The organism is Pseudomonas sp. Root569 (genome assembly GCF_001427465.1).
GTDB classification, from domain to species: Bacteria; Pseudomonadota; Gammaproteobacteria; order Pseudomonadales; family Pseudomonadaceae; genus Aquipseudomonas; species Aquipseudomonas synxantha.
This window is the reverse complement of the sequence record NZ_LMGQ01000007.1, coordinates 1-55,913: the sequence shown is the minus strand read 5'-3', so window position 1 is coordinate 55,913 and position 55,913 is coordinate 1. Positions and strand designations below refer to the sequence as shown.

General features: G+C 61.4%; 53 protein-coding genes (1 of these 53 running past the window's edge). 27 read left to right on the top strand and 26 right to left on the bottom strand.

Going from position 1 to position 55,913, the window contains the following annotated elements; translation table 11 throughout:
* Positions 1-35 carry the 5' portion of a universal stress protein gene (locus ASD70_RS08335; RefSeq protein ID WP_056846175.1) on the bottom strand. Its footprint begins 829 nt before the window's first position, so 35 of the gene's 864 nt are visible here — the first part of the coding sequence; it begins with the start codon at positions 33-35; its stop codon lies beyond the left edge, outside the window.
* 147 nt (positions 36-182) lie between these two features.
* Between ASD70_RS08335 and ASD70_RS08330 the strand changes: the two genes are divergently transcribed.
* Positions 183-785, top strand: a complete 603-nt coding sequence (locus ASD70_RS08330; RefSeq protein WP_056846174.1) for a tRNA-(ms[2]io[6]A)-hydroxylase — start codon at positions 183-185, stop codon at positions 783-785.
* On the opposite strand, the gene ASD70_RS08325 is transcribed toward ASD70_RS08330, so the two are convergent.
* The gene (locus ASD70_RS08325; protein WP_046068380.1) at positions 741-1,940 is read right to left on the bottom strand and encodes an MFS transporter; all 1,200 of its coding nucleotides are present in this window, start codon (positions 1,938-1,940) and stop codon (positions 741-743) included. The genes ASD70_RS08330 and ASD70_RS08325 overlap by 45 nt on opposite strands.
* Before the next feature lie 157 nt (positions 1,941-2,097).
* On the opposite strand from ASD70_RS08325, the gene ASD70_RS08320 reads away from it, so the two are divergent.
* Both ASD70_RS08320 and ASD70_RS08315 read left to right on the top strand, forming a co-directional pair.
* The gene (locus tag ASD70_RS08320) at positions 2,098-2,805 is read left to right on the top strand and encodes a response regulator (RefSeq protein WP_043050936.1); all 708 of its coding nucleotides are present in this window, start codon (positions 2,098-2,100) and stop codon (positions 2,803-2,805) included.
* Positions 2,806-4,083, top strand: coding sequence for an ATP-binding protein (locus ASD70_RS08315; protein WP_056846173.1), 1,278 nt, complete (start codon positions 2,806-2,808; stop codon positions 4,081-4,083). It abuts the gene before it with no gap.
* A gap of 139 nt (positions 4,084-4,222) precedes the next feature.
* Here ASD70_RS08315 and ASD70_RS08310 read toward each other — a convergent pair whose 3' ends face one another.
* The 4 genes from ASD70_RS08310 to ASD70_RS08295 form a co-directional block, all read right to left on the bottom strand.
* Positions 4,223-5,014, bottom strand: a complete 792-nt coding sequence (locus ASD70_RS08310) for a MipA/OmpV family protein (protein WP_056846172.1) — start codon at positions 5,012-5,014, stop codon at positions 4,223-4,225.
* Between the two features lie 16 nt (positions 5,015-5,030).
* A complete protein-coding gene (locus ASD70_RS08305) occupies positions 5,031-6,854 on the bottom strand; it encodes a serine hydrolase domain-containing protein (protein ID WP_056846171.1) in 1,824 nt (607 codons plus the stop codon).
* Between the two features lie 177 nt (positions 6,855-7,031).
* Positions 7,032-7,520 carry a GFA family protein gene (locus ASD70_RS08300; RefSeq protein WP_046068376.1) on the bottom strand — a complete coding sequence of 163 codons (489 nt, stop codon included), beginning with the start codon at positions 7,518-7,520 and terminating at the stop codon, positions 7,032-7,034.
* A gap of 33 nt (positions 7,521-7,553) precedes the next feature.
* A complete protein-coding gene (locus ASD70_RS08295; RefSeq protein ID WP_046068375.1) occupies positions 7,554-8,444 on the bottom strand; it encodes a LysR family transcriptional regulator in 891 nt (296 codons plus the stop codon).
* Positions 8,445-8,658: 214 nt separating this feature from the next.
* On the opposite strand from ASD70_RS08295, the gene ASD70_RS08290 reads away from it, so the two are divergent.
* From ASD70_RS08290 to dctM, 8 genes are all read left to right on the top strand, one after another.
* Positions 8,659-9,477, top strand: a complete 819-nt coding sequence (locus ASD70_RS08290; RefSeq protein WP_056846170.1) for an FAS1-like dehydratase domain-containing protein — start codon at positions 8,659-8,661, stop codon at positions 9,475-9,477.
* A 28-nt stretch (positions 9,478-9,505) separates the two neighbouring features.
* Complete coding sequence (locus ASD70_RS08285) at positions 9,506-10,669, top strand: acyl-CoA dehydrogenase family protein (protein WP_056846169.1); 1,164 nt, start codon at positions 9,506-9,508, stop codon at positions 10,667-10,669.
* Positions 10,670-10,679: 10 nt separating this feature from the next.
* Positions 10,680-12,029, top strand: a complete 1,350-nt coding sequence (locus ASD70_RS08280; protein WP_056846168.1) for an MmgE/PrpD family protein — start codon at positions 10,680-10,682, stop codon at positions 12,027-12,029.
* Between the two features lie 10 nt (positions 12,030-12,039).
* Positions 12,040-13,233: a CaiB/BaiF CoA transferase family protein gene (locus tag ASD70_RS08275; protein WP_056846167.1), complete on the top strand. Its 1,194-nt coding sequence runs from the start codon at positions 12,040-12,042 to the stop codon at positions 13,231-13,233.
* Positions 13,234-13,248: 15 nt separating this feature from the next.
* Positions 13,249-14,064 (top strand): HpcH/HpaI aldolase/citrate lyase family protein, encoded by an 816-nt coding sequence (locus ASD70_RS08270; RefSeq protein WP_046068371.1) that lies wholly within the window; start codon positions 13,249-13,251, stop codon positions 14,062-14,064.
* A 147-nt stretch (positions 14,065-14,211) separates the two neighbouring features.
* Positions 14,212-15,195 carry a TRAP transporter substrate-binding protein gene (locus ASD70_RS08265; protein WP_056846166.1) on the top strand — a complete coding sequence of 328 codons (984 nt, stop codon included), beginning with the start codon at positions 14,212-14,214 and terminating at the stop codon, positions 15,193-15,195.
* A gap of 162 nt (positions 15,196-15,357) precedes the next feature.
* Complete coding sequence (locus ASD70_RS08260) at positions 15,358-15,990, top strand: TRAP transporter small permease (protein ID WP_046068369.1); 633 nt, start codon at positions 15,358-15,360, stop codon at positions 15,988-15,990.
* Positions 15,990-17,270: a C4-dicarboxylate TRAP transporter large permease protein DctM gene (dctM, locus tag ASD70_RS08255; RefSeq protein ID WP_046068368.1), complete on the top strand. Its 1,281-nt coding sequence runs from the start codon at positions 15,990-15,992 to the stop codon at positions 17,268-17,270. The genes ASD70_RS08260 and dctM overlap by 1 nt, the downstream gene beginning before the upstream one ends.
* Before the next feature lie 119 nt (positions 17,271-17,389).
* On the opposite strand, the gene ampC is transcribed toward dctM, so the two are convergent.
* Complete coding sequence (ampC, locus tag ASD70_RS08250; protein ID WP_056846165.1) at positions 17,390-18,532, bottom strand: class C beta-lactamase; 1,143 nt, start codon at positions 18,530-18,532, stop codon at positions 17,390-17,392.
* 130 nt (positions 18,533-18,662) lie between these two features.
* Between ampC and ASD70_RS08245 the strand changes: the two genes are divergently transcribed.
* Complete coding sequence (locus ASD70_RS08245; protein WP_056846164.1) at positions 18,663-19,535, top strand: LysR family transcriptional regulator; 873 nt, start codon at positions 18,663-18,665, stop codon at positions 19,533-19,535.
* A gap of 14 nt (positions 19,536-19,549) precedes the next feature.
* On the opposite strand, the gene yghX is transcribed toward ASD70_RS08245, so the two are convergent.
* Genes yghX through ASD70_RS08230 form a run of 3 tightly spaced genes read right to left on the bottom strand, consistent with a single transcriptional unit; the run spans position 19,550 to position 21,917 of the window.
* Entirely contained in the window at positions 19,550-20,437 is an 888-nt protein-coding gene (gene yghX, locus ASD70_RS08240; protein WP_056846163.1) for a YghX family hydrolase, read from the bottom strand.
* A 43-nt stretch (positions 20,438-20,480) separates the two neighbouring features.
* Complete coding sequence (locus tag ASD70_RS08235) at positions 20,481-20,975, bottom strand: PaaI family thioesterase (RefSeq protein ID WP_056846162.1); 495 nt, start codon at positions 20,973-20,975, stop codon at positions 20,481-20,483.
* Positions 20,976-21,026: 51 nt separating this feature from the next.
* A complete protein-coding gene (locus ASD70_RS08230; protein WP_056846161.1) occupies positions 21,027-21,917 on the bottom strand; it encodes a DMT family transporter in 891 nt (296 codons plus the stop codon).
* An 89-nt stretch (positions 21,918-22,006) separates the two neighbouring features.
* Between ASD70_RS08230 and ASD70_RS08225 the strand changes: the two genes are divergently transcribed.
* Positions 22,007-23,332, top strand: a complete 1,326-nt coding sequence (locus tag ASD70_RS08225) for an aminotransferase-like domain-containing protein (RefSeq protein WP_056846160.1) — start codon at positions 22,007-22,009, stop codon at positions 23,330-23,332.
* A gap of 7 nt (positions 23,333-23,339) precedes the next feature.
* On the opposite strand, the gene ASD70_RS08220 is transcribed toward ASD70_RS08225, so the two are convergent.
* On the bottom strand, positions 23,340-23,771 hold the full coding sequence (locus ASD70_RS08220) for a nuclear transport factor 2 family protein (RefSeq protein WP_046068361.1): 432 nt from the start codon (positions 23,769-23,771) through the stop codon (positions 23,340-23,342).
* Between the two features lie 158 nt (positions 23,772-23,929).
* Here ASD70_RS08220 and ASD70_RS08215 point away from each other — a divergent pair, with 158 nt between their 5' ends.
* Entirely contained in the window at positions 23,930-24,145 is a 216-nt protein-coding gene (locus ASD70_RS08215; protein WP_046068360.1) for a DUF6434 domain-containing protein, read from the top strand.
* Positions 24,146-24,279: 134 nt separating this feature from the next.
* Here the strand turns inward: ASD70_RS08215 and ASD70_RS08210 are convergent, their stop codons facing one another.
* Positions 24,280-25,989, bottom strand: a complete 1,710-nt coding sequence (locus tag ASD70_RS08210; RefSeq protein WP_056846159.1) for an amidase — start codon at positions 25,987-25,989, stop codon at positions 24,280-24,282.
* Positions 25,990-26,181: 192 nt separating this feature from the next.
* Between ASD70_RS08210 and ASD70_RS08205 the strand changes: the two genes are divergently transcribed.
* The gene (locus ASD70_RS08205; protein WP_046068358.1) at positions 26,182-26,496 is read left to right on the top strand and encodes a DUF2834 domain-containing protein; all 315 of its coding nucleotides are present in this window, start codon (positions 26,182-26,184) and stop codon (positions 26,494-26,496) included.
* 48 nt (positions 26,497-26,544) lie between these two features.
* On the opposite strand, the gene ASD70_RS08200 is transcribed toward ASD70_RS08205, so the two are convergent.
* The 3 genes from ASD70_RS08200 to ASD70_RS08190 are packed head-to-tail and all read right to left on the bottom strand — an operon-like array spanning position 26,545 to position 29,479.
* Positions 26,545-27,468 carry a sugar ABC transporter substrate-binding protein gene (locus tag ASD70_RS08200; protein WP_046068357.1) on the bottom strand — a complete coding sequence of 308 codons (924 nt, stop codon included), beginning with the start codon at positions 27,466-27,468 and terminating at the stop codon, positions 26,545-26,547.
* Between the two features lie 41 nt (positions 27,469-27,509).
* Positions 27,510-28,634 (bottom strand): phytanoyl-CoA dioxygenase family protein, encoded by a 1,125-nt coding sequence (locus tag ASD70_RS08195; RefSeq protein WP_056846158.1) that lies wholly within the window; start codon positions 28,632-28,634, stop codon positions 27,510-27,512.
* Positions 28,634-29,479, bottom strand: a complete 846-nt coding sequence (locus ASD70_RS08190; protein ID WP_046068355.1) for an SDR family oxidoreductase — start codon at positions 29,477-29,479, stop codon at positions 28,634-28,636. Before ASD70_RS08190 ends, ASD70_RS08195 begins: the two co-directional genes overlap by 1 nt.
* Positions 29,480-29,602: 123 nt before the next feature.
* Here ASD70_RS08190 and ASD70_RS08185 point away from each other — a divergent pair, with 123 nt between their 5' ends.
* Positions 29,603-30,628 carry a LacI family DNA-binding transcriptional regulator gene (locus tag ASD70_RS08185; protein WP_056846157.1) on the top strand — a complete coding sequence of 342 codons (1,026 nt, stop codon included), beginning with the start codon at positions 29,603-29,605 and terminating at the stop codon, positions 30,626-30,628.
* Positions 30,629-30,671: 43 nt separating this feature from the next.
* On the top strand, positions 30,672-31,676 hold the full coding sequence (iolG, locus tag ASD70_RS08180) for an inositol 2-dehydrogenase (protein WP_056846156.1): 1,005 nt from the start codon (positions 30,672-30,674) through the stop codon (positions 31,674-31,676).
* Between the two features lie 227 nt (positions 31,677-31,903).
* Here the strand turns inward: iolG and ASD70_RS08175 are convergent, their stop codons facing one another.
* Positions 31,904-33,115 carry an MFS transporter gene (locus ASD70_RS08175; protein ID WP_046068352.1) on the bottom strand — a complete coding sequence of 404 codons (1,212 nt, stop codon included), beginning with the start codon at positions 33,113-33,115 and terminating at the stop codon, positions 31,904-31,906.
* A gap of 144 nt (positions 33,116-33,259) precedes the next feature.
* Here ASD70_RS08175 and ASD70_RS08170 point away from each other — a divergent pair, with 144 nt between their 5' ends.
* The gene (locus ASD70_RS08170) at positions 33,260-34,033 is read left to right on the top strand and encodes an AraC family transcriptional regulator (protein ID WP_046068351.1); all 774 of its coding nucleotides are present in this window, start codon (positions 33,260-33,262) and stop codon (positions 34,031-34,033) included.
* Here ASD70_RS08170 and ASD70_RS08165 read toward each other — a convergent pair.
* A complete protein-coding gene (locus ASD70_RS08165) occupies positions 34,026-35,213 on the bottom strand; it encodes an MFS transporter (RefSeq protein ID WP_124402500.1) in 1,188 nt (395 codons plus the stop codon). The genes ASD70_RS08170 and ASD70_RS08165 overlap by 8 nt on opposite strands.
* A gap of 193 nt (positions 35,214-35,406) precedes the next feature.
* Here ASD70_RS08165 and ASD70_RS08160 point away from each other — a divergent pair, with 193 nt between their 5' ends.
* Positions 35,407-36,330 carry an AraC family transcriptional regulator gene (locus tag ASD70_RS08160; RefSeq protein ID WP_056846154.1) on the top strand — a complete coding sequence of 308 codons (924 nt, stop codon included), beginning with the start codon at positions 35,407-35,409 and terminating at the stop codon, positions 36,328-36,330.
* Here ASD70_RS08160 and ASD70_RS08155 read toward each other — a convergent pair.
* Positions 36,305-36,808, bottom strand: a complete 504-nt coding sequence (locus tag ASD70_RS08155; protein ID WP_043051798.1) for a GAF domain-containing protein — start codon at positions 36,806-36,808, stop codon at positions 36,305-36,307. The genes ASD70_RS08160 and ASD70_RS08155 overlap by 26 nt on opposite strands.
* Positions 36,809-36,860: 52 nt before the next feature.
* A complete protein-coding gene (gene proP / locus ASD70_RS08150) occupies positions 36,861-38,363 on the bottom strand; it encodes a glycine betaine/L-proline transporter ProP (RefSeq protein WP_043051797.1) in 1,503 nt (500 codons plus the stop codon).
* Between the two features lie 384 nt (positions 38,364-38,747).
* On the opposite strand from proP, the gene ASD70_RS08145 reads away from it, so the two are divergent.
* Both ASD70_RS08145 and ASD70_RS08140 read left to right on the top strand, forming a co-directional pair.
* Positions 38,748-39,278 (top strand): GNAT family N-acetyltransferase, encoded by a 531-nt coding sequence (locus ASD70_RS08145; RefSeq protein ID WP_056846153.1) that lies wholly within the window; start codon positions 38,748-38,750, stop codon positions 39,276-39,278.
* A 143-nt stretch (positions 39,279-39,421) separates the two neighbouring features.
* A complete protein-coding gene (locus ASD70_RS08140; RefSeq protein ID WP_046068348.1) occupies positions 39,422-40,825 on the top strand; it encodes an MFS transporter in 1,404 nt (467 codons plus the stop codon).
* Here ASD70_RS08140 and ASD70_RS08135 read toward each other — a convergent pair.
* A complete protein-coding gene (locus tag ASD70_RS08135) occupies positions 40,812-41,672 on the bottom strand; it encodes an alpha/beta fold hydrolase (protein WP_046068347.1) in 861 nt (286 codons plus the stop codon). The genes ASD70_RS08140 and ASD70_RS08135 overlap by 14 nt on opposite strands.
* Complete coding sequence (locus ASD70_RS08130; RefSeq protein WP_056846152.1) at positions 41,665-42,651, bottom strand: DMT family transporter; 987 nt, start codon at positions 42,649-42,651, stop codon at positions 41,665-41,667. The genes ASD70_RS08135 and ASD70_RS08130 overlap by 8 nt, the downstream gene beginning before the upstream one ends.
* Before the next feature lie 92 nt (positions 42,652-42,743).
* Between ASD70_RS08130 and ASD70_RS08125 the strand changes: the two genes are divergently transcribed.
* Positions 42,744-43,652 carry a LysR substrate-binding domain-containing protein gene (locus tag ASD70_RS08125; protein WP_056846151.1) on the top strand — a complete coding sequence of 303 codons (909 nt, stop codon included), beginning with the start codon at positions 42,744-42,746 and terminating at the stop codon, positions 43,650-43,652.
* Positions 43,653-43,682: 30 nt separating this feature from the next.
* Here ASD70_RS08125 and ASD70_RS08120 read toward each other — a convergent pair whose 3' ends face one another.
* The 3 genes from ASD70_RS08120 to ASD70_RS08110 all read right to left on the bottom strand — a co-directional run bounded on the left by ASD70_RS08120 (position 43,683) and on the right by ASD70_RS08110 (position 45,809).
* Positions 43,683-44,975 carry a PQQ-dependent sugar dehydrogenase gene (locus ASD70_RS08120; RefSeq protein WP_046068344.1) on the bottom strand — a complete coding sequence of 431 codons (1,293 nt, stop codon included), beginning with the start codon at positions 44,973-44,975 and terminating at the stop codon, positions 43,683-43,685.
* A complete protein-coding gene (locus ASD70_RS08115) occupies positions 44,972-45,397 on the bottom strand; it encodes a DUF2231 domain-containing protein (RefSeq protein WP_056846150.1) in 426 nt (141 codons plus the stop codon). The genes ASD70_RS08120 and ASD70_RS08115 overlap by 4 nt, the downstream gene beginning before the upstream one ends.
* A gap of 88 nt (positions 45,398-45,485) precedes the next feature.
* Entirely contained in the window at positions 45,486-45,809 is a 324-nt protein-coding gene (locus tag ASD70_RS08110) for a hypothetical protein (RefSeq protein ID WP_046068342.1), read from the bottom strand.
* Positions 45,810-46,033: 224 nt separating this feature from the next.
* Between ASD70_RS08110 and ASD70_RS08105 the strand changes: the two genes are divergently transcribed.
* Genes ASD70_RS08105 through ASD70_RS08095 form a run of 3 tightly spaced genes read left to right on the top strand, consistent with a single transcriptional unit; the run spans position 46,034 to position 47,749 of the window.
* Positions 46,034-46,513 (top strand): AAA family ATPase, encoded by a 480-nt coding sequence (locus ASD70_RS08105; RefSeq protein WP_046068341.1) that lies wholly within the window; start codon positions 46,034-46,036, stop codon positions 46,511-46,513.
* The gene (locus tag ASD70_RS08100; RefSeq protein WP_056846149.1) at positions 46,510-47,307 is read left to right on the top strand and encodes a nucleotidyltransferase domain-containing protein; all 798 of its coding nucleotides are present in this window, start codon (positions 46,510-46,512) and stop codon (positions 47,305-47,307) included. The genes ASD70_RS08105 and ASD70_RS08100 overlap by 4 nt, the downstream gene beginning before the upstream one ends.
* A complete protein-coding gene (locus tag ASD70_RS08095) occupies positions 47,300-47,749 on the top strand; it encodes an NUDIX hydrolase (protein ID WP_056846148.1) in 450 nt (149 codons plus the stop codon). Before ASD70_RS08100 ends, ASD70_RS08095 begins: the two co-directional genes overlap by 8 nt.
* On the opposite strand, the gene ASD70_RS08090 is transcribed toward ASD70_RS08095, so the two are convergent.
* Both ASD70_RS08090 and ASD70_RS08085 read right to left on the bottom strand, forming a co-directional pair.
* Positions 47,746-48,798: an NAD(P)/FAD-dependent oxidoreductase gene (locus ASD70_RS08090; protein ID WP_056846147.1), complete on the bottom strand. Its 1,053-nt coding sequence runs from the start codon at positions 48,796-48,798 to the stop codon at positions 47,746-47,748. The two genes, ASD70_RS08095 and ASD70_RS08090, sit on opposite strands and share 4 nt — an antisense overlap.
* Positions 48,799-48,811: 13 nt before the next feature.
* The gene (locus ASD70_RS08085) at positions 48,812-49,372 is read right to left on the bottom strand and encodes a cysteine hydrolase family protein (protein WP_056846146.1); all 561 of its coding nucleotides are present in this window, start codon (positions 49,370-49,372) and stop codon (positions 48,812-48,814) included.
* Between the two features lie 375 nt (positions 49,373-49,747).
* Here ASD70_RS08085 and ASD70_RS08080 point away from each other — a divergent pair, with 375 nt between their 5' ends.
* Entirely contained in the window at positions 49,748-53,251 is a 3,504-nt protein-coding gene (locus ASD70_RS08080; RefSeq protein WP_056846145.1) for an AAA domain-containing protein, read from the top strand.
* A gap of 145 nt (positions 53,252-53,396) precedes the next feature.
* Complete coding sequence (locus tag ASD70_RS08075) at positions 53,397-55,595, top strand: OsmC domain/YcaO domain-containing protein (RefSeq protein ID WP_043051791.1); 2,199 nt, start codon at positions 53,397-53,399, stop codon at positions 55,593-55,595.
* Positions 55,596-55,913 lie beyond the last annotated feature (318 nt).

Here is a 55,913-nt window from a genome sequence, read left to right as displayed (position 1 = left end):
TCGATGACCACCAGAATGCTGCGGATGGCTTGCATGATCAGGATCTCCAGGAAGGGGCATGCAACAACTATAGTTGCTGCCCGTCAGACGTCATGTTGATACACATCAAGGCCGGTGGCTGGTGGTCTTTGACGGGGTCGGTATAATCGGCGGCCTTTTGTGATCCTTTACCCGTGAGCCCGATGAACCTGCCCGAAATCCATGAATTCCTCGGCTGCCGCACCCCTGACGCCTGGGTGCAGGCTGCCCTTGCCGATCAGGATACCCTGCTGATCGACCACAAGAACTGCGAATTCAAAGCGGCCAGCACCGCCCTGAGCCTGATGGCCAAGTATCACGCCCACGTTGACCTGATCAACATGATGTCGCGCCTGGCCCGCGAAGAGCTGGTGCACCATGAGCAAGTCATGCGCCTGATGAAAAAGCGCAAGGTCGAGCTGCGCCAACTGCACGCCGGCCGTTATGCGTCGGGCTTGCGCAAAGTGGTGCGCAGCCATGAGCCGGTCAAGCTGGTGGACACCCTGGTGGTCGGCGCTTTTATCGAAGCACGCAGTTGCGAGCGTTTCGAAGCGTTGGTGCCGCATCTGGACGAAGAACTCGGCAAGTTCTACTTCGGCCTGTTGAAAAGCGAGGCGCGGCACTTCCAGGGCTACTTGAAGCTGGCGTACCAGTATGGCGACGCCAAGGACATCGCCCAGGTTATCGAGCGGGTGAGGGCGGCCGAGCAGGAGCTGATCGAATCACCCGACATCGAGTTCCGCTTTCACAGTGGCGTGCCAGCCTGAGGCCACGGCCACACCGAGCAAGGCGGTGATGCCGGCCAGCAGCAGGATCACCGTTCGCATGCCCAGGGGCGCTGCCAGCACGGCAATCATCAGGCCCGCCAATGGCTGGGCCAGGTTGTTGAGCAAGGTGATCACACCCACCGTCTTGCCGAAATCCTGTACTGGAATGACCCGTTGACGGGTGCTGCGCAGGTATACGTTGAACATCTTGTCGAAGCCGGTCACCAGCAGGAAACCCACGGCGTAGGCCCAAACGCCGGGGCTGATCGCAGTGATCAGCGCGCCGACGGCAATCATCGAATACGACAGCCCGCCCATCACCTTCAGCGGCAACGCTGAGCGCGCCAGATAAAACAGAATCACGATGGTGACCAGCGCGCCGGCGGCTTGCAGCAGGGCGTAGGCATCCTTGTCGGCGGCGTAATGGCCGGTGACCATCGCGGCCGAAGTGGCCAGCGTCACCCCGACAATCAGATTCACACCGACCGCCAGGGTGATGATGCGTTTCAACTCCACCCGGCTGCGGATGTGGCCGAACGCGGTGCGCAGGGGTTGCAGCCAGATTCCCGGGTGCTGCTCATGGATCTGCAGGTTCACCGTGGTGTTGCGCTGCCAGGCCAGCATTGCCAGGTCTGCCAGCACGAACAGTGCGGCGACACCGAGCACTACCCAGGGCCACGCCCAGACCTCCAGCATCAATGCTGCCAGCAACGGCCCGAGCACCAGGCCGCTTTGATCGGCGATCTGTGAGTAGGACAAGGTCTTGGCGTAGGTGTAATGCTGGAAGATATGCGGCATTACCACTTCGCGCGCCATGATGCCCTGGGTGGTCAATACCCCGCACACGGCGGACAGGATCACCAACCAATGGATACCGTCGAACAGTCCATACAGCCCCACCGCTGCCACACAGGCCAACGCCCGATACACCTGGCTGATATGCAGGATACGTACAGGCGAAAACCTGTCGCAGAGCGCTCCGCACACCGGAAACGCCAGGTAGCGCGGCAGCGACTCGACAAAAAACGCCAGGCCCGCCAATGACGCGCTATTGGTGGTCTGGAACACGATCAGCGGCACAATGAACAACAGGATCTGGTCGCCCAACCGTGACAGGAACAGCGAAACGAAGAACGCCAGGTAATCCTTGCGCATGGAACTCCCTGTGAATGACGTAAAAGATTGCAGGTTATTTGTTAAAAACTCTTAAAAGCATGAAGCTTCGTCGGTGCGTACTGGCCAGCGGCTTCTGTTGGCCAGCTTGCCACCTATAATGCCCACACTTCAATCCGCCTATCCACACTGAGAACTTATGGAAAACCTGGGTCTGGGCAAGGTCCTGCTCGTTGAGGACGATGAGAAGCTGGCAGGGCTGATCGCACATTTTCTATCGCAACATGGTTTTGAGGTACGGGTGGTCCACCGGGGCGATAAAGCCTTGGCGGCGTTCATTGAGTTCAAGCCAAAGATTGTCGTGCTCGACTTGATGCTGCCGGGCCAGAGCGGGTTGCATGTATGCCGCGAGATTCGCAATGTGTCGGATACGCCCATCGTGATCCTCACCGCCAAGGAAGATGACCTGGACCATATCCTCGGCCTTGAGTCCGGCGCTGACGATTACGTGATCAAGCCGATCAAGCCGCCGGTGCTGCTGGCGCGTTTGCGCGCCTTGCAACGCCGCCAAGTGCCCGAACCCACGGTACGCGGTGCCCTGGAGTTCGGCCGCTTGTCGATCGATCGCAGTTGCCGGGTGGTCAGCCTGGGTGGCGAGAACATTGACCTCACCACCATGGAGTTCGAGCTGCTGTGGTTGCTGGCCAGCAGCTCGGGCAAGATTCTTTCGCGCGATGACATCCTCAATCGCATGCGCGGCATTGCCTTCGACGGCCTCAATCGCAGCGTCGACGTCTATATCAGCAAATTGCGCGGCAAGCTCAACGACAACCCCCGCGAGCCGGTTTGCATCAAGACCATCTGGGGCAAGGGCTACCTGTTCAATCCGTTCGCGTGGGAGGCCTAGATGCTGCGATTGTATCTGCGCCTCTATGTCATCCTCGCGCTCGGCCTGGCCGGGTCGATCTGGCTGGTCAACTACGGCCTGGACGCGTACATGCCAGAGTCCAACGAGACCTATAACCGTGAAGCCCTGCGCGGCCCGGCCTGGGCTTTGGTGGAGCAACTGCTGCCGGTGCAGGGTGAAGCGCGCCAGGCACGCCTGGACGAGCTGCAACCGCATTATGGCTTGCGCCTGAAACTGGTGCCGCGTGACGCCCAGCACCTGAGCGAGCGCGAACAGAAGCTTCTGGCCAATGACCAGGTGGTGGTGCGCGAGGACTTCATGAAGTTCCTGGCGCCTATCGACGACGGCCCGCAATTGCTCGAGATCCAACTGCCGGAAGAGCCCAAATGGCTGTACCTGTGGGCCTATGGATTCCTCGGCGTGAGTTTGGCCATCGTTCTGTATTTCTGGGTGCGTCCGCACTGGCGCGACCTGGAGCACATCCGCCTGGCCGCGCAGCGCTTTGGCGACAACGACCTCGGTTCGCGCATCCTGCTGCCGAGTCGTTCCACCGTGCGCGAACTGGCCGGGCACTTCAACCAGATGGCCGAGCGCATCGAAAGCCTGATCGCCAACCAGCGCGAGCTGACCAACGCCGTGTCCCATGAATTGCGCACACCCATTGCGCGCTTGTCGTTCGAGCTCGATCAACTCAGGCAGCAAAGCGACCCACGCCAGAGCCGTGAGCTGATCAGCGATATGTATTCCGACCTGGGCGAGCTGGAGGAAATGGTCTCCGAGCTGCTGACCTATGCCAGCCTGGAGCGTGGCGCCACCCAGGTGACCCGCGAGAATATCGAGGCCCACAGCTGGCTCGACAGCGTCATCGGCAGCGTGGCCCTGGAGGCCGAGGCGGAAGGGGTGCAGTTGTCGCTGCGCACCTGTGAGGTCGACTTTATCCGGATCGAGCCACGCTTTATGGCGCGCGCAGTGATCAACCTGTTGCGCAACGCCATTCGTTATGCCGACCGCCGTGTGGAAGTGTCGCTGGTCAAGTTCGGCAGCGGTTACGAAGTGCGGGTCAATGACGACGGCCCGGGCGTACCGCTGGAAGGCCGCACCAAGATCTTCGAACCCTTCCTGCGCCTCGACACCAGCCGCGACCGCCGCACCGGCGGGTTTGGCCTGGGGCTGGCGCTGGTCAAGCGCGTGAGCCAATGGCATGGCGGGCAGGTGCAAGTGCTGGATTCGGAGTGGGGCGGGGCGTCATTCCGGATGACCTGGGCTTATGCCGAGTAACACCTTTTGAATACTATGCAGGCCAAATGTGGGAGGGGGCTTGCTCCCGGTGGCGGTAAGTCAGTGACAGATGTCTAGCTGACCCACCGCCATCGGGAGCAAGCCCCCTCCTACAATTTGATTGGGTTACCAACTTGAATCAGAAGGTGTATTCCACCATCCCCATCACCGACGTCTGCAAGCGCCGCTCCACAATCGGGCTCTTGCCCGCTTTATCCGCCAGGTACTGCACATCCAGCAAGGTGGAGAACTGAGTGTGCTCGTTGATCGGTAAGCTCCACACCAGGTTCATACCATTGCTGATATTGCCGCCTGTGGCCTTATATTCCTTGAAGCGGCTGCGGGCGGCCTGGCCAGTGGTCACGCCGTACCAGGTCTGCAGGTAGTCGCGGTCGCCGAAATGGCTGTTGAGGCTGGCATCGACGGAACCGAAGCGGCCTTCATACAGGTTGGTGCCCAGGTTCAGCTCCAGGTGGGTGTAGGCCTTGCCGGTGTCTTTGTGGTCATCTTCCTTGAGCGCGTGTTCCAGGCTGGCGCCGATGATCACGCCACCGAGGTTATAGGCCGCGCTCACTCCCAGTTGCGGGCGTGATTTGATCTCGCCCATGCCTTTGAGGCGTTTGGAGCCGGCGTGCATGCTTTGGTTTTTATCTTTACGAGAATCGCTTGCGCCGACGTAGGCGCTGAGGCTCAAGGCATTGCCTTCATAGCCCCAGCCCAGCCCCGTGTCGGTGTCGAGGAAGATGCCCCAGGGGCTGATGATTTTGCCGCCCAGCACGGGGGCTGTCATGCGTTCGTCACTACCGCTGTAGCGCGGCGCATTGGCTACGCCGGCCTTGAGGCTGTATTGCCAGTCTTCGGCCAGGGCCGTGCCGGCAGTGGCCAGCAGGCACAAGGAGGTGAATGACAGGCACAGGTTCTTTGGGTACATCAGGGAATGCTCCTGGTTAGAAATTCAGGGGGGTGTGGGGGGAATGCGTACGTTTGAAGGAGTAGCCCGAGGCACTCAGGCCATTGATCTGGCGGCTGACGGTGTCTCCCAGGCCGTAGCCGCTGCCGGCCAACACCGCATGGGCGTTGTCCACGGGCAGCAGGATGTAGTCGGTCAGCGGCTCGTCATGCAATTGGCCGCGAATCACCAGGAAGCCCTCTTCCAGGCGCACGCTGATGCCGCTCAATGGCGCGTCGGGTTCATGGGTGTTAAGCACTTGGTAGGTGCCGATAGTGTCGGCCCAGGCCGTGGGCAAGGGCGGTGCCTCGATGCGCTCGCCAATGGCGATGCGCTGGCCGTGACTGCGTGCAGTGAGTATCTGCCGGCCTTGTACTTTCACTACATCAAGCTGGATGCGGCCCAGGTCGCCCAGGTCCTTGAGCCAGAAACCGAGGACCTTTTTCTGCGCGCGCAACCAGCCTTGGTCATCGCGCAATAACTCGAAGTCATAGCCGGCCAGTTCACCGGCCAGGCGTTCATGGTCATCCTTGATGCGGAATACGCCCCAGGCGGTCGCGTAGAACCCGGCCAGGCGCTTGCGGTCAATGGCTGCCGGTACATGACGCAGCTTGAGGCCGTGGCTGGGGGCATGGCAGTCGTCGGCGCAGACGGGTTTTCCGGTCTGGGCCTCAAGCATCAGGCGCAGGCTGTCGGTGGACAGCGACACCACCATCTCTTCGGCATTGCTGTCGTTGGCCATGATGATCACGGCCAGTTGCTGGTCCGGCAGCAGGGTCAATTGCGCGGCGAAATCGTCACCGCCACCGCTGTGCTGATAGGTACGCACGCCCGGACCAATCGGCTCGTCACCGCAGGGCGCCAGGAACCAGCCCAGGCCCATCTGGCAGTCGAAGTCCAGGGCGTTGCCGGTATTTTGCTGGGTGAACATCGCGTCAATCGATGCGCTGTCCAGCACCTGGTTGCCTTCGTAGCGGCCTTTGGCGAACAGCATCTGCACATAGTGGCTGAGGTCCTTGGGGCTGGCCCACAGGCCGCCAGCGGCGAGGTCGCGCACCTGCGCGTCGGTGCTCGCACTGCCGTCCTCATAGCCCAAGGCGCGAAAGCTCAATTGCGCGCCGGTGCCGAGGAAACTGGACTGATTCATCTGCAAGGGTTTGAGCAGGCTGCTTTGCAGTTGGGCTTCGAAACTTTTGCCGCTGCTGCGTTCGATGGCGGCGCCCACCAGTGAATAACCGAGGTTGGAATAAGCCACCTGGGAACCTGGCAGGCTGCTCAGCCACACGCCCGATACGCGCATCGGCATCTGCCCCATGGCGTAGGTGCTGCGAAGGTCGCGCAGGTGTTCGCTGGGTAGACCGGATTGATGGCTGAGCAAGCGCCGCAAGGTGATCGCACGATCAGCCTCGGTTTGATCGCTATGAAAGCGTGAGCGTACGTAGAATTCGCGCAGGGTTTGCTGGATCGGCGCATCCAGTGCCAGGCGTTGTTGCTCTACCAGTTGCAACGCCGCGGTGGCGGTGATCAGTTTGGAGATGCCGCCGGCGCGAAACGCCGTATTGGCAGTGACCGGCACCCCTTGGGCCTTATCGGCCAAGCCAAAGCCACGGGCCCAGATCAGCTCCTGGCCGTTGACCAGGGCAATCGACAAGCCAGCTACATTTTCCCGCGCCATGTCCTTGGGAATGCGGGCTTGCAGGTAACGGATGATCGCGCCGTAATCGCCTTTTTGAATCGTCGGCGGGGCAGGCGGCTGCGAGTGGCAACCGATACTGCCCAGCAGGCAACCCAACAGCGGAATACCGCGCAATCTGCGAAACATGGAAGAGCACCCGATTGGTATTTGGATGCTCGAATGCTAGGGCTGCGGGGGCCAACAATCTTTGAGTGCTTTGTCGAGAAACTGTCAAAGACTGTTAACGGCTACTGCTCCACACTACTTAAGTACGGCGCAACACTGTGGGAGGGGGCAAGTCCCCTCCCGCATTTCAAACCTCTGTTAACCCACAAGTCCCAAACGCTCATGCCAATCGGCAATCGATTCCTCAGGGTATTCATCGAACCGCAAGTCACCCTTGCGCACACTGACCTCCACCCACGGCGCCTTGGAGCCCAGCATCAGGTGCGTGTGTTCCGGCGGCACCGGCAACGGCGTGTCGATGGCCGAGGCAAACGGGTGGATCAGCTCCGGCCACTGCGGGCTGAACAGCCACAGGCCGCTGCCGCACCGGGAGCAGAAATGCCGCTCGGCGCTGCTCGCATGGGCACGGCTGGCGCCCTCGGGCTTGAGCTTGGCGTGGTAGATGGAAATCTGCTTGCGCCCGCGTACCTTCAAGCTCTTGGCATCACCGCCGAGGTTGATCGCATAACCGCCGCCGCCCTGGGTCTTGCGGCAGATCGAGCAGTAGCAGCGCTGGTAAGGGTAGGGATGGGCGCTGGTCAGGCTGAATGTCACAGCGCCACAATGGCAGGATCCTTCGAGTTGCATGGGGCGTCTCCTCTGGCAAGGTGACGTTCAAGCTTAGGCGTTTTCCGGCATCAAGGTAGCGATCAGTGCGCGAATGGTCCCCGGCAGCGCCTCCAATTCGCGTACCAGGATGCTGCGCTCGCGAATCGCCCAGGGCTCATCCAGCTTCACGGTCACCAACTGCATGGTGCGGCTGTGGCGCAGGGCAGCGGACTCGGGAATGATGCCAATGCCCACCCCGGCCTCGACCATCCGGCAGATCGCTTCGAAACTCGAGACTTGGATGCGCAGCGACAACTGCTTGCCCAGGCGCTCAACGTGTTCGCGCAAAAAGCTCAACAGCGTGCTGCCTTCATGCAGGCCGATATGCTGGTACGCCAGGGTCTGCTCCAGGGTGACCGACGGCTGGTCTGCCAGGGGATGCCCCACCGGCACCATCAACACCAGCTCATCGGTGCTGAAATGCAGCACTTGCAACCCCGATGCCTCTACGGGACCGGCAATGATACCCATGTCACTGGTGCCATCGAGCACACCGCGCACGATATCCCGGGACAGGCGCTCCTGCAGGTCAACGGTCACCCCCGGCCGCTGGGACAAAAAGCCCGCCAGCACTTCCGGCAAGAACTCGGTGACCGCCGTGGTGTTGGCGAAGATGCGGATATGCCCGGCCGAATCCACGCCGTATTGGGTGAACTCGCTTTTCAGGTAATCCACCTGGCGCATGATCAACCGCGCGTGATGCAACAGGCGTTCGCCTGCCGGGGTGATCTCTACCCCACGGCTGTCGCGGTACAACAGACGGGTGTCGAGCTGGCCTTCCAGGGCCTTGATCCGCGCACTGGCGGCGGCCGGCGAGAGGAACGCTCGCTTGGCGCCCTGGGTCAGGCTGGGGGATTCGGCGATATGGATAAACAGGCGCAGGTCGGCGAGATCAAAATGCATAAAAAACTCCCGATAGCAGTGGGTCAGTACCCAATGTGCTAGCTGATACACCGCCATCGGGAGCAAGCCCCCTCCAACATTGGAGATGCGGCGTTTTTTTGTAAGTTGGCGTTCAGCATAACCGAACGCTGGTTTATTGAAATGCAAATTCTCAGAACGGCCAGGCCCTTGCATGATCGGCAGCAGACACCCACTGCCTGAGGATCTGCACCCGATGAGTGCCACTGATTGGATCGGCCGAAGTGAAACCGCCCACGACCACCTGAGCCATAACCTGCTCAAGCGTATCGCCGCTACGTTCGGAGAAACTGTGCCCGCAGAGGGCGAAGCCGTTGCGCCACTGTGGCAATGGTGCTTTTTCCAGGACGCGCTGCCGGAATCGGCCTTGGGTAGCGACGGTCACCCCGCCCGCGGCGGCTTCCTGCCGCCGGCCGATAATCGCAATCGCATGTGGGCCGGTGGGCGTATCGAATTCCTGCACCCACTGCGTGCCGGCGAGGCGGCCACCCGTATGTCGACCATCACCCAGGTCGAAGAAAAGGCCGGGCGCACCGGCTCGTTGCTGTTTGTCACTGTGCGCCATGACTACTCCCAGGACGGCCGCCTGGCGATCCGCGAGGAACAGGACATTGTTTACCGCGAACCGACACCGCCCAAGCCCGGCAGCGGCGATGCCCTGGCCCAGGGCGAATGGACGGAGACGGTCGAGCCGACGCCCACCTTGTTGTTCCGCTACAGCGCCGTGACCTTCAACGGCCACCGCATCCACTACGACTACCCCTATGTCACCGGTACCGAAGGTTATGCCGGCCTGGTGGTGCATGGCCCGCTGATCGCCACCTTGAACCTGCGGGCGTTCTGCCGCGCGCATCCGGACGCGACGCTGCGTCGTTTCAGCTATCGCAGCATACGCCCGTTGATTGCGCCGCAGCCATTTGAGGTGGGCGGGCGCCTCACCGCAACCGGGGTCGCAGAACTCTGGGCCGGCAATGCCGAAGGCCTGGCGCAGACCGCCCAGGTGTATTTCGAATAATCCAAGAACAATAGGCGGAGAGCCGTTAATGAACCCCAATGACAACGAAGAACTCACTGCCATCCGCGAAGGCGTGCGTGCCTTGTGCGCCGAGTTCGATGCCACCTATTGGCGCAGCATCGATGAACAAAAGGGCTTCCCCGAAGCCTTCGTCAAGGCGCTGACCGACGCCGGTTGGCTGTCGGCGATGATTCCCGAGGAGTACGGCGGCTCCGGCCTGGGGCTGGCCGAAGCCTCGGTGATCCTCGAGGAAGTCAACCGCTGCGGCGGCAACTCCGGCACCGTGCACGGCCAGATGTACAACATGTTCACGCTGTTGCGTCACGGCAGTGAGGCGCAGAAACGCTTCTACCTGCCCAAGCTGGCCAGCGGTGAGTTGCGTCTGCAATCGATGGGCGTCACCGAGCCCACCACCGGCACCGACACCACCAGGATCAAGACCACCGCTATCAAGCGTGGCGACAAATACGTAATCAACGGTCAGAAAGTCTGGATCTCGCGGGTGCAGCATTCCGACCTGATGATCCTGCTGGCGCGCACCACGCCCTTGGCAGAGGTGAAGAAAAAGTCCGAAGGCATGTCGATCTTCCTGGTTGACCTGCGCGACGCCATCGGTAACGGTCTGACCGTGCAACCCATCGCCAATATGGTCAACCACGAAACCAACGAGCTGTTCTTCGACAACCTCGAGTTGCCCGCTGACAGCCTGATTGGCGAGGAGGGCAAGGGCTTCAAGTACATCCTCGATGGCCTGAATGCCGAGCGCACCCTGATCGCCGCCGAATGCATCGGTGACGGTCGCTGGTTTATTGAAAAGGCCAGCGCCTACGCCCGCGAGCGCGTGGTTTTTGGCCGGCCCATCGGGCAGAACCAGGGCGTGCAATTCCCGATTGCCGAGGCCCATATCGAGATCGAAGCGGCCGACCTGATGCGCTGGCGCGCCTGTGAGGAATACGACAGCGGCAAGCACGCCGGGGCCAGCGCCAACATGGCCAAGTACCTGGCGGCCAAGGCGTCCTGGGAAGCGGCCAACGCCTGTCTGCAAACCCACGGCGGTTTTGGCTTTGCCTGCGAATACGACGTGGAGCGCAAATTCCGCGAGACCCGCCTGTACCAGGTGGCGCCTATCTCCACCAACCTGATCCTGTCCTACGTGGCCGAGCATTTGCTCGAACTGCCACGTAGCTTCTGAGGGCCTGAGCATGCGTGATACCCAGGCCCTGTGCCGTTTCCTCGCTGATCTGACGTATCAACAGGTGCCCGAGCCGGTACTGGTGCGCATCGAAGAGCTGTATCTGGATTGGCTCGCTTCGGCACTGGCCAGCCAGGGCGCCCATCCGATTCCACTGTTCGAACGTTATGCGCAGAAGATGGGGCCGAGCAGCGGCCCGGCCCAGGTGATCGTCAACGGCACCGGCACCAGCGCGTATTTTGCCGCGCTGGTCAACGCGGCCTCATCCCATCTGGTGGAGCAGGATGACCTGCACAACAGCTCGGTGCTGCACCCGGCCACGGTGGTGTTTCCTGCCGCTTTGGCCGCTGCCCAGGACCTCAATAAGTCTGGCCGCGAGTTGTTGTTGGCCTCGGTGGCCGGTTATGAGGCTGGGATTCGCATCGGTGAATTCATGGGTCGCTCCCACTATCGCATCTTCCACACCACGGCCACGGTCGGCACCCTGGCGGCGGCGGTCGCGGTGGGCAAGTTGCTCGATTTCAACCAGGAACAGTTCATCAACCTGCTCGGCAGCGCCGGCACCCAGGCGGCCGGGCTGTGGGAGTTCTTGCGCGATGCCGCCGACTCCAAGCAACTGCATACGGCCAAGGCGGCGGCGGACGGCTTGCTGGCGGCCTATCTCACCGCCGATGGCTTGACCGGTGCACGCAATATTCTGGAAGGCGACCAGGGGCTGGCGGCGGGCATGTCCACTGATGCCGAACCAGGCAAATTATCCGCCGGCCTAGGCAGCCGTTGGGCGCTGGTGGAAACCTCGTTCAAATTCCACGCTTCCTGTCGCCACACCCATCCAGCCGCCGATGCACTGCTGGCGGTGATGCAGCGCGAGGGCTTGAGCGCCGCACAGATTGCTCGGGTACAGACCCGCGTGCATCAAGGCGCCATCGATGTGCTCGGTCGAGTGACGGTGCCGACCACGGTGCACCAGGCCAAATTCTCCATGGGCACCGTGCTCGGCCTGATCGCCGTGCATGGCAAGGCTGGGCTGCCTGAGTTCCATGAACTGGCGTTGAACGACCCCGCCGTCGCGGCCTTTCGCGACAAGGTCAGCATGACTCTCGACCCCGAGGTCGATGCTGCCTACCCGCAGCGCTGGCTGGGCCGCGTCACCGTCACCACCACCGACGGCCGCACGCTGCACGGCGCCATCGACGAGCCCAAGGGCGACCCGGGCAACACCCTGAGTCGCTCGGAGCTGGCGGACAAATTCCAGCGCCTGACCCAATTCAGCAACGCCCGCACCTCGACCCAGGCCAGCGGGTTGATCGAGCAGGTGTGGAACCTGCGCCAAACCGCGTCCATGGCCCATTGGCTTTGAGGGATTTGTCATGAGTAACCAACGACCGCTGGACGGCATCACCGTCGTCAGCCTGGAGCACGCGATTGCCGCGCCATTCTGCACCCGCCAACTGGCCGATCTGGGGGCCCGGGTGATCAAGGTCGAGCGTCCCGGTGCCGGTGACTTTGCCCGGGGCTATGACGAACGCGTGCGCGGCCTGGCGTCGCATTTCGTCTGGACCAACCGTTCCAAAGAGAGCCTGACCCTGGACCTCAAGCAGTACGAGGCGGGCGCCATTCTCGAGGCGCTGCTCGCCGATGCCGATGTGCTGGTGCAGAACCTGGCTCCCGGCGCGGCGGCGCGCATGGGCTTGTCGTTCGAGGCGTTGCATGAGCGTTTCCCGCGGCTGATCGTCTGTGATATTTCCGGCTACGGCGAAGGCGGGCCCTACGAGAAAAAGAAAGCCTACGACCTGCTGATCCAGAGTGAAGGCGGCTTTCTCTCGGTGACTGGTGGCCCGGGTGACGAGCAAATGGCCAAGGCCGGTTGCTCCATCGCCGATATCTCCGCTGGCATGTACGCCTACAGCGGCATCCTTTCGGCGCTGCTGCTGCGTGGCAAGACCGGCAAGGGCAGCCGCATCGACGTGAGCATGCTCGAAAGCCTGGTGGAGTGGATGGGTTACCCGATGTACTACGCCTTCGACGGCGCGCCACCGCCACCTCGTGCCGGCGCGGCGCATTCGACGATTTATCCGTATGGGCCGTTTCCCACCGGTGACGGCGGTACGGTGATGCTCGGGTTGCAGAACGAGCGTGAGTGGGCGGCGTTCTGCGACAAGGTATTGCTCACCCCCGCGCTAGCGACGGACGAACGTTTCAGCGCCAATTTCAAGCGTTCGGCCAACCGCGACGCGCTGCGCCAGATCATTGTCGCAAGCTTTGCCCAGTTGGACGCCGAGGCGGTGATCCAGCGTCTGGAGGACGCGCAGATCGCCAGCGCTCGGGTCAACGATATGCAAGGCGTGTGGGACCACCCGCAACTCAAGGCCCGTGACAGCTGGCGCGAAGTCGATAGCCCGGCCGGGCCGTTGCCGTCGCTGTTACCACCGGCGCGCAATGCCGCGTTTACCCCGCGCATGGATGGCGTGCCGGCTTTGGGACAACACAGCCAGGGTATCCTCGACCAGCTGGGTTATTGCGCCGACACCATCGACAGCCTGCGTGCACGCGGCGTTATCTAACCAGGAATTTCAGCGATGCCAAAGCCCCTAGTACGTTCAGCGTTATTTGTGCCGGGCAGCCGCCCGGAGCGGTTTGCCAAAGCCCTGGCCAGTGGCGCCGACGCGGTAATCGTGGATTTTGAAGACGCAGTGGAAGAACCGCTCAAGCGCCAGGCCCGGGACAACCTGGGGGAGTTCTTGCACGCCCATCCTGGGGCCCAGGTGTGGGTGCGTATCAATGCGCCGGAGCACGCCGAGCATTTTGAGGATGTGGCGTTCTGCAAGGCCCATGCAAATGTCGCGGGTGTGCTGCTACCCAAGGTTGAGAGCGCAGCCCAGGTCGCCGTAGTAGCTGCCACCGGCAAACCCATCTGGCCGATCATCGAAAGCGCTCGCGGCTTGTTGGCGGTGGCCGACATTGCCCATGCTCCGCTGGTGGAGCGGCTGTCGTTCGGTGGCTTGGACCTGGCCCTGGACCTCAACCTGAGCAGCCATTCCCGCGCCGCTGAGTTTGCCCTCGACCAGGCGCGCCTGGCGCTGATCGTGCATTCGCGCGCCGCCGGGCTGGTCGCACCGCTGGACGGCGTACACCCCGCCATCGACGACCCCGAGGGCCTGCGCTGCTCGATCCGGCACGCTTATGAAATGGGCTTTGCCGGGGCGCTGTGTATCCATCCCAAGCAGGTTTCGGTGATTCACCAGGCGCTGGCGCCCAGCGCCGAAGACCTGGCATGGGCCAAGCGTGTGGTGGAGGCCGGAGCCCATGGGGCAGGGGCGTATCAGATTGATGGGCAGATGGTGGATGCGCCGGTGCTGTTACGGGCACAAAGACTGCTGGCTGCCCAACTCTAACTGGATAACCCCCCCACAAGGTTCTCCATTGATCTTGAGAGGGGTGTTCGGCCAGGCCGAACGCAGGTATCTAGAATTCGAAATTCTCAACACGCGTCACATCAGGCACCTTGCCTGACAACACAACAATAAGAAGGTGATTTCCCCATGCTCAAGTTTTCTCGGGCGCTGCTGTGCGCCGCCACCTTGTTTGCCGCAGGCCTGGCCCAGGCGGCCGACCCGATCGTGATCAAGTTTGCCCACGTGGTCGCCGAAAACACCCCCAAGGGCCAGGGCGCGTTGCTGTTCAAGAAACTCGCCGAAGAACGCCTGCCCGGCAAGGTCAAGGTCGAGGTGTACCCGAACTCGTCGCTGTTCGGAGATGGCAAGGAAATGGAAGCGCTGTTGCTGGGCGATGTGCAGATGCTGGCGCCGTCCCTGGCCAAGTTCGAGCAGTACACCAAGCAAGTGCAGATCTACGACCTGCCGTTCCTGTTCAACGACCTGGCCGCCGTCGACCGTTTCCAGGCCGCCGAGGGCAAGCAGCTGCTGACCTCGATGCAGGACAAGAACATCCTCGGCCTGGCCTATTGGCACAACGGCCTCAAGCAGCTCTCCGCCAACAAGGCCCTGCATGAACCCAAGGACGCCCGTGGCCTGAAGTTCCGCGTGCAAGCCTCCAGCGTGCTCGAGGAACAGTTCAAGGCAATCCGTGCCAACCCGCGCAAGATGAGCTTCGCCGAGGTCTATCAAGGGCTGCAGACCGGCACCGTGAATGGTACCGAGAACACCTGGTCGAACTATGAAAGCCAGAAGGTCAACGAGGTGCAGAAGTACTTCACCGAATCCAACCATGGCTTGATCGACTACATGGTGATCACCAACGCCAAGTTCTGGAACGGCCTGCCACCGGATACCCGCAGCACCCTGGAGCAGATCATGGCCGAGGTCACCGTCGAGGTGAACAAACAGGCCGAAGCGCTGAACCAGTCGGCCAAGCAGAAGATCATCGACGCCAAGACCAGCGAAATCATCGAACTGACGCCTGAGCAACGCACCCTTTGGCGCGAAGCCATGCGCCCGGTGTGGCAGAAGTTCGAAGGCGCGATCGGGGCTGACCTGATCAAGGCAGCGGACGCTTCCAACCAATAATCCCAGGGTGTACTGAGATCCAATGTGGGAGGGGGCTTGCTCCCGATAGCGGTGGATCAGAGACAGATCTGCAAGCTGACACACTGCTATCGGGAGCAAGCCCCCTCCCACATTTCGGGCAAGTTCCACCCTGGTATTTCATTTGCCTCGCGAGGTTTTGCCATGCAAACGCTAAGGCGCGTCTGGGAGCACTTGGAGGAAGGCTTTATTGCCTTCCTGCTCGCCGCCATGACTCTGGTGACATTCGTCTACGTCATGCTCAACAACATCTACACCCTGTTCTTCGCCCTGGCGGATAAATGGGCGTGGAGCAGCAATTTCTTCAACGTCCTGGGCGACGGCACCATGACCTGGGCCCAGGACATGACTTGGAGCGTGGCGCTGACCAAGGCCATGTTCGGCTGGCTGATTTTCTTCGGCATTTCCTACGGTGTACGCACCGCCGGCCACCTCGGCGTGGACGCGCTGGTCAGGCTGACCAAGCGCCCTGTGCAACGCCTGCTCGGCCTGCTCGCTTGCTTGTGCTGCCTGGCCTATGCCGGGTTGTTCATGGTGGCCAGCTACAAGTGGGTGAGTGCAGTGATGACCGCACATATCGGTGCCGAAGACCTCGACCAGTTCGGCGTCGATGTGGGCGACATCGTGGTGATCGTGCCCATCGGTTTTGCCTTGGTATTCATCCGCTACCTGGAAATTTTCTACCGCATCTTTACCCACCGACAAGTCGGGTTGGGTCTGGCCGACGAGGCCGGTGAGGCCAGCAAGTTGGCCGGCAGCCATGAGGAGCGTCACTGATGGCCGTGCTCTGTCTGTTCTTGCTGTTGTTCGTGTTCATGTTCCTGGGCGTGCCGATTGCGATTTCCCTGGGGCTGTCCGGTGCGGTGTCGATTCTGATGTTCAGCCAGGACTCGGTGAGTTCCCTGGCGATCAAGCTGTTTGAAACCTCCGACGCCTACACCTTCCTGGCGATTCCGTTCTTCCTGCTGTCCGGCGCGTTCATGACCACCGGCGGCGTAGCCCAGCGGCTGATCGACTTTGCCAATGCCTGTGTGGGCCACATCCGTGGCGGCCTGGCGATTGCGGCAGTGCTGGCCTGCATGTTGTTTGCGGCGCTGTCCGGCTCGTCACCGGCCACGGTGGCGGCGGTGGGCTCGATTGCCGTGGCAGGCATGGTGCGTTCCGGTTATCCGAAGGAGTTTGGTGCGGGGATCATCTGCAACGCCGGGACCTTGGGGATCCTGATTCCGCCGTCGATTGTGATGGTGGTGTATTCGGCGGCGACTGAAACCTCGGTGGGCAAGCTGTTCATGGCCGGGGTGATCCCCGGACTGTTGCTGGGCCTGATGCTGATGATCGCGATCTACATCGTCGCGCGTATCAAGAAGCTACCCGCGCAACCACGGGCGACATTTCGCGAGTGGTTGAGTTGCGCACGCCGGGCGTTCTGGGGCCTGTTGCTGTTAGTGATCATCCTCGGCGGCATCTACAGCGGCATGTTCACCCCCACCGAAGCAGCGGCGGTGGCGGCTGTGTATTCGGCGTTTGTGGCGCTGTTCATCTACAAGGACATGAAGCTGCGTGATTGCCCCAAGGTTCTGCTCGAATCCGGGCGGTTGTCGATCATGCTGATGTTCATCATCGCCAACGCCATGCTGTTTGCCCATGTGCTGACCACGGAGCAGATCCCCCAGGAAATCACGGCGTGGGTAATCTCCGAAGGGCTGACGCCGATTGGTTTCCTGATCATGGTCAACGTGGTGCTGCTGATTGCCGGCAGCTTCATGGAACCGTCGGCCATCGTGCTGATCCTGGCGCCGATCTTCTTCCCGATTGCGATGAAGCTGGGCATTGATCCGATTCACCTGGGCATCGTGATGGTGGTGAATATGGAAATCGGCCTGGTGCATCCACCGGTGGGGTTGAACCTGTTCGTGACCTCGGCGGTGACCGGGTTGACGCTGGGGCAGACCATTCGCGCGGCCATGCCGTGGTTGCTGATTCTGTTGGTGTTCCTGATCATGGTCACTTATTTGCCGTTCATTTCCCTCGCACTGCCGCACTGGCTCGGAATGTAAACGCAGTCAAAAATGTGGGAGGGGGCTTGCTCCCGATGAGGGAGTGTCAGTAATGCATCTGTAACTGAACCACCGCCATCGGGGGCAAGCCCCCTCCCACAGGGTTTTTGTGTTCGGTGTTATTTATCCAGCGCACTCAAGATCGCGTGCGCCACCTTCACCCGCTCGGCATTCGGATAGTTGCGGTTCGCCAGGATCACCACGCCCACATCCTTGCTCGGCACATACGCAACATACGCACCAAACCCACCAGTGGAGCCGGTCTTGTTGTACAGCACGTTGGCCGGTTGCGCCTGGGCCGGGCTCAGCCAGTTGACTTTGTGCGGCTCCATCGCCATCGGCGTGGAGTTGCCGTCGATCAACGCTTGCAGGGTGATGGGGTAGGGGTAGCGTTCCCAACCCAGGCCCTGGGTCATGCCGTTGACGGTGTAGTAGCCGGCGTGAGTGGCTGCAATGGCCTGTTGTAGCGGCTGTTCCAGGGCCTGCGGGTGCATGTTGGCGATAACGTAGCGGGCCAGGTCCTGGCTGCTGGTCTTGATGCCGTAGGCTTCGCCGTCCAAGGCGCCGGGGCTGACGCGTACGGGGTTTTGCTGCTTGTCATAGCCTTGGGCATATTGGCCGGCTTTGTCGCTGCGCACGCTGACATAGGTGTTGGTCAGGCCCAGCTTGGGCAGCAGGGTCTTCTCCATGGCGACGTTGAACGGCTGGCCCAGGCTTTGCGCTGTCAGGTAGCCGAACAGGCCGATGCTGGGGTTGGAGTACAGGCGTTGTTCGCCCGGCGCATAAGTGGGCTTCCAGTGTTGGAAGTAGCCGAGCATGGTGTTGGCACTGTCGGCTGTTTTCGGGAACTGCAGGGGCAGGCCGCCTGGTGTATAGGTCGCCAATTGCAGCAGGCTGATGTGATCGAACGCGCTGCCAGCCAGGGCGGGCAAGTGTTGGCTGGCCATGTCCGACAGCTTGAGCTTGCCGGTGGCCTGGGCATACCCGCCGAGGGTGGCTGTGAAGGTTTTACTCACCGAGCCGATTTCGAACAGGGTGTCTTCGGTGACTGGTGCCTGGGTGTCCTTGGCGGCTACGCCGTAGTTAAAGTATTGCACCTTGCCTTGGTTAACGATGGCCACCGACAAGCCCGGGATAGCTTGCTGCTGCATCAAGGCTTTGACGTTGCTGTCCACGACCTGGCGTATATCGACGGCGGCCATGCAACTGCCAGACCCCAGTAATAACGCGGAAACCAGCAGTGTTTGTAAGTTACGCTTCATGGTGACTCGCTTCCATGTAAAAGAGTGATGACGATCAGAACCTGCGCAGGCGTGGCAAATCTAGGTGGATTTCAGGACGCGGGCAAACGATGATATCTCGCACCAGCCATTAGAAAAATTGGGGTAAGCCTTGCTGCGTTCCCACTTGCCGCTCAATGCCCTGCGTGCCTTCGAAGCCTCGGCGCGCCATTTGAGCTTTACCCGTGCGGCCATTGAGCTGTGCGTGACCCAGGCGGCCGTCAGCCATCAGGTTAAAAGTCTCGAAGCCCAACTCAATGTTACGTTGTTCAAGCGCTTGCCTCGGGGCTTGATGCTCACCAGCGAAGGCGAAACCCTGCTGCCGGTGCTGCGTGATGCCTTTGATCGCATTGCCCTGACGTTGGGCCAGTTCGAGGGCGGGCATTACCGTGAAGTGCTGACGGTGGGGGCGGTCGGCACCTTTGCGGTGGGCTGGCTGTTGCCACGCCTGGCGGATTTCCACAGTCGCTACCCGTTTATCGACCTGCGCCTGTCCACCCACAACAACCGCGTGGATGTGGCCGCCGAAGGCCTTGACTACGCGATCCGCTTTGGCGCCGGTGCCTGGCACGGCACCGATGCATGCCCATTGCTGGAGGCGCCGTTGACGGTGTTGTGCGTACCGCAGATTGCCGAGCAACTGCAAAGCCCGGCGGACGTGTTGAAGCACACCTTGCTGCGCTCCTACCGTGCCGATGAGTGGAACCTGTGGTTCCAGGCCGCCGGCTTGCCCACCGATACGCGGGTGCCGCGCAGTATCGTGTTCGACTCCTCGCTGGCGATGATGGAAGCCGCCCTGCAAGGCAGCGGCGTGGCGCTGGCGCCGGCGCTGATGTTTTCGCGGCAGTTGGAGAGCGATGTGTTCCGCCAGCCGTTCCAGGTAGGAATTACGACTGGCAGCTATTGGTTGACCCGTTTGCAGTCGCGCAATGAAACACCGGCGATGCTCGCGTTCAAAGGTTGGTTGCAGACGAGTGCTGCCTAACCTGGGAGGGTCTGTTAGACGAGGTATTTGTGGAACCAGCCCAGGGTACGCTCCCAGGCGAGGTTCGCTGCTGCTTCGTCATAGCGCGGTGTCGAATCGTTGTGAAAGCCGTGGTTGGCGCCCTTGTAGATATACGCCTCATAGGTGGTGCCGGCGGCTTTCAATGCCTGCTCATACGCCGGCCAGCCCTCATTGATTCGCGTATCCAGCTCACCGTAATGCAACATGATCGGCGCCTTGATGCGCGGTACATCCTTGGCATCGGGTTGGCGCCCGTAGAACGACACCGCCGCGCCCAGTTCCGGGTAGGCCACAGCCGCTGCATTGGTCACGCCGCCGCCATAGCAGAACCCGGTGATGCCGACCTTGCCGGTGCTGCTGTCGTGGTGCATCAGCCATTCGATGGCGGCGAAGAAGTCGTTCATTAGCTTGGTCGGGTCGACGGTCTGTTGCAGTGCCACGCCTTTTTCGTCGTTGCCGGGGTAGCCGCCGACCGAGGTCAGGCCGTCCGGGGCCAGGGCGATAAAGCCGGCCTTGGCCAAGCGCCGGGCAACGTCTTCGATATAGGGGTTCAGGCCACGGTTTTCATGCACCACCACCACGGCCGGCAGCTTGCCGGCGACCTTGGCCGGGCGCACCAGGTAGCCGCGCACCGTGCCGTTGCCCTTGGGCGATGGGTAGGTGATGTAGTCGGCGACGATGTCCGGGTCAGTGAATTTCACTTGTTCGGCCAGGGCGTAGTTGGGGCTCAGGGCTGCCAGCAGCGCCGAGGCGGTGAGGCCGCCGAAGGTGAACAGCGCCGCACGGTCGAGAAATTCGCGGCGGTTGAGCTTGCCGTGGGCGTAGCCGTCGTAGAGCTCCAGCAGTTCGGGGGCAAAGTCCTTGGCGGTGAGACGGGTCATTGTGCAGTCCTCGGTCAGCGGTTGCAGTCACTGTAGACCAGGATCAAGGCTCGCGACCATGGGCGGCCGCGGCCAGTTGGCCGGTGTCGACGCGCACGAACACCGAGTCACCGATGGCGGTGAGTACGTCGCCGGCATACACCTCGCAGACTACGCGGCTTTTGCGTCCGACGTCGCCTTCGACCCGCGCACGCAGGGTCAGGGGCACACCCATGGGGGTGGGCTTGATGAACTTGATACCGAGGTTGCCGGTGACGCAGTCAATGCGTGGCAGGCTGCCGGGTTTACGTTGCTCGGCACGGTAGTGGTAGGCCATGGCGGTCCAGTTGGAATGGCAGTCCACCAGCATGGCGATCAGGCCACCGTAGACCAAGTCCGGCCAGCCGCTGTATTTAGCCTCGGGCTGATGCTCGGCGATGACGTGCACGCCATCGTCGGCCCAGCGGCTCTTGATGTGCAGGCCGTGGGGGTTGCTGCTACCGCAGCCATAGCAGATGCCTTCAGGCGCGGTAGTGTCCTGCAGAGATGCGCTGTGCATGTAGAGTCCTTGTTGTTCTTGGGGCGACGCCTCTGTTTAGCAGGCTGCGCGTCAGCGAGCAAACTTCTTCGCCCCGGCCACGCAGCCGATCACCGCCACCGTCACCAGCACCATGCCCAGGCTGACCTGTTCGTGCAGCAGGCCCGCCGCCAGCGCCAGGCCGAAGAAAGGTTGCAGCAACTGCAACTGGCCGACTGCAGCAATACCGCCCTGGGCCAGGCCGCGGTACCAGAACACAAAGCCGATCAACATGCTGAACAGCGACACGTACCCCAGGCTCAGCCACGCTGGCAGGCTGATGCCATTGAAGGACGAAGGCGCCAGCAGCAGGCTCAGCGGCGCCACTACCGGCAACGACACCGCCAACGCCCAGCAGATCACCTGCCAGCCGCCGAGGCTGCGCGACAGTTTGGCGCCTTCGGCATAACCCAGGCCGCATACCAGCACTGCCAACAGCATCAATAAGTCGCCCGCAGGAGCGGCGCTCAAGCCTTGGGCCAAGGCATAACCCATCACCAACAGACTGCCCAGGGTCGAAAACAACCAGAACACCGGCCTGGGCCGCTCACCGCCACGCAGCACGCCGAACACCGCCGTGGCCAGTGGCAGCAGGCCGATGAAGACGATGGAGTGGGCCGAGGTCACGTATTGCAGGGCCAGGGCCGTCAGCAGTGGGAAGCCGATCACTACGCCGAGGGCGACGATGATCAGCGGTGCCCATTGCTGGCGGGCAGGGCGTTTCTCCTTGAACAGCCACAACAGGCCTATGCCCAGCAAGGCGGCGAGGGTCGCGCGGATCATGGTGAGGAATACCGGGTCGAACTCCATCACCGCCAGGCGCGTGGCCGGCAGCGAGCCGCTGAAAATCACCACGCCGATAAAACCGTTGATCCAGCCCTGGGTACTGCTATCCAGGGTGCCGAGGCGGGAGGTACGTTCCATAAGGGGCTGTCCGAAAAAGGGGGATTGCGTGGCGGCTATCCTAGGGTTGAAGATTAAGGCAATCAAAAAATTGTCATGGATACAGCTTTATGCCCCGTGCCCGCTACAAGTCGCTGGTCGATACCTTCGCCGAGGCCATTCGCAGCGGTCAGATGCCACCTGGCACGCGCCTGCCCACTCATCGGCAATTGGCCGCCGAGCATGGCTTGGCGCTGGTGACTGCCAGCCGGGTGTACAGCGAGTTGGAAGCCATGGGCCTGGTCAGTGGCGAGACCGGGCGCGGCACCTTCGTGCGCGAGATTGCGTTGCCGCCGGGGCAGGGCAGTGGGCAGATGACGGTGGCGGCGGGCCTGTTGGATCTGAACTTCAATTACCCGTCCTTGCCGGGCCAGGCCGAACTGTTGCGCACGGCGTTGCGCCAACTGGCGCTGTCCGGCGACCTGGAGGCGCTGCTGCGTTACCAGCCCCATGCCGGGCGTGTGCATGAGCGCGCCGCTGTGGCGCGACACTTGATGAACCGAGGGCTGACGGTGGATGCCGAGCAAGTACTGGTCGTCAGCGGCGCCCAGCATGGGCTGGCGGTGACCCTGATGGCATTGCTCAAGCCTGGGGATGTGATCGCGGTGGATGCGCTGACCTACTCGGGCTTCAAGGTGCTGGCTGAAACCCTGCACCTGGAAATCGTCGCCATCCCGGTCACGGCCAGCGGCCCGGACCTGGACCACCTGCACAACCTGTGTCGCAGGCGCCCGGTACGTGCGGTGTACAGCATGCCGACCCTGCATAACCCGCTGGGCTGGGTGCTGAGCCTGGAACAGCGCGAGCGCTTGGTGGCGATTGCACGGCAGCACAACCTGATGATCATCGAAGATGGCGCCTACGCGTTTCTCGCCGACGATGCGCCCGCGCCGTTGGCGACGCTGGCCCCGGAGCGCACGGTGTATATCGGCGGGTTGTCCAAGAGCGTCGCCACCGGTTTGCGCGTGGGTTTTATCGCTGCGCCGTCGGCTTGGGTGAACACGTTGGAACGTACGATCATGGCCACCACCTGGAACGTACCGGGGGTGATGAGTGCGATTGCGGTGGCCTGGCTCGAAGACGGTACGGTGGCGCAACTGGAAGCGCAAAAGCGCGAGGATGCCCTGGCCCGCCAGGTGTTGGCGGCGCAGGTGCTGACGGGGGTGAGGTATATCAGCCATCCGTCATCGTATTTTTTGTGGTTGCCACTGGCGGAGGATGTGCGCGCCGATCAAGTCGCCATGACCTTGCAGCGCGACGGTGTTTGCGTCTCCACCGCCGAGCCTTTCGCGGTCTCGGCCCAGGTGCCCCACGCACTGCGCCTGGCCCTGGGTTCGGTGACAATGGCGCAGTTGCGTGAAGCCCTGATGAAGGTGCGCAAGGTGGTGGCGTGGTGACCTGTTCTCAGTACTTGTAAGCCTGGCGCCCGATCAGCAGCCATTTGCCATGTTGCTTCTGCCAGACCTGGAAGTTGTCGATATCGGTTGGCGTGTCCACACCGCTGTTCACCGCCAGGGCATGGAAGTGGTTGCGCACCAGGGCGGTATCGCCATTGAGAGTGATGGTCTGGTTCTGCATTTCCAGGGTTTTGAAGGCGCTGGTGTGTGTTTCCAGGTCGGCGATAAATTGCGCCTTGTTCTGCACCTTGCCGCTGGAGTGGCCGTAGGTGAGCTTGTCGGACGTCAATGCGTGAAGCTGCTTGAGGTCCAGGTGCAGCATGGCTTGGGTCAATTGATCGACTGCCTGGGCTACGTCCTTTTCTGCGGTAGCAGGCGCGGCGGCGACGTAGCCGCAGAAAAGGCATAGGAAGCCGATCAGCACTTTGAGCTTGGGCATGGGTGTTTCCTTGTTTTTGTTGGGGTGGATACGACGAGGTATGTCGTCGTACAACCATGCAATAGTTTCGGCGTGGAGGGAAAGTGAAATTTTGCAGCGGTGTGAAGTGATTAGAGGTTAGGGTGGGTAAACACCCCCTCCATAAGCCAAGGTGCAAAATGGATTTTGACTGGCATAGCGACCCTCTCACCCGCGCTACACCCGTGACTCCCAACTACAAAAACACTCAGAACGTTCGCCGTTTCATGCTTGAACAGTGCGGGCCGAGGTTCAAGTTCAACCGTCCATTCATGGCGTGGATACGCAATGGCGACCCCAAGACTATGGGTGATGTGGTGGACGAGTGGCGGCGTCGCGAGGCTCCGCGCTCCTGAGCCACGGTGCGTGATGTGAAAATACGCTCAAAATGTGGGAGGGGGCTTGCTCCCGATGGCGGCAGTTCAGTCAGCACATCTGGTACTGACACACCGCTATCGGGAGCAAGCCCCCTCCCACAGTTGAATTGCGTTTAGCTGGCCGCCAATGGTGGCGTACGCGGCGGGATCATCCGTTTACTGCCGGTGGCTTCGAACGCCGAGGCAAAGCGCAGCAGCGCCGAATCGTCATAGGCACGCCCGGCAAACGTCAGCCCCACCGGCATGCCGATATCCGCCATCACGCCCATCGGCACGGTGACGGTGGGCACGCCCAGGTGGCGAATCGCGAGGTTGCCGTTGGCTACCCATACGCCGTTGCTCCAGGCGATGTCGGCAGACGCTTCGTTCACATCGGCATCCGCCGGGCCCACATCGGCCACGGTCGGGAACAGCACGGCGTCGAGGCCGAGGTTGTCCATCCAGTCTTCCAGGTCGATACGCCGGGTTTGCTCAAGGCCACGCAGGCCATCGGGCAGGGTGCTGATCTGGTCCCATGGAGTGATGCCGCGTTGGGCCATGCGCACGTATTCGTCCATGCCGGCGGCCAGGTCGTCTTCGCGGTTGGGCAGGGTGCCAGGGTCGTGGGGGAAGATCTTCGGCCCATCCACGTCGGCCAGGCGATTCAGGCTCGGGTCGCCGTTAGCGCGCAGGAAGTCGTCGAACGCCCACGCGGACAGCTCCCACAACTCATCGTGGAGAAACTCCTTGGACACCAGGCCACGGGTGAACACCGTCGGTGCGCCGGGACGGTCGCCTTCGCAGTTGGATACCAGCGGGAAGTCCACCTCGATCACTTCGGCCCCGGCAGCTTCCAGGGCCTGGCGCGCGGCTTGCCACAACTCGATCACCGTGGCACGGGTGTGGATCTTTTGCCCGGTCGGCCCGCCGATACCGGGTTTTTCGCTGGTGCCGGCTTCAGGGTCGGCATTGATGTACATGCGCGGCACGCCAAAGCGTTTGCCGGCCAGGCTTGCGCTGCCTACCGCCAGGGCGGCGTACGAAGCCGGGCGCACCGACGTGACGCTGGGGATCGGCACCCAGGGCTGCAGGCGCCACAGGTCGCCGCGCTTGTCGGGGTCTTCGGCCACCACCACATCGAGCACTTCGAGCAGGTCAGCCATGGTGCGCGCATAGGGCACCACGACGTCCATGGTCGGGGTCAACGGCCAGTTGCCGCGTACCGAAATCACGCCACGGGAAGGGGTGTAGGCACACAGACCGTTATTGGAGGCCGGGCCGCGACCGCTCGACCAGGTTTCCTCGGCCAGGCCAAACGCTGCAAAGCTGGCGGCAGTGGCGGTACCGGCACCATTGGAGGAGCCAGAGGCAAACGGGGCGGTGAGGTAGTCGGCGTTGTAGGGGCTTTCGGCGCGGCCATACACGCCACGCTGCATGCCGCCATTGGCCATCGGCGGCATGTTGGTCTTGCCCAGGCAGATGGCGCCGCCCGCACGCAGGCGTTCAATGGTGAAGGCGTCACGCTGGGCGACCAGCTTGGCAAACGCCGGGCTGCCGGATGCAGCGGTCAGGCCCTTGACCAGATAGCTGTCCTTGGCGGTGTAGGGAATGCCATCCAGCGGCCCCAGGGTCTGGCCCTTGGCACGGCGCGCGTCAGAGGCTTCGGCTTCCTTGAGGGCGTCGAGGTTGCGTACCACCACGGCATTCAATGCGGTGGCGGTGTGCGGGCCATCGTAGGCATCGATCCGCGCCAGGTAGGCCTGGACCAGTTCAACTGCCGTGGTCTGACCGGCTTCCAGCGCAGCGCGCAATTGGGCAATGGAGACTTCAGTAACTTGCATCAGGTTTTTTTCGCCGCCTTCAAGTGGGGGTATGGCGGCAGTCTACGTACAGATATTTCACAAAACCAGCGTGGGATGCACTGGGTAGGCGGCGTGCATGATCGGCCAGATGAACACGTCAGCGCGATTGCGAGCGATAGAGCTTTGTCGCTATGGTGGGCGCGATGACTACCATTGCACTTCAAGGAAGAGACCATGCACAGACCCTATATCGCCCTGGCTGCCTTGCTGGGATTTACCCTCTACACGGTGGGGACGATGCTCACGGCTGAGCAATCGCTGTTGGCGTTTGGACGGGAACTGATGTCGCGGCCCGATACGGCGCAGGTGGTGATCGACCTGTATTTGATGGCGGTGCTGGCGTGTGTGTGGATGTACCGCGATGCGCGTGGGCGAGGGCGGTCGCTGGCGTCGGTGTTGCCGTACTTTTTGTTGACGGCGGTGTTTGTGTCGGTGGGGCCGCTGCTTTACATCGTGGTCAATGGGTTTTCCCGTCGAGCACTAAACTAAGCGTGTGGCAAGGGCGCAAGCCCCTCGCCACCGATATTGCGCGGCCTATCAGGGGTTGAGGAACGCCTGGTAGTTGTCCTTGGTGATTTGCTGATAAGGAATCGTCAGTTCCGCCGTGTACGGCTGCTTCTTGACCATCTTCACCGCCAGGTCGATGGAGCCCACCGCCTGGCCCTTGTTGTCCTGGTACACGGTGACCAGCAACTGGCCTTTTTTCACCGCATCCAACCCAGCCGCGCCGCCGTCGCTGCCGGCCACCAGGATGTCCTTGCCCGGCTGCATGCCTGCCTGGCTGATGGCCATGGCCGCGCCGATCGCCATTTCATCGGCATTCGCCGCCACGGCATCGATTTTGCGCCCGGATACGATCCAGTTGTTCATCAGGTCAATCGCCTTGCTGCGCTGCCATTCGGCACTTTGTTCCTCGACAATCTTGATATCGGGGTAGTCCTTGAGCACGGTCTTGACCCCCAGCGTGCGGTTGTGGGTGGCATTGTTGGACAGCAGCCCGAGCATGATCGCCAGGTTGCCCTTGCCGCCCATTTTCTCGGCCAGGTAGCGCATCTGGATTTCCCCCGCCTTGATCTCGTCCGAGCCTACATAGCCCACGCCTGCCGGCACCTCCTTGAACTCCGGGCGACGGTTGACATACACCAGCGGGATCTTGGCTTGCTGGGCATTGAGCGTCATTTTCTGAGTGGCGGCGGTGTCCACCGCGTTGACGATAATCGCGTCCATGCCCTGGGCGGCAAAGTTTTGTACCTGGTTGAGCTGGCGCACCACATCGCCCTGGGCGTCTTCGAATTGCAGGGTGACGTCGGGCAGTTCCTTGGCGTGGGTGGCCATGTAGTCGCGCATTTGCGCGAGGAACACGTCATCCACCTGGGCGATGCTCACGCCGATACGAATATCAGCCAGGGCCCAGGGGCTGATCGCAAAGGTCAGCAGTGCTGCAAGGAGTTGCTTTTTCATGGTTTGCTCCGTTGTTTTTGTTGTTGTCAAAGCATCGAGATTCACGCTTGGCGCTTGGCCCGCCAATGCGCCAAGGCAGCAGCGAAGTCCGAGCACGGCCAGCGTTCGTTGAGGGCTTGCAGCATCAGCTGCTGCCCGGTTTGTGGGGCCAGGCCCTGCGACGGTGGGTCGGTGTCGAGGTTGGTGGGGAAGGAGTAGCCATCTGCGGTGCAGGCGATCACGGCTTGGGCATCCAGGTTGGGATTGGCCAGCAGCACTGGGTAGACCGCCAGCATCATGCGGTCGCGGTCGACAGCTTCCATCGGCTTGCCGAACGCCGATGAGATTTGCAGCAGGTTGGCCATGCGCTGGCGGTCAGTGGTGCGGTTGGTGCCGGCGGCATGGAACAGCGCCGGGTTGAAGAACAGCAAGTCGCCCTTGTTCAGCGGCAATTGCACGGCGTGTTGCTGGAAGTAGTCGATAAAGTCCGAGCGACGCCAGGCCAGATAACCCAAGGCGTACTGCTGGGAAAACGGCAACAGTTGGGTCGGGCCGGTTTCCAGCGGCATATCCGAATGGGCGATGGCACCCTGGAGCGTCAAATACTGCGACAGCACATGCAGCGGCAGCGGAAAACGCTCGACTACTTCATTGGTCTGGAAACCCAGGTGAAAGTCGCGGTGCGGCTGCTGTGCCTGGCCACCGGGGCGCACCACATTGACCTGTGCCGTGACCTGGAAGCCCGGGCCCAACCAGGCCTCGGCAATCAACCCCAGCAGGGGGTTGGCGTAGTACTCGGCAAAGGATTCGGGTGACTGCACGGCAGCTTTTTGCAGCACATTCCAGATGCGTCCGTTGCTGCCGGCCTTGGCAAAGTGATCGGCGGCCACGCCATGGGCGGCTTCATGGGCAAAGATCGCTTCGAACACCCGGCTGTGGCGGTCCACCACTTCCAAGTCTTCATAGGCTTGGCGCACCACCATCACGCCGGGACCGTCACGGAACAGGTGATGCAGTTCGTTCATGACGGCCAGGCGGTCACTGTTGCGCAAGGTGTGGGCCTGATAAATCGGCACGTTGCCTTGCACCTCAAGGCACAGCGGGTAGTCGCTGGTGTTGGTACGCTGTGCGCAGATCCGGCTGAAATCGGCCAGGCGCACGGCGTCGCCGGTTACGAAGGCAGGCATCACACACCTCCGGGGAGGCTCAGGGCCTGGTGGGGTTGCGGCGTGCTGCTGTCGGTGCAGCCAACCACCCCTTGCTCCAGGTCGATCACCGCACCGCTCATCATTCCCGACTCAGCGGACAACAGAAACGCCACGCTGCGCGCCACTTCTTCGGGCTTGAGCAGGCGTCCAAACGGTTGGGCGCGTTCGGCCTCTGCCAGCCAGCCGTCCTGGGCGCCGTGGTACTGACGCTGTATCTGGTCCTCGTGGGGCGTGTCCATCCAGCCGATATTCAAGCCATTCACACGGATGCGGTTGCGCAATGCACTGAAGGCGACGTTCTTGGTCAGGATCGCCAGTGCGCCCTTGGACGCGGCGTAGGCACTCAAGAACGATTGGCCGCCATGCCCGGTAACGCTCTGGATATTCACCACCGCGCCTTCCACGCCATTGCTGATCATCAGCTTGAGCGCTTCCTGCATCAGGAAAAACGGCGCGCGCACATTCACCGCAAACAAACGCTCGAACAGTTCCGGCGAGGTGTCGAGGATGGTGCCGCGGTCAGACATGCCGGCGCAGTTCACCAAGCCGTGCAAGGTGCCGAAATGGCTGCGCGCAGCCTCGATGATCGTGCGGCAGTCCTCGACCTTTTCCAGGTCGGCCTCGACAAAAAAAGCCTGGCAATCCAGCCGTGCCAGCTGGCGTACCTGCTCTTCGCCCTCGGCACGGCGGCGCCCGCAAATGATCAGCCCGGCTGCGCCACGGCGAGCCAGGGTATGGGCTACGGCCGCACCGAGACCCTGGGTGCTGCCGGTAACGACAAAGTACTGACCGTTGAACGAGGTCTTAAGGTCGGTGTGGGGCATTGGGCTCTCCTGGGATTTTTGTTGTTTTGCCGGCCCGGCTCGACGCCGGACAAAACTGAGACTAGCATTGCAAAACCTCAGTAACGCCCAAAAAAGACCTCAAAAACACCTCAGGCGAAGCCCATGCTCGAACGCGCAAAGCATTTTTCCATCAAGCAACTCGCCACCCAGGCCGGCGTCAGTAAGGCCACGGTCGATCGCGTGTTGCACCAGCGTGGCAGCGTGCATGCGCAAACCCGGCGACGTATCGAGCAGGCGCTGGAGGAGTTGGAGTCCCAGGAGAAAAACGGCCTGGCCGTGGGGCGCACCTTCCATGTGGACGTCATCATGCACACGCCCCAGCGTTTCAGCGCGGCGGTGCAGGCGGCAATCGTGGCGCAGTTGGCCAGCCTCGCGCCATTTCGCATTGCGCCGCGCTTTCACCTGTTCGAAGAAATCGAGCCCCAGGCCATGTACGACCAATTGCTGCGCTGCCTCGACACGGGCAGCCAGGGCGTGGTGCTCAAGGCCGCCGATGAGCCGGCGGTGAACCAGGCGGTGAAGCAACTGATTGCCGCCGGCATTCCGGTGGTGACCTTGGTGACGGACCTGCCCCAAAGCGAACGCATCGGCTATGTGGGCATGGACAATCGCACTGCCGGCCAGACCGCCGCCTACCTGATGTCGCGCTGGCTGCCCAGCCAGCCCCAGGACGTGGCGGTGGTGATCGGCAGTGAACTATTCCGTGGCGAAGAAGAACGCGAGATGGGCTTTCGCGCCTGGCTGCGTGGCCGCGCCGAGCACTTGCGGGTGCTGGATATCAGCGGCGGCTATGGCGTATACGAGCGCACCTTTGAGCGGGTGACCCAAGCCTTGCACCAGAATCCCGGGCTCAAGGCGGTTTACAGCGTCGGCGGCGGCAACCGTGCGATCGTCGATGCCTTTGCCGCACAGCGTCGCCCATTGGAAGTCTTTATCGGCCACGACCTCGACGAAGAAAACCGCCAACTGCTGAGGGAAGAAAAAGTCGCGGCGATCATCGATCACAACCTGCAGATCGATGCCCGCCACGTGTTCCTGCACATCCTGCAATACCACCGGCTATGGAAGGCCGGGCCGATTGCGCCCTCACAGGTGCAGATCGTCACGCCGTTCAACCTGCCGGACTGAAGTTCTGAAACTACAAATCCAATAACGATCCAGGAGTTCGACCATGCTACGTATCGCCGTTCTAGGTGCCGGGCGCATCGCCAAGATCCACGCCGCCAACGTCGCCGCCCATCCCAACGCCACGCTGGTGCTGGTGGCCGACCCTTGGCGAGAAGGCGTCGATGCCCTCAGTACGCAGCTGGGATGCGAAGCGGCGTATGACTGCACCGCCGTACTGAGCCGCGAGGACATCGATGCGGTGGTGATCGGCACCCCCACCGACACCCACATCGAGCTGTTGCTCGCCGCCGTGGCCCAGGGCAAGGCGGTACTCTGCGAAAAACCCATCGACCTGGATATCGCCAAGGCGCGCAGCGCGGCGCACACCGTGGAGCGCCAGGGCGGCCGGGTGATGCTCGGCTTCAACCGGCGCTTCGACCCCGACATGCTGCGCCTGCGCCAGGCCCTGGATGCGGGCCAGATCGGCGCCGTGCGCCAAGTGATCATCACCAGCCGCGACCCGGGCCTGGCCCCGCGTGATTACCTGGAACATTCCGGTGGCATCTTGCGCGACATGACCATTCACGACTTCGACACCGCCCGCCACTTGCTCGGCGAAGAACCGGTGCAAGTCAGCGCCTACGCCAGCCGCCTGGTAGATCCGACGCTGGAACAGATTGGCGACTACGACAGCGTGATGGTCTTGCTGCGCACCGCCTCGGGCAAGCAATGCCATATCAACTGCTGTCGCCAGGCTGTGTATGGCTACGACCAGCGCGTAGAAGTCTCCGGCGCCAGTGGTGTATTGCTTACCGATAACCATCGTCCCAGCACCCTGCGTCACTGGAGCGCCGAACACACCGAAGCGCTGGAGCCGCTGCAGCACTTTTTCCTTGAACGTTATGCGGATGCTTATCGCAATGAGCTGGCGCAGTTCATCGAGGCGCTGAGTGAGGGGCGTGAGTTGCCTACTGGCATGCGTGATGGGTTGTATGCCCTGCATCTGGCTGATTGTGCGCTGGAGTCGGTGAACACCGGGCGCAGTGTGGCGGTCCGTTATGACCTGTAGCGGGACTTACTTGTGATCGATGGGGTGTGGGAGGAGCTTGCTCCCGCAGCGGCCTGACAGCCGCCGATGATCCAACTGATGCGCCCGCGATCCAATGTGGGGCTTGCTCCCGATAGCGGTGGTTCAGCCAACATCAATGTTTGCTGGGCTGACGTCTTCGCGGGCAAGCCCCCTCCCACATTTGGATCGCGGCGTATCATTTATCTACTTTTGGGTGCACCCAGAAATCACACGCCCTTGGTCGAAGGCAGCAATATCGTCAGGATGCCCACCAACGGCAGGAAAGAGCACAGCTTGTAGACGTACTCGATGCCATGATGGTCGGCGAGCATGCCGAGCAGCGCCGCACCGATACCGCTGAAACCGAACATCAGGCCGAAGAATATCCCGGCGATCATGCCCACATTGCCTGGCACCAGCTCCTGGGCAAATACCACGATGGCCGAGAACGCCGAGGCGATGACAAAGCCGATGATCACGCTGAGCACGGCGGTCCAGAACAGGTCGACGTAGGGCAGGGCGAGGGTGAACGGCGCGGCACCGAGGATCGAGAACCAGATGACTTTCTTGCGGCCGATCTTGTCGCCGATCGGGCCACCGGCGAAGGTGCCGACCGCCACCGCGCCGAGGAACAGGAACAGGTACATCTGCGAGCTGGCAACCGACAGCTGGAACTTCTCAATCAGGTAGAAGGTGAAGTAGCTGGTCAGGCTGGTCATGTACCAGTATTTGGAGAACACCAGCACGGCCAGGACCACCAGGGCAAAGGTCACGCGGCCCTTGGAAAGGCCATGGGTCGCCTGGCTGCCTTGCTTGAGCTTGAACAGGTTGAGGTGGTGGCGGTACCAGCGGCTCAATCCGTACAGCACCAGGATCGCGAACACTGCGAACAGACCGAACCAGGCGATATGGCTTTGGCCGTAGGGAATGATGATGGCCGCCGCCAGCAACGGGCCGAAGGCGCTGCCGGTGTTGCCACCGACCTGGAAGGTCGATTGCGCCAGGCCATAGCGGCCACCGGAGGCCAGGCGGGCGACGCGGGAGGTTTCTGGGTGGAAGGTCGACGAGCCAACGCCCACCAACCCCGCCGCGAGCAGAATCGCCGGGAAGCTGCCGACAAACGCCAGCATCAAAATACCGACCAAGGTGCACACCATGCCCGCTGGCAGCAGCCACGGCTTGGGATGACGGTCGGTGTGATAGCCGATCCAGGGTTGCAGCAAGGAGGCGGTCAACTGGAAGGTCAGGGTGATCAGGCCGACCTGGGTGAAGCTCAGGCCGTAGTTGGCCTTGAGCATCGGGTAGACCGACGGCAGCACGGCCTGGATCAGGTCATTGATCATATGCGCCAGGGCACAGGCGCCGAGGACGCGCATCACCAGGGGGCTTATCTGGGGCGTGGTTGTGGCAGCGGCGGGTGTCGCAGTAAGGCTCGACATGCGGGCATTCCATACAAGGCAGCAAACAGGGGCAGACAGTACTTTAGCTGGCAGCCATTTCTAATTGTTTCGAAAGCTATGCTAAATTCGAAGAAAAAGCCTGTCTCGCGCAATTCGGGCAGAAACCATCGCAAAAAGGGCAAAATGATCAGATCACTGGATAAATTTCTTCGGGATATTGACGAGGGCGACTGGGCTGTCATCAGCTCGGCCACCGATTATCCGGAAAACTGGGTGATCCCTGAACACAGCCACAACAAGCATCAACTGCTGTACGCCATCGGCGGCGTCATGGTGGTGTATTCGGCCCTGCGGCAATGGACGGTACCGCCCAATCGTGGCTTTTGGATGCCCTGTGGTCAAGTTCACTCATTGCGCTGCGTAGGCACGTTGAAGATGCGCAGTGTGTTCGTGCGCCCGGACAGCTTCCCGAACCTGCCGGCCGAGCCGAAGACGGTGACGGTTTCCCCATTGTTGAGCGAGCTGATCAAGGCCTCGGTCAGCCTGAAACCGCCCTATGCCGAGGACTCACGCGATGCCCGGATCATGCACCTGATCCTCGACGAACTGGCCAACCTTCCAGCCTTGCCACTGTCCCTGCCACAGCCTGCCGACCCGCGCCTGAGCCAGATCTGCCTGGCGTTGCAGAACGAACCGGGAGATGCCTCCACCGTCGCGCACTGGAGTGCGCGCCTGGGGCTAGACCAAACCACCATCCAGCGCCTGTTCCGCAAGGAAACCGGCATGACCTTCGGCCAATGGCGCCAGCAGGCGCGGCTGCTGCTGGCGCTGGAGCGCATTGCGGTGGGGGAGAAGATTATCGATGTGGCGTTTGAGCTGGGGTATGAAAGCCCGAGTGCGTTTACCAGTATGTTCAAGAAGCAGTTTGGGCGCACGCCGAGCCAGTTTTTCAGGTAGCGCCTTTGATAACGTGCATACGCGCTGGGTGGCGTGAAGCCAGGTAGGCCAGCAGCGTGGCGACTATCAGCAATCCAGCGCTCAGCTCAAAGGTAGCCTGGTAGCCGCTCAGGTCGAACGCCACGCCACCGACCGTGGCGCCGGCTGCAATCGCCAATTGAATGATGGCGACCATCAATCCGCCTCCGGCCTCGGCGTCGTCGGGCAAGGTTTTTGCCAGCCAGGTCCACCAGCCTACGGGCGCGGCGGTTGCTACCAGACCCCAACTGCCCAGCAGCAGCGTAGTCATCAGCGTTGAACTGCCGAATGCCACCAGCGCCAGGGCGATGCCTGCCATGATCAGTGGGATGGCAATCAGCGTCGGGTAAAGGTTGTGCTTCAGGAGACGGTCAATCAAGAACGTGCCTGCCAGACCTGCCAGGCCGAGTACCAGCAGTATCAACGACAACGTGGACACCTCGACCCGCGTGACACTTTCCAGGAACGGGCGCAGGTAGGTGAACAACATGAACTGGCCCATGAAGAACACGCTGACAGCGAGCATGCCCAGGGCCACCGTCGAGTTTTTCATCAGGCGCAATGCGTTGCCGGTTTTCGCTTTGCCGGTGGGCTTCAACGCTGGCAGGCTGACCAGCAGCCACACCAGTGCAATCACGGCCACAGGCACCACGCAGAAAAACGCCCCGCGCCAGCCGATTATGCCGCCGAGAAAGCTGCCCAGCGGCGCCGCAATTACCGTCGCCAGGGCGTTGCCGCCATTGACGATGGCCAAGGCTCGCGGTACGTGGGCCTGCGACACCAGTCGCATGGCCGTGGCTGCCGACAGCGACCAGAAGCCGCCAATTGCCACGCCGATCAACCCACGGCCGAGCATGAACACCCAGTAGGTCGGCGCAAACGCCACCACCGTGCCGGAGATGATCATTAGCAGCGTCAGTGCCATCAACAGGCTTTTGCGGTCCACCCGTGCGGCAATCGAGGCGATCACCAGGCTGGTGAGCAGGGCAAACACACCCGATACGGAAATGCCCTGGCCGGCCTGGCCTTCGCTGATGTGCAGGTCGGCGGCCAGGGGCGTCAGCAGACTGACGGGCATGAATTCGGAGGCGACCAGTGCGAACGCGGCGAGCGACATCGCCAGCACTGCGCCCCAACGTTGCGGTTCCCAGGCGTTGGACATCATTGCAAAAGGCTCAGCAGGTATTTCATAGGAATGTTCCTTGGCGAGGTGTCGGTCCATTTTCCCCAGGCAGGCAAGGCTTCTGTAGTACGTTTCAGCGGATTACTTGCCTGATCCTCTGAGTTTCAGCCATTTGCGGCGACGCCTTGGAGGTACGCAGGTAAAGTTGCATGAAGAACTGCAAGGGCCTGTCATGACCAACACTCAATCGCTGCTGGATGCGCTGATTCAGTCCATAGATTCGCGCACCCCGGCGCCCGGCGACTATTCCATGCCGATTGCCGGGCTGGGTTTTTATCGGCGTGAACAACCCGCTGCGCCGGTGGTATGCATGGTCGAACCGTGCATCGTGCTGGTGGTGCAGGGCGAGAAGCAGTTGTGGGTCGGCGGTGAGGGCTACCCCTACGACGCCTCCCGCTTTCTGGTGACGTCGCTGGACATTCCGGCCAATTCACAAGTGCTGGTTGCCAGCCCCGAGCAACCCTGCCTGGGCCTGACGTTCAAATTGGACCTGCGCATGCTGGCCGAGCTGATTGCCCAGGGTGATCTGCCGCCGACCCGTGAACGCGCAATGATGAAGGGCGTTGGTATCGGCTCGGTGACCGGCGGCATGCTGGCTGGCTTCGCGCGTTTGGTGGCGCTGCTGGACGAGCCCGAAGCGATATCGGTGCTTGCGCCGCTGGTCCAGCGCGAGATTCATTACCGCCTATTGAAAAGCGATCAGGCCGCTCGCCTGCGCCAGATCTGCTCGGTGGACGGGCAGGGCTATCGCATCGCCAAGGCCATTGATTGGCTGAAGTTGAATTTTGCCGCTGCACTGCGTGTGGAAGAATTGGCAGCCCGCGTGCAGATGAGCGCGGCAACCTTTCATCATCATTTCCGGCAATTGACCGCAATGAGTCCTTTGCAATATCAGAAATGGCTGCGCTTGAACGAGGCGCGACGCTTGATGTTGAACGAGCACCGGGACGTGTCCAGCGCCGCGTTCAAAGTGGGCTATGAGAGCCCGTCACAGTTCAGCCGTGAGTACAGTCGGCTGTTTGGCTTGGCGCCCAAGCGCGATATCGCCTTGTTACGGGGCAGGTCGGATGTCAGTGATCCGCCGGGCTCAGATTAGCGTAGAAAATGCAGCCGATAAGCCGCGCAAACAAGCTCAGGGTTTCGGGCAGGTTGGGGTCGTCGAACAGCATTGCCCGCGAATCCAGCGCACACAGCGCTCCAAACAGGCGCCCATCGGGCAGAAAGATCGGCGCGCCGGCATAGCTTTCAATGGCGTATTGCTTGACCACCGGGCGCGACGCAAAACGGCCGTTTTGACTGATCTGGGGGATGAACATGGCCTGGGGGTTGATGCAGAACTCACTGCACAGAGTGGTTTCCAGGTCGAGTACATCGTCGACATTGATGCCCATTTGCAGAGGGTCGTAGGCCGAGCAGACCACCCATTCCAGGTCGGTAAATTTGGCGATGCCGGCAAATCTCATGCCGGTCAAGCGCGTGACCAGCTTGAGAATGTTCGTTGTGGCTTCGATTTCTGCGATAGCAGCGCGTTCGTCTGCGCTGAGTAGCGATTGTGCGGTGACGCTTGGAATCATGCTGAACACTCCAGTGGCATGGCCGCTCGCAGCGGCCATGCACAGTCAGGTCTTAGTTAATCCGTGGATGCTGCTGCACCAGGTTTTCACGCTTGGCTTGCAGCGCGGCAATCTCGGCATCGATGTCTTCGATTTTCTGCTCGATATTGTCGTGATGCTCCTGCAGCAGCTCCTTGGCTTCCGCCATGTCGGAAGCCGCAGGTGCGGCGCCGCGTAGGGGCTTGTTGGCGGTTTCCTTCATGGTCAGGCCAGTGACCAGGCCGACCACGGCGAACACCATCAGGTAGTAGGCGGGCATGTACAGGTCGTTGGTGCTTTCCACCAGCCAGGCGACGACGGTTGGCGTGACGCCGGCGATCAGCACCGAGACGTTGAATGCACTGGCCAGGGCGCTGTAGCGCAGGTGAGTAGGGAACATTGCCGGTAAGGTGGAGGCCATCACGCCGATAAAGAAGTTCAGCACAATGGCCAGGATCAGCAGGCCGCTGAAAATCAGCCCGGTCTTGCCGCTGGTGATCAGCATGAACGCCGGGATCGACAGGAACAGCAGGCCAATGCTGCCGGCGATGATGAACGGCTTGCGGCCGATCTTGTCGCTGACAAAGCCAATGAACGGCTGCACGAACAACATGCCGACCATGATTGCGATGATGATCAACACGCCGCTGTTTTCGGCGTAGTGCAGGTTGTGGGACAGGTAGCTCGGCATGTAGGTGAGCAGCATGTAGTAGGTCACGTTGGTGGCCGCGACGATACCGATGCAGGTCAACAGGCTGCGCCAGTGCTTGGTGGCGATTTCCTTGAACGACACTCGAGGGCCGTGGGTCAGGCCTTCGCGGTCGCCCTGTTCGAGCTTGTCGACGTGTTGCTGGAACGCCGGGGTCTCTTCCAGCGCATGGCGCAGGTACAGGCCGATCATGCCCAGGGGCAGGGCGAGGAAGAACGGCAGGCGCCAGCCCCAGGATTCGAATTCCGCTTCGCCGAGCACGGTGGAGATCAATACCACCACACCTGCGCCAAGCACGAAACCGGCAATCGAACCGAAGTCCAGCCAACTGCCGAGGAAGCCGCGCTTGCGGTCCGGAGCGTACTCGGCGACGAAGATCGATGCGCCGGTGTACTCGCCACCCACCGAGAAGCCTTGGGCCATTTTGCACAACAGCAGCAAAATCGGCGCCCAGATGCCGATGGAGGCATAGCCGGGAATCAAGCCAATGGCGAAGGTGCTCAGGGACATGATCACGATGGTGGCGGCGAGGACTTTTTGCCGCCCATACTTATCGCCCAGAGCGCCAAAGAACAGGCCACCCAGTGGGCGAATCAGGAAGGGCACGGAGAAGGTGCCCAGTGCAGCAATCATTTGCACGCTGGGAGACGCGTCGGGGAAGAATACCTTGCCCAGCACGTAGGCGACAAAGCCATACACACCAAAGTCGAACCATTCCATGGCATTGCCAAGTGCGGCAGCAGTGATTGCTTTGCGCATCTTGCTGTCGTCGACAATGGTGATGTCTTTCAATCCGATGGGTTTGACGCGTTTTTTCCGTAATTTCATGCGGGCCACTCTTAAAGCTGAACAGGGGAGGTGCCATCGCTACGATGGCACCACTCTGTCAGTTCAGATACAAGAGGACACGAAATAATTCACCCCGTCGGGTACTTTTTCTCGCGTTTGCGAAAATATCGTTATCAGTGCCCTCGCGCCGGCGTGCGAATCCACGCCTTAACCAAATTTAAATGTGGGAGGGGGCTTGCCCCCGATGGCGGTGGGTCAGTTAACAAATAGGCGTCTGGCACACCGCTATCGAGGGCAAGCCCCCTCCCACATTGGGTCGTCGCTGTTTTGAGCATTTCGTTCGCTTAACTGACTGCGGCGACGATGGCGATATTGGCTAAACTCGGCTCGCAGGCCTATGCCGCAAACAGGAACGCCATTTGTATGCCAAACCGCCATTCACGCCTCAGCTACCGCCAACCGCAGCCCGCTGATGTTCAGCGATTGCTCGCGATCTTCGGCGACCCGCAGACCAATTTGTTCAACCCGGCCGGGCCCATGCCGGATCTCGCGGCGGCCCAGCGCTTGCTGGCCCATTGGATGGAACAATGGGCCAGTCACGGCTACGGCTGGTGGGCGATCGCCCGCAAAGAAGCGCCCGGACATATCATCGGGTTTGGCGGCATTGCGCAGCTCAACTATCTGACACAACAACGCGTCAACCTCGGCTATCGCTTTGCCGTCGAAGCCTGGGGGCAGGGCTACGCCACCGAGGTGGGGCGTGATGCGTTGGTGCTGGCGTTTGAAACCCTCGGTCTGCCAGAAGTCTTCGGCCTGGTACGACCCGACCATGTAGCGTCGATCCGTGTGCTGGAAAAGATCGGCATGCAACCTGTCGGCCTGTTGGACGACGTGCCAGGCCAGGCACCTAGCTTGGTGATGCGGGTTTGTCATCCTACAACTGCACAAAGCTGACCTTTTTTATACCGGTCTAACTCCTCGATAAGCGGCACTCTTTCCGATTGACACTGCGTGGGCGTCCCGATATAAAAGTCGAAGTTGTACGACGACATATGACGTTACATATGTTCTATCTAACAAAAATAAAAAGTGATGCCATGAATCTGAACGAGCCCATCAGTGCCCATCGTGTCGGCCAGGCAGTCGGCAGCTATCGCTGGACGATCTGCGCGATGCTGTTTTTCGCCACCACGGTCAACTACCTCGACCGCCAGGTGCTCAGCCTGTTGGCACCGCAACTCTCGACGCAATTTGGCTGGAGCAACACCGATTACGCCAACATCGCGGCGGTGTTCCAGTTTGTCTATGCCATCTCCATGCTGTTTGCCGGGCGGTTTGTCGACAAGATCGGCACCAAGGCCGCTTACGTGGTGGCGATTGGGATCTGGTCCACCGGGGCGATCATGCATGCGTTTTCGGTGCCGATGGGCGAGGGCATCGCTGCGATCAGCGGGGCAATCGGCCTGGCAGTGATCCCAGTGTCGATTGCCGGTTTCATGCTGTCCCGCGCTGTATTGGCGATTGGCGAAGCAGGCAACTTCCCTATTGCGATCAAGGCGACTGCCGAATATTTCCCCAAGAAAGAACGCTCACTGGCCACCGGCATTTTCAACTCCGGTGCCAACGTCGGTGCGATCCTGGCGCCGATCTGCGTGCCACTGATTGCCGGCCTGTGGGGCTGGGAAGCGGCCTTCATGGTCATCGGCATGCTGGGGTTCTTGTGGGTCGCGGTCTGGGCTGCGGTGTACGAAAAACCGGAACAGCAAAAACGCCTGTCGGCCGAAGAACTGGCCTATATCCGCAGCGACCAGACCGTACAACCTTTCACCCCAGTGCCTACAGGCACCACCGCAAAGAAAATTTCCTGGTTCAAGCTGCTGACTTACCGCCAGACCTGGGCGTTCGCCTTTGGCAAGTTCATGACCGATGGCGTGTGGTGGTTCTTTCTGTTCTGGCTGCCCACCTACCTGTCGGCACAGTACGGCATGAAAGGCGCCGATATCGTCATGCCGCTGGCGGTGCTGTACAGCATGACCATGGTCGGCAGCATCGGTGGCGGCTGGTTCCCCAGCTATTTCATGGCGCGTGGCGATGCACCCTATGACGGGCGCATGAAAGCCATGCTGGTGATTGCGCTGTTCCCGCTGGTGGTGTTGCTGGCGCAGCCGTTGGGTTACCTGAGCTTCTGGGTGCCGGTGCTGCTCATCGGCGTGGGCGCCTCGGCGCACCAGGCGTGGTCATGCAATATCTTCACCACTGTGTCCGACATGTTCCCGCAGAAAACCGTTGCCTCGGTGGTCGGCATCGGTGGCATGGCCGGTGGCCTGGGCGGCGTGGTCATGACCAAGATCGGCGGCTGGGTGTTCGACTACTACAAGTCGATCAACGACATCCACACCGGCTACATGATCATGTTTGCCATCTGCGCCCTGGCCTATCTGGTGGCCTGGAGCGTGATGAAGGCATTGGTGCCGCGCCACAAGGAAATCACTGATCTCTAGTGGTCGCAGCAGGCAAGTGTAGAAACGCCATCAGCGCGGCAACTATGGACTCTGGAGCATCTTCTTGCACCAGATGCCCGGCATGGGGGACGCGCAGGTAGCGTGCCCCGGCCAATCTGCCAGCCAGTGCATCGCCTTGCGCCACCGAGATCCACTGATCCTCCTCACCCCAGAGCAACTGCACCGGGCAGCGGATGCTGGCAAGTTGTACTTCAATGGCGTCGGTATAACGCTGATCCATTTGTGCAATCTGACGATAAAAGGCTGCCTGGCCACTCTCGCCGGTCCATGGCGTGACATAGGCTTGCAGCACCTCGGCAGGCAGCGGCTTGAATGCGGCGCCCTGGAGATAGGCACGCACAATCGCTTCATGGATATAAGCCGGCGCGTCGCTGAATGCCCGTTCGTGGCCGCGCACATGCTGCACCAGCGGCGAACCCCAGGGCGCAATGGCGACGGGATCGATCAAGGTCAGGCTGGCGTAGTCGCAGCCATCCAACAGATGTGCCCGTAGTGCCGTGGCACCGCCAAAGTCATGGGCGAGTACATGGGGCTGCTCCAGTCGCCAGTGTTGGAGCAGCGCGGCGAGCAGGATGTTTTGCACGCCGAGGGAGACGTCCTGCCCCGGCGCTTTTTGCGACTGGCCGTAGCCCAGCAGGTCGTAATAGAAGACTCGACAGTGCCGGGCGAACAATGGCGCGATGCGGCGCCATACGTGGGCAGAGAATGGTGTGCCGTGCACCATCACCAGGGCCGGCCCCTGTGTGCCGAGTTGGCCCCAGCGCACGGCTTGGCCACGGAAATCAAAGGCTTCGGGCAGTGCCAGGGCGTCACTTGAGTCAGTCATGTTGGAGCTCCCCCAAGGTTGGGTGGGTTGCCGCAGGTTTTGCCTGCGCCAGAATGATACGCACCGCCATCACCACGCCAATCAGCACGGCGGCCAGGCCTGCGACCTCCATGGGCGTCGGCCAGCGCTGATGAAACCAAAGGCCGAGCAGAGTGGCGAACAAGGATTCAAGGGCAATCAATTGACCGCTCAGCACCATGGGCAGGCGCCGCGTCGCTGCGTTCCAGGCCCACGCGCCGACGACGGTGGACATCACCGCGATCACCAGGCTCCAGGCATACAGCGGCCATGCCTGGCTCCAGCCAGCGCCAAGGGTTGGCAACTGCAATAAGCCTAGCGCGTATATCCAGGGCAGCAGGCACAGCGCCGCGACGCCTGCACCCACCAGCATCAGGGCGGTCCACAGGCCGGTCGCGCAGGCCGGCAGGCGCGCCAGCTGCTTTTGGTTGATCACGCTGAACCCCAGCCATAGGGCCACCGCACCCAACGAGAAGCACAGCCCGGCCAGCCAGGAACCAGCACCCAGCGAGGGCTGGTGCAGGCTGCTGATGTTGGCCAGCAACAGCCCCACCGTGAGGCAAGACAGCGGCATCACCAACTGGCGCCAACGCAGGGTCTTATGGCTGGCGTTGCCTACCAGCGCCAGTAGCACCGGGACCATGCCGACGCAGGCTGGCGTCAATACCGGGCCGCCGAATATCACGCCGGCGGCAATACAGACGCCATAGCCCAGGCACCCCAATGCGCCCAGTACCGCCGCGAACAGCCGCTGGCCTGGGCTTAGCACAGACAGTTGCGCCCGGCACAGGACCATCCAGACGACACCGAGCGCACCGGCTATCAAGAAGCGCACGGCCATCAGGTCGTAGAGGCTGTAAGCCCCGGTGACGTAGGGCGCAATAAAATTCAGCGCCCAGCCGAGGGTGGCGACCACCGCGAATATCACGCCGATAGAAACTGAGGTGGGGGAAGTGCTCATCAGGTTGATCCATGAAGTAATGCATCCATGGTGCCCAGCCGCGTGGGTGTGCTACAAACGAGTTCTCGGCCTTGAATGCATAACCTCAAATTATGAATCTACTCGGCAAAACCCTACCGCCCCTCGCCAGTTTGCTGCCGTTTGAAGCGGCCGCGCGCCTGGAGAGTTTCTCCAGGGCGGCCGATGAGCTGCACATCACACAGGCGGCTGTCAGCCGGCAGATTCGTGGGCTGGAAGACAACCTGGGGGTGAAGCTGTTCATCCGGCGCAACCGTGCGGTGTTCCTCACGCAAGAGGGGCGTGAATTGGGGCGGGTGGTCAGCCTTGCGTTGCAAAGCATCAGCGATGGCGCGGCTAACCTGCGCGCCTCCCCGCAACGCAACCGGGTGGTGTTGCTGTGCCAGTTGTGCGAGGCGTTCTATTGGCTGATGCCGCGCTTGTCGACGTTCCACCAGCAATACCCGCAGATTGAAATCCAGGTGGTGAGCTGCACGCGGCCTATCACCCAGTTCGATAGCCATTTCGATGTGGCCCTGCAAAGTACCCGGCGCGCCAGTGGCGCCCATAGGCTGATGTTCACCGCCTCCGACGAGGTGTTCCCGGTGTGCAGCCCGGCCTACCTTTGCCCGGAGCAGCCGTTACCCCTGAATGAATTACAGCCCTGCACATTTTTGCACCACAGCTCCGAGCCTCCGCACTTGATGGAGTGGGATGAGTGGCTGCAGGTGTTCGGTCGGGTGTTGGCCAGGGATGCGCGCAGTGCCACTTTCGACAGCTACCCGCTGATGTTGCAGGCCGCGGTGGAGGGGCACGGTGTCGCCATGGGCTGGCGGCGTACCGCAAGCCGGCTGATCGAGAGTGGGGCATTGGTCCGGCCCTGCGCTGAAAGCGTATTTCTGCCTGAGGCAATTTCGGTCTACAAGGAGCAAGGGGCGGGCAGTCGGGGCGAGGTCGAAGCGCTGCTGGCGTGGCTGCAAGCGCAATTGCACAGTGATGGCTGACAGGGGCGTCGCCACCCCTGTCATATCCGGTTAACGGTTACGGGTGACTCGCCAAACAGTATTGGCCAGGTCATCGGCAATGATCAGCGCACCTTTGGGGTCCACCGTCACGCCCACCGGGCGCCCACGGGTCTTGCCATCGTCACCGCGAAATCCGGTGGCGAAGTCGATGGGTTCGCCAGCAGGCTTGCCATTGCTGAACGGCACGAAGATCACCTTGTAGCCCACCGGATTGTCGCGGTTCCAGCTGCCGTGTTCGCCGACAAACACGCCATCGGCAAATTTTTCACCCATGGCCGGAATGGAAAAATCCACGCCCAATGCAGCCACGTGGGAGCCCAGGCTGTAATCGGGCTTGATTGCCGCCGCCACCTTGGCCGGGTTCTGTGGTTGTGCCCGTGGGTCGACGTTCTGGCCCCAATAGCTGTACGGCCAGCCGTAGAAGGCGCCTTCTCGCACCGACGTCAGGTAGTCCGGCACCAGGTCGGGGCCGAGTTCATCGCGTTCGTTGACCACCGTCCACAGTTGCCCGGTACCCGGTTGAATGGTCAGCGCCGTGGGGTTGCGCAGGCCGGTTGCGTAGGGCCTGTGAGCCCCGGTAGTCGCGTCGATCTGCCAGACCATGGCGCGGTCAATCTCCACTTCCATGCCGCGTTCGGTGATGTTGCTGTTGGAGCCGATGCCTACATATAGCTGACGTCCGTCGTCACTCACGGCCAGTGACTTGGTCCAGTGGTGGTTGATCTGCGCCGGCAGGTCGGTGACTTTGACCGGCGGCGCACTGGCCTTGGTCTGGCCGTCGGCGTAGTCGAAGCGCACCAGTGCGTCCTGGTTGGCTACATAGAGTTTGCCGTCGGCGAACGCCAGGCCATAGGGCGCGTTGAGGTTATCGGCGAACACCGTCTTGAGCTCATAGGTGCCGTCACCGTCGGCGTCGCGCAGCAGGGTAATGCGGTTGCCGCCCTTGACCTTGGTATTGCCCTGGGCCTTGATCACGCTGGCGATCACGTCCTTGGGCTTGAGCTTGGCCGCACTGCCGCCACGGCCTTCGGCCACCAGGATGTCACCATTGGGCAGCACCAGGGTCTGGCGCGGGATCGCCAGGTCGGTGGCGATGGCGGTCACGCTGTAGCCTTCGGGCACGTTGGGCTTTTGCTCGCCCCACGGGGTGGGCTGCGCAATCTTCATGCTCGGCAACAGGCTGCTTTGTTGTTCAGGCAGTTTAGGGTCAGGGCCGCGAGCCTGGGTCTTGTCGCCTTCGCCACCACAGGCAGTGAGCAGCAGGGCTGCGCTGAGCAGGGTCAATGTGTTGAGGGTTTTCATCGGGCAACTCCTGAGCGCAGGTTGGTCAGGCCGATCCAGGTCGCGACGATCGCCAGCACGGTGACAATTGCCGATAGCACCAAGCCTGTAGGCATCATGGCGTACGCGTCCTTGGCATGCTGGAAGGCGTTGACCAACCCAAGCACCCAGGTGCCCAGCAACAGCAGGAAATAAGCCATAGGTCGCCCGCCCTTATGTTCGGCGCGCACCAGGTTGACCAGCGCAAACAGCAGGGCAAAACCGCAGAACACCAGCGCCCCGGCGATCAGCCATGAGGCGAAGTTGGCCCATTGGATCTGGTAGGTCTGGCCGTAGGCGATATCACTGAGCAGGGCCCCGAGAAACAATGGCACGGTGCCGGCCACTAAGGTCCCATGCAGCGGACCAGGTCTGACGACGGGGTAGGTGGGTAGGGTAGTCATGTCGGTGGCGGCTCCTTATCGTTCTGCACCCTGGGCTCAGGGCGCGCTGACTTCGCATAGGAAAGGAGCATGGCATTTATAAGAAAGTTCACTGGGAGGTCGTGTCGAGATGTTTTTCGAACCATGCCGCGTAGGGGGTATTGCTGACTTTGCAGCGGTTGTAATCCGGAGCGCCATCGTGCCACCACGCCGGCCCACGCTCGCCCAATGCGACCTTGGCATGCTGCACCTGCTGCCGGGCGGCTTTCAATGCCTGGGCGTCAGCGGCGCCCTTGGCCGCCTTGACCGCCCGGCGTGCATCCATCAGTGCATTAACCCAATGTTGCCGGGTTGCCTCATCCAAGGCCGGATTGGTACAGCGCCACAGTTGCCCCTTGACCACAAAATAGCGGCCGTCCGGTGTGCTAAGCATGGTGCCGATGCAGCACCCGCAGCACGCCCCACAGCATCGACATTACAATTGCCATCCAACCGGCAAACAGGCTGAAGAGTGTCATTGCAAGGTTCATAAAGGTCTCCCGTTGCGTTGTCGTCTCTTTATAGGTGACCTCGCTTGCAAACCAGGATTCAACTGGATGTGTTTACGGCCGCGACTGCATGATTCATCCTGCCGGGCCCGACAAGAGGAAACGCCTTATGCCAACCCTGCATCTGCTGTGCGGCAAGATCGCCTCCGGCAAGTCCACGCTCGCCAAGACCCTGGCCGCCGAGCACCGAGCCATTGTGCTCAGCGAAGACCACTGGCTGGCCAGTCTTTACCCCGGTGAGATCCAGGCCATCGCCGACTACCTGCGCTGTGCCCAGCGGGTGCGCGGTGTACTCGGGCCGCTGGTGGTCAATCTGTTGGAATCCGGCGTGAATGTGGTGCTGGATTTCCCGGCCAACACCTTAGCCAACCGTGAGTGGTTGCTCGGCTTGGCCCAGGCGGCCAAGGTGCCCCACCGCCTGCATTATCTGGAACTGGACGATGCGACCTGCCGTGCCCGCCTGCACGCGCGCAACGCCCAGGGCGAGCATGACTTTGCTGCAACTGACGCTGAATTCGACCTCATCACTCGCCACTTTAGTGTGCCGAGTGAAGAGGAAGGCCTGGTGATTGAGGTGCATCACCCGTGACCCTCCTGCAAACCACGGGCGTCGATGCCGACGGGTTTATCCTCACCGTCGCCGATGTTCCTGTACAAATCGAGTTCCAGCCCGTGCTGGCGGATGTCTGCGCAACCCTGTCCCAGGCGGCGTTCGGGCTGCATGGGATTTATCTGTATGGCAGCGTCGCACGAGGCCAGGCCGAGGTCGGGGTTGCTGATCTCGACCTCTCGTTGATACTCAACGATCCCCCGGATGCTGCGGTGCTCGAGCAAATTGAAACGACCCGAATTGCCTTGGAACAACGGCATCCGCAAGTGACCAAGATCGACTTCGATATCGGTCATCACGCTCAAGTGTTGGCGCCGGAAAACCGCAACAGTTGGGGCTTCTGGCTCAAGCATCATTGCCGCTGTGTATGGGGCGAAAACCTTGCACGGTACTTCGACCCGTTTCGCCCGTCCCGCGCCATCGCCATGGCGGTCAATGGTGACTTCGAGCAAGCGCTCACGGCGTATCTCGTGCGTATCGAACAGGCCGGTACTGAACACGCACGTCATCGCCTGCAGCGTGAAGCATCGCGAGCCTTGATCCGGGCCACTCACACCTTGCGCGCAGACGATGCGCACATGTGGCCGCATACCCTGGAAGAGTACGTCGCGCTGTTTGTTCAACAGTACCCCTCGATGCGCGTGCAAATCGCGTACTTCCTGTTTGAAGCGCGTAACCCCAGCGCTGAGTGCGAGGTGTTTTCCACGCGGCTACGGGCGTTTTTGAGTTGGATGGTTTCGGCGCTCAGGGAAAGGAATCAATCAAATGCGTGAACGCAAAGCCGCACGACTAATGGTGATAAGCCCTGCAAAGCAGGTGCTGCTGTTCCGCTTCGTGCATAAAGACGGCGCATTGGCTGGCAGGAATTACTGGGCTACGCCGGGCGGTGGTGTTGAAGCCGGGGAAACCTATCACAGCGCCGCAATCCGTGAACTGCGCGAAGAGACTGGCATCACTGTCAGCAGCGTTGGCGAATCCGTGGCAGAACGCAGTTTCCCATTGATGCTGCCCAGCGGCGAAACCGTGTTGGCGATCGAGCGCTATTTCGTGGTGCAGGCGCCCAGCGAGGCGCTGTCCAGGGCCGAGTGGACGGCTGAGGAGACCCAGGTGATGGCGGATCATCGTTGGTGGTCGGCAGAGGAGCTGCGCACTACGACGGACACGGTGTGGCCGCAGGGGCTGGTGGAAATGCTTGAGGACGTCGGCGCCTTCTAACCGTTTTCAGGTTGGAAGAACCGCTCGGGCCGGCAAGGCGCCAGGGCAGGGCAGACCCTATCCTCCATGATCTCTTCGCTGGCAAGACTCCCCACGATGGCTGCCAGCGTCACGCCAGGATGCATCGCGCAGACGTACACACCGCTGATGCCTGGCAATTGGCCAATGATCGGAATGCCATCGGCCGGGATGGGCCGCAGCCCGACGCAGGCCAATTGTGGTTCGATGAACGTGACCCCTTCGAGTTCATCCGCAATAGCCTGGGCGGTGCGCCGGGCGATGGCGGCCGCCTGGTTTTCCGGGGCGTCGTCCAGATAGTCTTCGGCTGCCAGCCAGGTCCCCTCAGCACTTTCGCGCACCTCCATTGCAGGGTTGGAAATAAGCGTGCGCACGATGCCGGGTGGGGCGTTGTAGCGGATAAAGATCGCGGGGGAGGCTTCAATCGGCAGGGGCACACCCAACAGCTTCGTCAGCGCGGGGATTCCGGTGCCGGCTGCGAGCACCACCACGTCGGCATCGATGACGCCCAGGCTGGTTTCAACGCCGGTGACCTGTGAGCCCTGCATCCTGAAACCCAACACCTGGGTGTGGGTCAGCAGCGTGGCACCGTGGGCTTGGGCACCTTCCATTAAGGCATGGGTGGTGTGTACCGCGTCGAGTGCGCCTTCTTCGGCTTTGAATTGGGCCTGCTCAGGCGGGTTTCTCAAACGCGGCTCAAGTGCCTGGATACGCTGGCGAGTGATCCGTGAATCCGCCCCAGGCTGAATGTCTGCGCCGTAACACAGGGCGCCCGTCCAGCGTATCTTCACGGCGGGCAGCTCATGCTCCAGGCGGTGATACGCGTCAATCGCTGCACTGCGCAAAGTGGCAATGGGGTCGGGTGCGTCGTGGGTCGTGTTGAGCCAGGCAAATGAGGTGGCCGTGACCCCGGACGCGACTTCGCCGGCCTCGACCACCGTCACATTCGCGCCCTTGCCGGCCAGGTGATAGGCCAGTGAAGCCCCCACGATACCGGCGCCAATCACTACAATGCGCTTGCCTTGATGCATATCCGCTTCCTTGTTAATGACTCGCCAGGATCTCGCTGGTCTGGAATACCCTGGCATAGTCCATCGCCAGGTTACTGAGCGACAACGCATGCACATCTTCAGCCGGCCACAGGCGTCCCGACAGGTCGGCTTGATCGAAGGTAAAACAGGCATCCGCCGCCACGATCACATCAAGCCCCAGGTTGCCGCCTGAGCGCACAGTGGCCTCCACGGAGTTGTTGGTGATGACCCCGACGATCACCAGTTGCTTGATCGAGCGCATGTGCAGCCAGCGCTCCAGGCCCGTGGCGCTGAAGGCATCCGGTACGTTTTTCTCCACCACATGCTCGTGGGCCAGGGGGTGCAGTGCGTCCTGGAATTCACAGCCGGGCTGGCCTGGCCAGAACACCGAGCCGGGAGAGCGGGAGATATGCCGCACATGGATGACCGGGCGTTGAGCATGGCGCCAGGCGTTGAGCAGTTGCTGTATGCGTAGCTCTGCTTCTAGGTTGTTGCGACGGCCAAGGGCGGGGTCGGCCATGCCTTTTTGCATATCGATGATCACCAGTGCAGCGTTCGTCGCTAACGGTTCCATGGCCTGTCCTTTTGCGGGTGAGGCGCGAAACATATCAGCCGATGCGGGGCTTATACAGTGGCCTGTTCGAAAATATGATGGGCCAATGGCAGTTTGACGCTTGACCGTTATTCAACTGGCCTGGCGCAATCTAAATGTGGGAGGGGGCTTGCTCCCGATAGCGGTGTGTCAGTGAGCTTATTTGTCACTGATCGACCGCTATCGGGAGCAAGCCCCCTCCCACAGAAGATCGCCCTGACCCTCGGCGCTTGCTGAGCGCCAGGCAATCAGCGAACGGCTCTGGATTGGCCTTCTGGCTGCTGAAACGCTACCCTCGTTCTCAATTCCCCAACCACCGGCTGTGACAGTGAGTCACGGTCTACATGAATCAGGACGATGAACGATTATTCTCTGAAGCTCGCGAACTACTGGCGAAACTCCCTGGCCGATGCCGAAAACGGCAATGGCGCTTTATTCAACAGCCATGTCAAAACCTATACGGTCTTGCCCATGGCCGCCTTGGCCGCGGGCTGTTTGCCGGCTGAGCAGGTGGAGCTGCTATTTGCCGGCGAACCTGCGCAGTTACTGCACGTCGACGTGACCTTACGACCGTTTGTCTATGCCTCGCGCCCGGAACACCGCAAGGCGCGCAATGGGTTGCCGGCGTTCATCACACCGATTCTTTGCCGTGTGTCGGTCACCCGCGACGGGCGCATCTACGCGACCGGGCCGGCGTTGGTGCCCCGTGACATCCTCGAGCCGTTGGATTATGACAATTTCACCCTCGGTGCACAGTACGACCTGGACCGTTTTCTGGCCGCCCAAGAGGCGCCCCGGTTCGAACCGCCGCCCTCCGGTACCGACGTGAACCCGGAGCAGTATCGCGAAAAGTGGATCAGCTACCTGCGCTACTGCAAGAACATGTTCCACGCGGTGTGCAACGCTTGGGACGGCGTGGAAGACGGCTTTGACCCGGTCAACTACTGTTACCTGTTCAAGGAGCAGAAGGCTGACGGTTTCAGCATCAACATCGTTGCGCTCTACGATCACCTGCGTGCCAGCAAGCCCGATGCGCCATTGTTCGAGCGATTTGCACAGCGTGGCCCCACCGCCGATGAGCCGTGCCTTGCGGCCAACAGCCTGTTCGCCAGCCGACGCGGGCATGCCGGTGACGAATACGCGCTGGCGCCTGCCCAGCGCGATAGCCTGGCGCACCTGTTGGCCGGGAATACCGGGGATATCCTGGCGGTCAACGGGCCCCCGGGCACCGGGAAAACCACCTTGGTCCTCTCTGTGGTGGCCTCGCTCTGGGCCAAGGCTGCCGCAGAAGGCGGCGAACCGCCGGTGATTGTCGCCAGCTCGACGAACAATCAAGCGGTCACCAATATCATCAAGGCGTTCGGTAAAGACTTCGCCGCGGGCACCGGGCCCTTCGCCGGGCGCTGGTTGCCCGACATCAATAGCTTCGGCGCTTACTTTCCCAAGGCCTCGGCCGAAGCGGAGATGGCGCGCACTTACCAGACCAAGAGCTTTTTCCTTGAGCTTGAGTCGCAGGCCTATCTCGACAGGGCCCAGCAGGCTTACCTGGGCCGCGCGGCGATGGCCTTTGCTGGCGACCCGCAACCCACGCTGAAAAATACCGTGGACAAGCTCCAGGCCGAAATTCGCCTGCGCCAGCAGCAACTCGCCGCGATCGAGCAAACTTGGCCACGGCTGGTGGCTGCCCGCAAAGCTATCCAGGATCTGCTCGGCGATGACCCACGGGCGGCCATCAGTCGCCTTGAAACCCAGCTGCGGCTGCAGACTGAACAGCTGGCGAGCACCCAGGCACGCTTGAAAGACTTCAAGCACTACCTGGCCCATGAATCGTTGATCTACACGCTGTTTGGCTGGTTCGGCCCGATTGCCGCCAAGCGCCTGCGCCTGGCCAAGCTTCACGTCGATGAGGCAGACACTGAGCTGCAAAGCGCCGTCGATGTGCATGACATGGAGCGCCGCCTGACCGCCGCCGTGAGCCACGCCGCGCAAAGCCTGAGAACACTCCAAGCTCAGCGGGAGCGGGTGGACGAGTTGCTGCGCGGCGAGCAGCGCGAGCTGTTGAACTGGCAGGCGGTGATTGGCGTATTACCCCGCGCGACCGGCAAGCCTGCCGCACAGGTGACGCTGGAGGACTGTGATGCCTGGGCGGACACTTCGTTGCGCTTCGAGACCTTCCTGCTGACCACCCATTATTGGGAGGGGCGTTGGTTGATGGAAGTCGCCGAGGAGTTGCCGCTGATCCTCAAAAGCCGTAAAAAAAATGGCCGCAAGACCCTGGAAAAAAACTGGCGGCGCTGGATGAAACTCACGCCTTGTGTGGTCGCGACGTTTCACCGATTACCGGGCGAGCTGTCGTGCAGCCGTCGTGATGGCGATGGTTATGTCAAAGACTATGCGCTGAACTTCATCGACCTGCTGATCGTCGACGAAGCAGGCCAAGTGCTTCCTGAGGTGGCGGCGCCGTCTTTCGCCCTGGCCAGGCAAGCTCTGGTGATCGGCGACACTCAGCAGATTGAACCCATCTGGTCGATACCGGCGGCCGTGGATATCGGCAATTTGCTCAGCGCCGGCCTGTTGTCACGCAGCAGCGTGGACGACGATTACGAGGCGTTCTGTGACAGCGGGCGCAGCGCCGCCAATGGCAGTGTCATGGCGATTGCGCAGTCGACCAGCCGCTATCACTACGACCCTGAACTGGCGCGCGGCCTTTACCTCTACGAACACCGCCGTTGCTATGACTCGATCATCGATTACTGCAACGCCCTCTGCTACAAGGGCAAGCTGCAACCGCGCCGGGGCGCCAAACCGCAAGGTGGCTTGCCGGGGCTGGGCTACCTGCACATCGACGGGATGTGCCAGCAGAAACAGGGTGGCAGCCGTCATAACCTGCTTGAGGCACAGACCATTGCGGCCTGGATCAAGGCCAACGAACAGCAGCTCGTTGAACGCTACGACAAAGAGCTCTGGGAGATTCTTGGGGTGATAACCCCCTTTGGCGCCCAGACCCGGGCGATCATCGAGGCCTGCAGCGCATTGGGCATTCGCACTGGCAAACTTGACGGTGAAATGACCGTCGGCACGGTGCACTCTTTCCAGGGCGCCGAGCGGCCCGTGGTGATTTTCTCGGCGGTGTACTCCAAGCACGCCGACGGCGCGTTCATCGACCGTCGGGACAGCATGTTGAACGTGGCCGTGTCTCGCGCCAAAGACAGTTTCCTGGTGTTCGGCGACATGGATCTGTTCAGCCAGATACCCGCCAGTAAGCCTCGTGGGCGCCTGGCCCAGTACCTGTTGCACAGCCCGGAGAACGCACTGGCGTTCGACTTCCAACCTCGGGTGGATTTGCTTACCGCGCGCACTGGCTTGAGTCACCTGCATGAATTTGCCGAGCATGACCGGTTCCTGTTACGCACCCTGGAAACGGCACGCCAGCAAGTGCAGATTGTGACGCCCTGGGTCAAGTTGCGCGGCATGCGCGAAAGCGGCGCCTTGGATGCAATGGTCGGCACGGTGCAGCGGGGCGTGCAGGTGACGGTCTACACCGACTTGCGCTTCAATACCGACATCAACCCCGGCCGGTCCGAAGGCAACCCGGGCAAAATCGCTGAATTCAAGGAGGCGATTGCGGCGCTCAAACAGCATGCCGTGCAGGTGCGCGTGGTCAACAAGGTGCACAGCAAGCTGGTGATGGCCGATGAGGAGTTACTCTGCGTCGGCTCGTTCAATTGGTTGAGCGCCGCACGTTCGGGCGATTACGTGCACCACGAAACGTCCATGGTCTATCACGGGCCGGACGTCAGCAGTGAGCTGACTATCAACCGCACGAGCCTGGCGCGACGCCTGAGCTCAAGCCAACCTTAGCCTGGCGCAATGCTATGCCAGGGGCCTAAAGGCTGCTGGCATAGCGACACCGATCGGCAGCCCACACGCAAAACCCTGAGACTTCCCGGCGAAAATCTTCATAATGGCGGCCAATTTGTTTAGCTCGTTATTCTGGTGTGCCCGCATGGAAATTAAGGTCAACTTTCTCGACAACCTTCGGCTTGAAGCCAAGTTCGATGACTTCACGGTCATTGCCGACCAGCCCATCCGCTACAAGGGCGATGGTTCGGCACCGGGGCCATTCGATTACTTCCTGGCTTCGTCGGCGTTGTGTGCGGCGTACTTTGTGAAGTTGTACTGCCAAACGCGCAATATTCCCACGGAGAATATTCGCCTGTCGCAGAACAACATTGTCGACCCGGAAAACCGCTACAACCAGATCTTCAAGATCCAGGTCGAGCTGCCTACGGATATCTCCGACAAGGATCGCCAGGGCATCCTGCGTTCCATCGACCGGTGCACCGTGAAGAAAGTCGTGCAGGCCGGGCCGGAGTTTGTGATTGAAGAGGTAGAGAATCTCGACGCCGACGCCCAGGCATTGCTGATGCCCAACTCGACGTCTGAGGCCGGCACCTACATCGCCGGCAAGGACCTGCCGCTGGAGCAGACCATCGCCAACATGTCCGCGATCCTCGCCGGCCTGGGCATGAAGATCGAGATCGCTTCGTGGCGCAATATCGTGCCCAACGTCTGGTCGCTGCATATCCGCGATGCCCATTCGCCGATGTGCTTTACCAACGGCAAGGGCGCAACGAAGGAGGGCGCCCTGGCGTCGGCGCTGGGTGAGTTCATCGAACGGCTCAACTGCAACTTCTTCTACAACGACCAGTTCTGGGGCGAGGAGCTGGCCAATGCGCCGTTCGTGCATTACCCGGATGAGCGCTGGTTCCAGCCGGGCAAAAATGACGAGCTGCCGAGTGAAATCCTCGATGCCTACTGCCTGAAGATCTACAACCGCGATGGCGAGCTGCGCGGCTCGCACCTGTTCGACACCAATTCCGGTAACGAAGCCCGCGGCATTGTCTCGTTGCCGTTTGTGCGCCAGTCCGACGGTGAAGTGGTGTATTTCCCTTCCAACCTGATCGAAAACCTCTACCTGAGCAACGGCATGAGCGCCGGCAACACCTTGGCCGAAGCCCAGGTGCAGTGCCTGTCGGAGATTTTTGAGCGGGCGGTGAAGCGCGAAATCATCGAGGGCGAATTCGCGCTGCCGGACGTACCGGCCGAAGTGTTGGCCAAGTACCCGGGCATTCTGGCGGGCATTCAGGGCCTGGAGGCCCAGGGCTTCCCGGTGCTGGTCAAGGATGCGTCCCTGGGCGGGGAGTTCCCGGTGATGTGCGTGACCTTGATGAACCCACGCACCGGTGGCGTGTTCGCCTCGTTCGGTGCGCACCCAAGCCTGGAAGTGGCGCTGGAGCGCAGCCTCACCGAGCTGCTGCAGGGCCGCAGCTTCGAAGGCTTGAACGACCTGCCGCAGCCGACCTTCGAAGGCCAGGCGGTCACCGAGCCGAACAACTTCGTCGAGCACTTTATCGACTCCAGCGGCGTGGTGTCGTGGCGCTTTTTCAGTGCCCAGTCCGATTATGAATTCGTCGAGTGGGACTTCTCCGGCCACGGCGAAGACTCCAACGCCCAGGAGGCCGCGACGCTGTTCGGCATCCTTGAAGGCATGGGCAAAGAGTCGTACATGGCGGTGTACGAGCACCTGGGTGCCACCGCCTGCCGCATCCTGGTGCCGGACTACTCGGAGATCTACCCGGTGGACGACCTGATCTGGGACAACACCAACAAGGCGCTGTTTTTCCGCGAAGACATCCTCAACCTGCACCGCCTCGACGAGGACGAGTTGCAGGCACTGGTCGAGCGCCTGATCGAAAGCGAGCTGGACGACTACACCGATATCACCACTCTGATCGGCATCGAGTTCGATGACAACACGGCCTGGGGCCAACTGACCATTCTGGAGCTGAAACTGCTGATCTTCCTGGCCTTGAAGCAGTATGAAGAGGCCAAGGAATGCGTGGAGATGTTCCTGCAGTACAACGACAACACCGCCGAGCGTGGCCTGTTTTACCAGGCGATGAACGCGGTACTGGAGATGGAACTGGATGACGACCTGGAGCTGGCCGACTACGAAGCCAACTTCCGGCGCATGTTTGGCAACGAACGCATGGATGCGGTGATCGGCTCGGTGGACGGCAGCGTGCGGTTCTATGGGTTGACGCCGACCAGCATGAAGCTGGAAGGGCTGGATCGGCATTTGCGCCTGATCGACAGCTACAAGAAGCTGCATGCGGCGCGGGCCAACGTAAGCCTTGGCTGATTTACACTGTCAATGTGGGAGGGGGCTTGCTCCCGATAGCGGTGGGTCAGTTRCAAATAAGCTGACTGATGCACCGCCATCGGGRGCAAGCCCCCTCCCACATTTTTGATCGATGTTTGRYGTTAGATGTGCGCCAAGGCTTGGGCCAGATCCTTGCGCAGATCCTCAACCCGCACYAACATRATYTCGARCTGATTSYGCRTTCAATGTGGGAGGGGGCTTGTTCTGGTCAAGTTTTTCCGGACACCGATTACGGTGGTCAAGCCGCCTGCTGCTCCATGGCTATTGGAGACAGGTAGTTATTGTAGCTGTGGAGCC

Bases quoted from the DNA above. Each gene is read 5' to 3' on its own strand.
- ASD70_RS08195 (WP_056846158.1), bottom strand. From the start codon at position 28,634: ATGCCTGCCTTCGTAACCGGCGACGCCGTGCGCCTGGCCGATTTCAGC.
- ASD70_RS08300 (WP_046068376.1), bottom strand. From the start codon at position 7,520: ATGCAACTCGAAGGATCCTGCCATTGTGGCGCTGTGACATTCAGCCTG.
- ASD70_RS08215 (WP_046068360.1), top strand. From the start codon at position 23,930: ATGGATTTTGACTGGCATAGCGACCCTCTCACCCGCGCTACACCCGTG.
- ASD70_RS08260 (WP_046068369.1), top strand. From the start codon at position 15,358: ATGCAAACGCTAAGGCGCGTCTGGGAGCACTTGGAGGAAGGCTTTATT.
- ASD70_RS08120 (WP_046068344.1), bottom strand. From the start codon at position 44,975: ATGAAAACCCTCAACACATTGACCCTGCTCAGCGCAGCCCTGCTGCTC.
- ASD70_RS08285 (WP_056846169.1), top strand. From the start codon at position 9,506: ATGAACCCCAATGACAACGAAGAACTCACTGCCATCCGCGAAGGCGTG.
- ASD70_RS08165 (WP_124402500.1), bottom strand. From the start codon at position 35,213: ATGTCCAACGCCTGGGAACCGCAACGTTGGGGCGCAGTGCTGGCGATG.
- ASD70_RS08145 (WP_056846153.1), top strand. From the start codon at position 38,748: ATGCCAAACCGCCATTCACGCCTCAGCTACCGCCAACCGCAGCCCGCT.
- ASD70_RS08280 (WP_056846168.1), top strand. From the start codon at position 10,680: ATGCGTGATACCCAGGCCCTGTGCCGTTTCCTCGCTGATCTGACGTAT.
- ampC (WP_056846165.1), bottom strand. From the start codon at position 18,532: ATGAAGCGTAACTTACAAACACTGCTGGTTTCCGCGTTATTACTGGGG.
- ASD70_RS08125 (WP_056846151.1), top strand. From the start codon at position 42,744: ATGAATCTACTCGGCAAAACCCTACCGCCCCTCGCCAGTTTGCTGCCG.
- ASD70_RS08225 (WP_056846160.1), top strand. From the start codon at position 22,007: ATGCCCCGTGCCCGCTACAAGTCGCTGGTCGATACCTTCGCCGAGGCC.
- ASD70_RS08170 (WP_046068351.1), top strand. From the start codon at position 33,260: ATGATCAGATCACTGGATAAATTTCTTCGGGATATTGACGAGGGCGAC.
- ASD70_RS08265 (WP_056846166.1), top strand. From the start codon at position 14,212: ATGCTCAAGTTTTCTCGGGCGCTGCTGTGCGCCGCCACCTTGTTTGCC.
- ASD70_RS08085 (WP_056846146.1), bottom strand. From the start codon at position 49,372: ATGGAACCGTTAGCGACGAACGCTGCACTGGTGATCATCGATATGCAA.
- ASD70_RS08105 (WP_046068341.1), top strand. From the start codon at position 46,034: ATGCCAACCCTGCATCTGCTGTGCGGCAAGATCGCCTCCGGCAAGTCC.
- ASD70_RS08175 (WP_046068352.1), bottom strand. From the start codon at position 33,115: ATGTCGAGCCTTACTGCGACACCCGCCGCTGCCACAACCACGCCCCAG.
- ASD70_RS08325 (WP_046068380.1), bottom strand. From the start codon at position 1,940: ATGCGCAAGGATTACCTGGCGTTCTTCGTTTCGCTGTTCCTGTCACGG.
- ASD70_RS08230 (WP_056846161.1), bottom strand. From the start codon at position 21,917: ATGGAACGTACCTCCCGCCTCGGCACCCTGGATAGCAGTACCCAGGGC.
- ASD70_RS08115 (WP_056846150.1), bottom strand. From the start codon at position 45,397: ATGACTACCCTACCCACCTACCCCGTCGTCAGACCTGGTCCGCTGCAT.
- ASD70_RS08075 (WP_043051791.1), top strand. From the start codon at position 53,397: ATGGAAATTAAGGTCAACTTTCTCGACAACCTTCGGCTTGAAGCCAAG.
- ASD70_RS08235 (WP_056846162.1), bottom strand. From the start codon at position 20,975: ATGCACAGCGCATCTCTGCAGGACACTACCGCGCCTGAAGGCATCTGC.
- ASD70_RS08270 (WP_046068371.1), top strand. From the start codon at position 13,249: ATGCCAAAGCCCCTAGTACGTTCAGCGTTATTTGTGCCGGGCAGCCGC.
- ASD70_RS08310 (WP_056846172.1), bottom strand. From the start codon at position 5,014: ATGTACCCAAAGAACCTGTGCCTGTCATTCACCTCCTTGTGCCTGCTG.
- ASD70_RS08160 (WP_056846154.1), top strand. From the start codon at position 35,407: ATGACCAACACTCAATCGCTGCTGGATGCGCTGATTCAGTCCATAGAT.
- ASD70_RS08080 (WP_056846145.1), top strand. From the start codon at position 49,748: ATGAACGATTATTCTCTGAAGCTCGCGAACTACTGGCGAAACTCCCTG.
- ASD70_RS08190 (WP_046068355.1), bottom strand. From the start codon at position 29,479: ATGCCCCACACCGACCTTAAGACCTCGTTCAACGGTCAGTACTTTGTC.
- ASD70_RS08130 (WP_056846152.1), bottom strand. From the start codon at position 42,651: ATGAGCACTTCCCCCACCTCAGTTTCTATCGGCGTGATATTCGCGGTG.
- proP (WP_043051797.1), bottom strand. From the start codon at position 38,363: ATGAAATTACGGAAAAAACGCGTCAAACCCATCGGATTGAAAGACATC.
- ASD70_RS08330 (WP_056846174.1), top strand. From the start codon at position 183: ATGAACCTGCCCGAAATCCATGAATTCCTCGGCTGCCGCACCCCTGAC.
- ASD70_RS08205 (WP_046068358.1), top strand. From the start codon at position 26,182: ATGCACAGACCCTATATCGCCCTGGCTGCCTTGCTGGGATTTACCCTC.
- ASD70_RS08315 (WP_056846173.1), top strand. From the start codon at position 2,806: ATGCTGCGATTGTATCTGCGCCTCTATGTCATCCTCGCGCTCGGCCTG.
- ASD70_RS08220 (WP_046068361.1), bottom strand. From the start codon at position 23,771: ATGCCCAAGCTCAAAGTGCTGATCGGCTTCCTATGCCTTTTCTGCGGC.
- ASD70_RS08155 (WP_043051798.1), bottom strand. From the start codon at position 36,808: ATGATTCCAAGCGTCACCGCACAATCGCTACTCAGCGCAGACGAACGC.
- ASD70_RS08090 (WP_056846147.1), bottom strand. From the start codon at position 48,798: ATGCATCAAGGCAAGCGCATTGTAGTGATTGGCGCCGGTATCGTGGGG.
- ASD70_RS08200 (WP_046068357.1), bottom strand. From the start codon at position 27,468: ATGAAAAAGCAACTCCTTGCAGCACTGCTGACCTTTGCGATCAGCCCC.
- ASD70_RS08095 (WP_056846148.1), top strand. From the start codon at position 47,300: ATGCGTGAACGCAAAGCCGCACGACTAATGGTGATAAGCCCTGCAAAG.
- iolG (WP_056846156.1), top strand. From the start codon at position 30,672: ATGCTACGTATCGCCGTTCTAGGTGCCGGGCGCATCGCCAAGATCCAC.
- ASD70_RS08135 (WP_046068347.1), bottom strand. From the start codon at position 41,672: ATGACTGACTCAAGTGACGCCCTGGCACTGCCCGAAGCCTTTGATTTC.
- ASD70_RS08110 (WP_046068342.1), bottom strand. From the start codon at position 45,809: ATGCTTAGCACACCGGACGGCCGCTATTTTGTGGTCAAGGGGCAACTG.
- ASD70_RS08320 (WP_043050936.1), top strand. From the start codon at position 2,098: ATGGAAAACCTGGGTCTGGGCAAGGTCCTGCTCGTTGAGGACGATGAG.
- ASD70_RS08290 (WP_056846170.1), top strand. From the start codon at position 8,659: ATGAGTGCCACTGATTGGATCGGCCGAAGTGAAACCGCCCACGACCAC.
- ASD70_RS08185 (WP_056846157.1), top strand. From the start codon at position 29,603: ATGCTCGAACGCGCAAAGCATTTTTCCATCAAGCAACTCGCCACCCAG.
- yghX (WP_056846163.1), bottom strand. From the start codon at position 20,437: ATGACCCGTCTCACCGCCAAGGACTTTGCCCCCGAACTGCTGGAGCTC.
- dctM (WP_046068368.1), top strand. From the start codon at position 15,990: ATGGCCGTGCTCTGTCTGTTCTTGCTGTTGTTCGTGTTCATGTTCCTG.
- ASD70_RS08275 (WP_056846167.1), top strand. From the start codon at position 12,040: ATGAGTAACCAACGACCGCTGGACGGCATCACCGTCGTCAGCCTGGAG.
- ASD70_RS08140 (WP_046068348.1), top strand. From the start codon at position 39,422: ATGAATCTGAACGAGCCCATCAGTGCCCATCGTGTCGGCCAGGCAGTC.
- ASD70_RS08295 (WP_046068375.1), bottom strand. From the start codon at position 8,444: ATGCATTTTGATCTCGCCGACCTGCGCCTGTTTATCCATATCGCCGAA.
- ASD70_RS08305 (WP_056846171.1), bottom strand. From the start codon at position 6,854: ATGTTTCGCAGATTGCGCGGTATTCCGCTGTTGGGTTGCCTGCTGGGC.